The organism is Halomonas sp. Ps84H-12, assembly GCF_024124725.1.
Taxonomy (GTDB): domain Bacteria; phylum Pseudomonadota; class Gammaproteobacteria; order Pseudomonadales; family Halomonadaceae; genus Vreelandella; species Vreelandella aquamarina.
In genome coordinates, this window is the sequence record NZ_JAMXSJ010000019.1 from 1 (window position 1) to 56,877 (window position 56,877).

The 56,877-nt window shown below is 58.3% G+C and carries 50 protein-coding genes, 2 tRNA genes and 1 pseudogene (1 of these 53 only partly in view); 28 read left to right on the forward strand and 25 right to left on the reverse strand.

The window, feature by feature from the left end:
* The coding region (locus NH344_RS10490) for a transposase (RefSeq protein ID WP_253027886.1) at positions 1–386 on the forward strand (386 nt) is incomplete at its 5' end.
* Between the two features lie 320 nt (positions 387–706).
* Here the strand turns inward: NH344_RS10490 and NH344_RS10495 are convergent.
* Positions 707–1,171: pseudogene (locus NH344_RS10495) on the reverse strand (ABC transporter substrate-binding protein); the annotation flags it as partial.
* A 133-nt stretch (positions 1,172–1,304) separates the two neighbouring features.
* Between NH344_RS10495 and NH344_RS10500 the strand changes: the two are divergent.
* From NH344_RS10500 to NH344_RS10510, 3 genes are all read left to right on the forward strand, one after another.
* Positions 1,305–2,651, forward strand: coding sequence for an MFS transporter (locus NH344_RS10500; RefSeq protein ID WP_044630477.1), 1,347 nt, complete (start codon positions 1,305–1,307; stop codon positions 2,649–2,651).
* 16 nt (positions 2,652–2,667) lie between these two features.
* The gene (locus NH344_RS10505; RefSeq protein ID WP_054641533.1) at positions 2,668–3,183 is read left to right on the forward strand and encodes a TIGR02281 family clan AA aspartic protease; all 516 of its coding nucleotides are present in this window, start codon (positions 2,668–2,670) and stop codon (positions 3,181–3,183) included.
* 71 nt (positions 3,184–3,254) lie between these two features.
* Complete coding sequence (locus NH344_RS10510; protein ID WP_044630479.1) at positions 3,255–3,434, forward strand: PLDc N-terminal domain-containing protein; 180 nt, start codon at positions 3,255–3,257, stop codon at positions 3,432–3,434.
* Between the two features lie 45 nt (positions 3,435–3,479).
* Here the strand turns inward: NH344_RS10510 and NH344_RS10515 are convergent, their stop codons facing one another.
* Positions 3,480–4,736: an ISL3 family transposase gene (locus NH344_RS10515; protein WP_230835156.1), complete on the reverse strand. Its 1,257-nt coding sequence runs from the start codon at positions 4,734–4,736 to the stop codon at positions 3,480–3,482.
* Between the two features lie 127 nt (positions 4,737–4,863).
* Positions 4,864–5,004: a hypothetical protein gene (locus NH344_RS10520; RefSeq protein WP_162835828.1), complete on the reverse strand. Its 141-nt coding sequence runs from the start codon at positions 5,002–5,004 to the stop codon at positions 4,864–4,866.
* A gap of 229 nt (positions 5,005–5,233) precedes the next feature.
* On the opposite strand from NH344_RS10520, the gene NH344_RS10525 reads away from it, so the two are divergent.
* On the forward strand, positions 5,234–5,992 hold the full coding sequence (locus tag NH344_RS10525; protein WP_044630480.1) for a winged helix-turn-helix domain-containing protein: 759 nt from the start codon (positions 5,234–5,236) through the stop codon (positions 5,990–5,992).
* 17 nt (positions 5,993–6,009) lie between these two features.
* Entirely contained in the window at positions 6,010–7,632 is a 1,623-nt protein-coding gene (locus NH344_RS10530; protein WP_253027887.1) for an ATP-binding protein, read from the forward strand.
* On the opposite strand, the gene NH344_RS10535 is transcribed toward NH344_RS10530, so the two are convergent.
* Complete coding sequence (locus NH344_RS10535; RefSeq protein ID WP_058577124.1) at positions 7,595–8,533, reverse strand: LysR family transcriptional regulator; 939 nt, start codon at positions 8,531–8,533, stop codon at positions 7,595–7,597. The two genes, NH344_RS10530 and NH344_RS10535, sit on opposite strands and share 38 nt — an antisense overlap.
* A 99-nt stretch (positions 8,534–8,632) precedes the next feature.
* Between NH344_RS10535 and metE the strand changes: the two genes are divergently transcribed.
* The gene (gene metE / locus NH344_RS10540) at positions 8,633–10,930 is read left to right on the forward strand and encodes a 5-methyltetrahydropteroyltriglutamate--homocysteine S-methyltransferase (RefSeq protein ID WP_253027888.1); all 2,298 of its coding nucleotides are present in this window, start codon (positions 8,633–8,635) and stop codon (positions 10,928–10,930) included.
* Positions 10,931–10,989: 59 nt separating this feature from the next.
* Here metE and ppk1 read toward each other — a convergent pair whose 3' ends face one another.
* Positions 10,990–13,191 carry a polyphosphate kinase 1 gene (gene ppk1 / locus NH344_RS10545; protein ID WP_253027889.1) on the reverse strand — a complete coding sequence of 734 codons (2,202 nt, stop codon included), beginning with the start codon at positions 13,189–13,191 and terminating at the stop codon, positions 10,990–10,992.
* Between the two features lie 124 nt (positions 13,192–13,315).
* Entirely contained in the window at positions 13,316–14,323 is a 1,008-nt protein-coding gene (hemB, locus tag NH344_RS10550; protein ID WP_253027890.1) for a porphobilinogen synthase, read from the reverse strand.
* A 157-nt stretch (positions 14,324–14,480) separates the two neighbouring features.
* Between hemB and elbB the strand changes: the two genes are divergently transcribed.
* Positions 14,481–15,140, forward strand: coding sequence for an isoprenoid biosynthesis glyoxalase ElbB (gene elbB, locus NH344_RS10555; RefSeq protein WP_044630486.1), 660 nt, complete (start codon positions 14,481–14,483; stop codon positions 15,138–15,140).
* A 78-nt stretch (positions 15,141–15,218) separates the two neighbouring features.
* On the opposite strand, the gene tatC is transcribed toward elbB, so the two are convergent.
* The 13 genes from tatC to NH344_RS10620 form a co-directional block, all read right to left on the reverse strand.
* Positions 15,219–16,001, reverse strand: coding sequence for a twin-arginine translocase subunit TatC (gene tatC, locus NH344_RS10560; RefSeq protein WP_062361953.1), 783 nt, complete (start codon positions 15,999–16,001; stop codon positions 15,219–15,221).
* On the reverse strand, positions 15,998–16,417 hold the full coding sequence (tatB, locus tag NH344_RS10565) for a Sec-independent protein translocase protein TatB (protein WP_054641529.1): 420 nt from the start codon (positions 16,415–16,417) through the stop codon (positions 15,998–16,000). The genes tatC and tatB overlap by 4 nt, the downstream gene beginning before the upstream one ends.
* A 3-nt stretch (positions 16,418–16,420) precedes the next feature.
* A complete protein-coding gene (gene tatA, locus NH344_RS10570) occupies positions 16,421–16,693 on the reverse strand; it encodes a Sec-independent protein translocase subunit TatA (RefSeq protein WP_044630489.1) in 273 nt (90 codons plus the stop codon).
* Between the two features lie 30 nt (positions 16,694–16,723).
* Positions 16,724–17,071 carry a phosphoribosyl-ATP diphosphatase gene (locus NH344_RS10575; protein WP_044630500.1) on the reverse strand — a complete coding sequence of 116 codons (348 nt, stop codon included), beginning with the start codon at positions 17,069–17,071 and terminating at the stop codon, positions 16,724–16,726.
* 52 nt (positions 17,072–17,123) lie between these two features.
* Positions 17,124–18,746, reverse strand: coding sequence for a ubiquinone biosynthesis regulatory protein kinase UbiB (gene ubiB / locus NH344_RS10580; RefSeq protein ID WP_044630490.1), 1,623 nt, complete (start codon positions 18,744–18,746; stop codon positions 17,124–17,126).
* Positions 18,743–19,405: an SCP2 sterol-binding domain-containing protein gene (locus tag NH344_RS10585; RefSeq protein WP_253027891.1), complete on the reverse strand. Its 663-nt coding sequence runs from the start codon at positions 19,403–19,405 to the stop codon at positions 18,743–18,745. The genes ubiB and NH344_RS10585 overlap by 4 nt, the downstream gene beginning before the upstream one ends.
* A gap of 43 nt (positions 19,406–19,448) precedes the next feature.
* On the reverse strand, positions 19,449–20,204 hold the full coding sequence (gene ubiE, locus NH344_RS10590) for a bifunctional demethylmenaquinone methyltransferase/2-methoxy-6-polyprenyl-1,4-benzoquinol methylase UbiE (RefSeq protein ID WP_044630492.1): 756 nt from the start codon (positions 20,202–20,204) through the stop codon (positions 19,449–19,451).
* A 121-nt stretch (positions 20,205–20,325) separates the two neighbouring features.
* Positions 20,326–20,709: a DUF971 domain-containing protein gene (locus NH344_RS10595; protein WP_044630493.1), complete on the reverse strand. Its 384-nt coding sequence runs from the start codon at positions 20,707–20,709 to the stop codon at positions 20,326–20,328.
* Between the two features lie 87 nt (positions 20,710–20,796).
* Positions 20,797–22,119, reverse strand: coding sequence for an ATP-dependent protease ATPase subunit HslU (hslU, locus tag NH344_RS10600; RefSeq protein WP_062374819.1), 1,323 nt, complete (start codon positions 22,117–22,119; stop codon positions 20,797–20,799).
* A gap of 10 nt (positions 22,120–22,129) precedes the next feature.
* Complete coding sequence (gene hslV, locus NH344_RS10605; protein WP_044630495.1) at positions 22,130–22,663, reverse strand: ATP-dependent protease subunit HslV; 534 nt, start codon at positions 22,661–22,663, stop codon at positions 22,130–22,132.
* Positions 22,664–22,830: 167 nt separating this feature from the next.
* Positions 22,831–23,601 (reverse strand): SPOR domain-containing protein, encoded by a 771-nt coding sequence (locus NH344_RS10610; protein ID WP_172514868.1) that lies wholly within the window; start codon positions 23,599–23,601, stop codon positions 22,831–22,833.
* Positions 23,602–23,604: 3 nt separating this feature from the next.
* Positions 23,605–25,290 carry an arginine--tRNA ligase gene (gene argS / locus NH344_RS10615; RefSeq protein WP_253027892.1) on the reverse strand — a complete coding sequence of 562 codons (1,686 nt, stop codon included), beginning with the start codon at positions 25,288–25,290 and terminating at the stop codon, positions 23,605–23,607.
* A 145-nt stretch (positions 25,291–25,435) separates the two neighbouring features.
* A complete protein-coding gene (locus NH344_RS10620) occupies positions 25,436–27,817 on the reverse strand; it encodes a primosomal protein N' (protein WP_253027893.1) in 2,382 nt (793 codons plus the stop codon).
* Between the two features lie 19 nt (positions 27,818–27,836).
* Here NH344_RS10620 and rpmE point away from each other — a divergent pair, with 19 nt between their 5' ends.
* On the forward strand, positions 27,837–28,052 hold the full coding sequence (gene rpmE, locus NH344_RS10625; protein WP_044630499.1) for a 50S ribosomal protein L31: 216 nt from the start codon (positions 27,837–27,839) through the stop codon (positions 28,050–28,052).
* A 490-nt stretch (positions 28,053–28,542) separates the two neighbouring features.
* Entirely contained in the window at positions 28,543–29,814 is a 1,272-nt protein-coding gene (locus NH344_RS10630; protein ID WP_044628749.1) for a malic enzyme-like NAD(P)-binding protein, read from the forward strand.
* 228 nt (positions 29,815–30,042) lie between these two features.
* Here the strand turns inward: NH344_RS10630 and NH344_RS10635 are convergent, their stop codons facing one another.
* Positions 30,043–30,864 carry an acyl-CoA thioesterase II gene (locus NH344_RS10635; RefSeq protein ID WP_044628748.1) on the reverse strand — a complete coding sequence of 274 codons (822 nt, stop codon included), beginning with the start codon at positions 30,862–30,864 and terminating at the stop codon, positions 30,043–30,045.
* A 108-nt stretch (positions 30,865–30,972) separates the two neighbouring features.
* Between NH344_RS10635 and tadA the strand changes: the two genes are divergently transcribed.
* Entirely contained in the window at positions 30,973–31,428 is a 456-nt protein-coding gene (gene tadA / locus NH344_RS10640) for a tRNA adenosine(34) deaminase TadA (RefSeq protein WP_212715288.1), read from the forward strand.
* 7 nt (positions 31,429–31,435) lie between these two features.
* Here the strand turns inward: tadA and mltF are convergent, their stop codons facing one another.
* Entirely contained in the window at positions 31,436–32,902 is a 1,467-nt protein-coding gene (gene mltF / locus NH344_RS10645; RefSeq protein WP_058577134.1) for a membrane-bound lytic murein transglycosylase MltF, read from the reverse strand.
* A gap of 165 nt (positions 32,903–33,067) precedes the next feature.
* Here mltF and purL point away from each other — a divergent pair, with 165 nt between their 5' ends.
* The 8 genes from purL to nadA all read left to right on the forward strand — a co-directional run bounded on the left by purL (position 33,068) and on the right by nadA (position 43,228).
* Entirely contained in the window at positions 33,068–36,994 is a 3,927-nt protein-coding gene (purL, locus tag NH344_RS10650) for a phosphoribosylformylglycinamidine synthase (RefSeq protein ID WP_253027894.1), read from the forward strand.
* A 29-nt stretch (positions 36,995–37,023) separates the two neighbouring features.
* On the forward strand, positions 37,024–38,832 hold the full coding sequence (locus NH344_RS10655) for a DEAD/DEAH box helicase (RefSeq protein ID WP_253027895.1): 1,809 nt from the start codon (positions 37,024–37,026) through the stop codon (positions 38,830–38,832).
* A 66-nt stretch (positions 38,833–38,898) separates the two neighbouring features.
* Entirely contained in the window at positions 38,899–39,861 is a 963-nt protein-coding gene (locus NH344_RS10660; protein WP_137093271.1) for a segregation/condensation protein A, read from the forward strand.
* Positions 39,858–40,658: an SMC-Scp complex subunit ScpB gene (scpB, locus tag NH344_RS10665; protein WP_172416491.1), complete on the forward strand. Its 801-nt coding sequence runs from the start codon at positions 39,858–39,860 to the stop codon at positions 40,656–40,658. The genes NH344_RS10660 and scpB overlap by 4 nt, the downstream gene beginning before the upstream one ends.
* Complete coding sequence (gene rluB / locus NH344_RS10670) at positions 40,645–41,520, forward strand: 23S rRNA pseudouridine(2605) synthase RluB (RefSeq protein WP_137093275.1); 876 nt, start codon at positions 40,645–40,647, stop codon at positions 41,518–41,520. The genes scpB and rluB overlap by 14 nt, the downstream gene beginning before the upstream one ends.
* Positions 41,521–41,657: 137 nt before the next feature.
* Positions 41,658–41,733, forward strand: a tRNA-Lys gene (locus tag NH344_RS10675).
* A gap of 117 nt (positions 41,734–41,850) precedes the next feature.
* Positions 41,851–41,926 (forward strand) — tRNA-Lys (locus tag NH344_RS10680).
* 273 nt (positions 41,927–42,199) lie between these two features.
* On the forward strand, positions 42,200–43,228 hold the full coding sequence (nadA, locus tag NH344_RS10685; RefSeq protein WP_044628741.1) for a quinolinate synthase NadA: 1,029 nt from the start codon (positions 42,200–42,202) through the stop codon (positions 43,226–43,228).
* A gap of 115 nt (positions 43,229–43,343) precedes the next feature.
* On the opposite strand, the gene NH344_RS10690 is transcribed toward nadA, so the two are convergent.
* On the reverse strand, positions 43,344–44,804 hold the full coding sequence (locus tag NH344_RS10690; RefSeq protein ID WP_253027896.1) for a M48 family metalloprotease: 1,461 nt from the start codon (positions 44,802–44,804) through the stop codon (positions 43,344–43,346).
* A gap of 182 nt (positions 44,805–44,986) precedes the next feature.
* Here NH344_RS10690 and NH344_RS10695 point away from each other — a divergent pair, with 182 nt between their 5' ends.
* Positions 44,987–45,265, forward strand: coding sequence for a sulfurtransferase TusA family protein (locus NH344_RS10695; RefSeq protein ID WP_044628739.1), 279 nt, complete (start codon positions 44,987–44,989; stop codon positions 45,263–45,265).
* A complete protein-coding gene (locus NH344_RS10700; protein WP_044628738.1) occupies positions 45,262–46,359 on the forward strand; it encodes an AI-2E family transporter in 1,098 nt (365 codons plus the stop codon). The genes NH344_RS10695 and NH344_RS10700 overlap by 4 nt, the downstream gene beginning before the upstream one ends.
* A gap of 47 nt (positions 46,360–46,406) precedes the next feature.
* Here NH344_RS10700 and NH344_RS10705 read toward each other — a convergent pair whose 3' ends face one another.
* On the reverse strand, positions 46,407–46,880 hold the full coding sequence (locus NH344_RS10705) for a peroxiredoxin (protein WP_253027897.1): 474 nt from the start codon (positions 46,878–46,880) through the stop codon (positions 46,407–46,409).
* Positions 46,881–47,127: 247 nt separating this feature from the next.
* Here NH344_RS10705 and dapA point away from each other — a divergent pair, with 247 nt between their 5' ends.
* The 3 genes from dapA (at position 47,128) to purC (ending at position 49,823) form a co-directional block, all read left to right on the forward strand.
* On the forward strand, positions 47,128–48,012 hold the full coding sequence (gene dapA, locus NH344_RS10710; RefSeq protein ID WP_044628736.1) for a 4-hydroxy-tetrahydrodipicolinate synthase: 885 nt from the start codon (positions 47,128–47,130) through the stop codon (positions 48,010–48,012).
* 81 nt (positions 48,013–48,093) lie between these two features.
* A complete protein-coding gene (gene bamC / locus NH344_RS10715) occupies positions 48,094–49,074 on the forward strand; it encodes an outer membrane protein assembly factor BamC (RefSeq protein ID WP_062362210.1) in 981 nt (326 codons plus the stop codon).
* A 32-nt stretch (positions 49,075–49,106) separates the two neighbouring features.
* On the forward strand, positions 49,107–49,823 hold the full coding sequence (gene purC / locus NH344_RS10720; RefSeq protein ID WP_044628734.1) for a phosphoribosylaminoimidazolesuccinocarboxamide synthase: 717 nt from the start codon (positions 49,107–49,109) through the stop codon (positions 49,821–49,823).
* Here purC and tsaA read toward each other — a convergent pair.
* Positions 49,820–50,572, reverse strand: coding sequence for a tRNA (N6-threonylcarbamoyladenosine(37)-N6)-methyltransferase TrmO (gene tsaA, locus NH344_RS10725; RefSeq protein WP_062362213.1), 753 nt, complete (start codon positions 50,570–50,572; stop codon positions 49,820–49,822). The two genes, purC and tsaA, sit on opposite strands and share 4 nt — an antisense overlap.
* Positions 50,573–50,718: 146 nt before the next feature.
* Between tsaA and NH344_RS10730 the strand changes: the two genes are divergently transcribed.
* The gene (locus NH344_RS10730) at positions 50,719–51,249 is read left to right on the forward strand and encodes a GNAT family N-acetyltransferase (RefSeq protein WP_058577142.1); all 531 of its coding nucleotides are present in this window, start codon (positions 50,719–50,721) and stop codon (positions 51,247–51,249) included.
* 3 nt (positions 51,250–51,252) lie between these two features.
* Here the strand turns inward: NH344_RS10730 and nadC are convergent, their stop codons facing one another.
* Complete coding sequence (nadC, locus tag NH344_RS10735; RefSeq protein WP_062362216.1) at positions 51,253–52,107, reverse strand: carboxylating nicotinate-nucleotide diphosphorylase; 855 nt, start codon at positions 52,105–52,107, stop codon at positions 51,253–51,255.
* 82 nt (positions 52,108–52,189) lie between these two features.
* Here nadC and ampD point away from each other — a divergent pair, with 82 nt between their 5' ends.
* The 3 genes from ampD to aceF form a co-directional block, all read left to right on the forward strand.
* Positions 52,190–52,771 carry a 1,6-anhydro-N-acetylmuramyl-L-alanine amidase AmpD gene (ampD, locus tag NH344_RS10740; RefSeq protein WP_062362219.1) on the forward strand — a complete coding sequence of 194 codons (582 nt, stop codon included), beginning with the start codon at positions 52,190–52,192 and terminating at the stop codon, positions 52,769–52,771.
* A gap of 400 nt (positions 52,772–53,171) precedes the next feature.
* A complete protein-coding gene (gene aceE / locus NH344_RS10745) occupies positions 53,172–55,844 on the forward strand; it encodes a pyruvate dehydrogenase (acetyl-transferring), homodimeric type (protein WP_253027898.1) in 2,673 nt (890 codons plus the stop codon).
* 58 nt (positions 55,845–55,902) lie between these two features.
* Positions 55,903–56,877: the start of a pyruvate dehydrogenase complex dihydrolipoyllysine-residue acetyltransferase gene (gene aceF, locus NH344_RS10750; RefSeq protein WP_044628728.1), read on the forward strand. The gene runs 1,038 nt beyond the window's last position; the window shows 975 of its 2,013 coding nt (coding positions 1–975); the start codon lies at positions 55,903–55,905; the stop codon falls past the right edge of the window.

The window sequence follows — 56,877 nt, forward strand, 5'->3', positions numbered from 1 at the left end:
TCGACTGGCCGCCGGAGAAGATCCTGGCGCTCTATCGCAAGCGGGGCAGCGCCGAAGCCCATATGGGCGAGGTGAAGTCGGCACTCGACGTGCACCTCTCGTCGACGGATCGCGGCGCCTCCACCGTTCAGGACGTGATGGCCCGCAACGAGGTGAGCCTGCTGCTCAGCCTCTACGCCTACCAGGTCCTGCATGGCCTGCGCTGCCTGCTGGAGCGGCAAACCCGACAAGGCTGGAGTCTGAGTCGGATGCGCGAGCAGGTGCTGAAGGTGGCCGCCACGCTGAGGCTGCACGCTCGGCGAATCACGGTTCATCTCGGAGCCGCTGCCGACAAGTGGTGGCCGACCTTGCTTAAGGGGCTGCCAAAGCTGACCGCACTGAGCTGACGCTCCTGCGAGACCACCACCGCATCAGAAAGCGAGCGACCGGAGCGGCGTTCGGCGATCACGGCTGCTTTGAAGGTCGAGATTAATTCCTGGAGGTTATAAATCGGCGAAAGAAACGCAGTGTTCGGGCATTACGAAGCAGGCGCTCACGCCGGAAATACGGACCCTTACGAGCAATGCCGATGGCACGTAGCTTCAGACTGCCCGATCAGAGCCCTCGTGAATGAGGCGGGGTTAGGTGCGAATGAGTGCTGGAGTAGGCATGTGGAATAGCCAGTGACAGAATGGCTTGGCGCAGGCAGTTGGCAATATTCATCGCCTCATTGGCATCTTTGCCAGGCAGTACACAGATAAAGCGGTGCGTAATAAAAGGTGAATAAGTGCTCAATGGCGAGCTCCAGCTCCTTGGCAAGATACTCCCCTGTGGCCCTCCCCGTCACAATCACATCAAGTAAGCCTGCGGATAAACGTGCCATGTTTTCCCGCTCAGTGGGCGCTCGCAACACGTTAATGCCTTTGCTCGCAACGTAATCTCCCACGGCATCCTCGCGGAAACTACCGACTTTCCATTCGTGTAACTCGCTAAGCTGCGTCAGCTCAAGCTGCCGTTCGGCGAGGCCAAAAGCAGACCATTCGTTAATTACAAGTGGCCCTACCCAGTGAAACTGCCGTTCTCTTTCAGCCGTACGGGTAGTGGAGTAGACGCAGTGATAGTCACGTAGCCTTGCTTCGGTGTAGGAACGTGCCCAGGGAAGTATCCGGAAGTTAGGTTTTGTACGCAAAGCCTTATCTGCTAATTTTACCTAGCAAAGTTAGAGTAACTTTGTATTTCTGTCACCTCTATTCTGTTAACGCTGTCTATAGCCGTGCGATGCGGCTAACTGATAGTCTTAGAACTCTTTTTAAGCGAGTGCTGATATGCCATCTGCAACTGCTACGCCTGCCTCGTCCCCCTACGCTACGCGGCGCGAAATTTTCGGCTGGGCAATGTTTGATTTTGCCAATCAAGCCTACACGCTCCTCATTATTACCGTGGTATTTGGTGAGCTATTTACCACGGTGATTGTCGGTGAGCGGAACGATGGCTACCGCTTAGCGAACTTTTTATGGAGCTTAGCTTTAGCGATCAGCTATTTAATGGTCGTGGTCAGTGCGCCATTATGTGGTGCCATTATGGATTACCGTGCTGAAAAGAAGAGATTTCTTCTGTTCAGCTACATGGTGACCGTGGCGACCACGGCCATGCTCTATTTTGTTGAACCTGGTTATGTAGTGCTAGGCCTCGTGTTGATCGTATTTTCCAACTACGCCTACTCCATGGGGGAGTCGTTTATTGCCGCTTTTCTGCCAGAGTTAGGGCCGCCGGATGCGCTGGGTAAAATTTCCGGCTTTGGTTGGGCATTGGGCTATATTGGCGGCCTATTGGCCGCAGGGTTTACGCTGATTGTGCTAGGAGAGGCAACGGCGGACAATTTTGAGCGTATTCGCTGGGTAGGGCCTTTTGCAGCAGGGTTCTTTTTAGTGGCGGCGATTCCCACTTTTTTATGGCTGAAAGAGCGCGGTGTACCTAAACCCCATGGCGTTTCTTATCGGCAAATTGCCCAGCAGCGGATTTTGGGTACTTTTCATGAGCTGCGCTACTTCAAAGACTTAAGCGTTTTCTTAGTGTCACTTCTATTTTCGATGGCAGGGGTTTACATCATTATCGCTTTTGCTTTTATCTACGGGGCCCAGGTGATTGGCTGGGATGAGAGTGTGCGCAATATCATGTTTATTATTGTGCAGGTCACCGCTGCTGCGGGAGCCATCGGATTTGGGTTTTTACAAGATAAACTGGGCGCTAAACACACTTATCAAATGACACTTGCTCTCTGGGTTGCGGCTATTGTCGCGATCTGGGCAACGCCGGCGTTAACCGAGTGGCTCAATCAGCAGTTTGGGTGGCAGTGGCAGGCACAGCACTTGTTTTTAGTGGTCGGCTGCTTAGCCGGGTTGAGTTTAGGCTCTAGCCAGTCGGCTAGCCGCGCGCTGGTGGGTGTCTTTTCACCGCTGGAAAAATCAGCGGAGTTTTTTGGCTTCTGGGGCTTGGCAAACAAACTGGCGGGGGTGCTGGGCATCGTCATGTTAGGGGTGTTGCAAACGCTGATTGGCCTTCAAGCGTCTATTCTTTTATGTGTTGGGCTATTTATTGCAGCGATGCTAATTTGCGTAGGCGTCAATGAGCGCCGTGGCCGTGAGGCGGCAGTGGCCTGGAAAAGTTCTTGATGCCGTGAGGTGAATAATGGCAAGACACAGGCCACAGCAGGGCGGCATTGTGATGATGCTGCTATTTTGGGTGCTGTTAATGGCGGTAGGAACGTGGTGGATTCAGGGCGGTCTTGACGACATGCTGCACCCTAATGTGAACATCATGAATACCTCCCCAGACAATGGCCCGGTAACACTAAAGCGTAACCGAGCGGGCCATTTTGAAGCACCGGGTCAGATCAACGGTGAGCCTGTGACGTTTTTGTTGGATACAGGCGCCACTTATGTAGCGGTGCCTAGTGAGCTAGCTAAAAGGCTAAGCTTAGCGCCAGGGCGTCGTGCTTGGTTTAACACCGCCAATGGCCGTGTCGAGGGTAATCTGACTCAGCTAGATGAAGTAGTGCTGGGCGGTATTCAGATGAACAACGTGCAGGGCTCTATCAGCCCCGGCATGGAGCGCGATACGGTGCTGCTTGGGATGAGCTTTTTAAACCAGCTAGCGATTGAGATTCGCGGCGGGGAGATGGTGCTGCGCTTGCCAGAGCCTTAGGGCGACTTGTGCGCACTGCAGTCATGTGCTTAGCTGAAGACTCATGGATGCCAACACGCTAAGGAGTTGCTATGGGTATTGAAGTCGGTGGTTTGCTCGGTCTTATTTGGCTCATCATTGTGGTATGGGCCATCGTTAAAGTGGCAAAAAGCTCGGCTAGCGGGCTTGCCAAATTGCTATGGATTATCGCGCTACTGGTGTTTCCCCTGGTGGGGTTGATTGCTTGGTTCCTGTTCGGCCCCAAGGGATAGCCATCTTAACCATGAAGGCGTATTAAAAAGGGGTTCTTCGTCACTTCATGTGGATTTGGCCTGATCGAACAGGCGGCCCACTGGGCTGCCAATCAGGTAGATCATGGCGATGAAGTTGGCCTCGTTCCGGTAGCCGCGTGCGCGTGACCGAGCCGCCTGGAACAGGCCGTTCATGCCTTCCAGGCGTGCGTTCGTCAGTCCCGAGAGCCACCGCCGGACCACCGCGTCGGCATGCCGCTCCAGCGTCGCCAGAGCCTTGCCCATCGGCTTCAACAGTGGCTTCTCGGCAACTGCCGCTTTCATGACCTTGAGGTAGTTCGTGATACGCCACCGAGCCGCCCGCGGCGTCGAGGCCTTCTGGATCCAGCGCAGCTTCTCCTTGATCACCCAGGCATCGGACGTGGCGCTCTGGTCAGCCACCAGTTCCTGGAGCGCCACCAGCTGCTTGGGCGTCAGGTTCTCGTTTTCCAGGCTCTTCAGCAGGGCCCAGCGCAGCGACTTGGGGTGTTCCTGCTCCCGGCGCTCCTTCTTGCGCACTTCGTCCAGCCGCTTGGTGAAGGTCTGCACGATATGGAACCAGTCGACCGTGACCTCGGCCTTGGGAAGATTCTCGGCCACGCCGCTCAGGAAGGCCTGTGACATGTCGCAGACGACCTCGACCACGTTGTCCGGATCGCCGCCATGGGCCGACAGGAAGGCGCTAAAGGCCTTGATGGCGTCTTTGCCGTGGCCTGGGACGGCGAAGATCACCGGCTCCTGCTTGCGCTGCATGTCGAGGAATACCGTCACGTAACGCTGGCCGCGCCGAGAGGCGGTTTCGTCGACGCCGACGGTGGCCACGTTGCTCAAATCCAGCTCCCCCAGCATGCGGCCGACGTAGTGGTGCACGATGCGCCACAGCCGCTTGTCGGAGATCTCCAGCTGCCGGGAGACGGCCAGTACCGGCATCTCCTTGACCAGCGACATGGCGGCTTGCTCGAACAGCAGGGTGAAGTCGCTGCCTGGCCGCGCCCAAGGCACCTCAATGCGCTTGACGCCATGTACGGGGCACTTAGTGCGAGGCACGCGGGCATGCAGGTAGCAGTGGTGCTGGAAGAAATTGAGGTGCCGCCAGGTCTTGTCGGCGAAGTCGTGAGCCGGGCAGGCCTTGCCGCACTCAGGACAGGGGTAGAGGCTGCCTCGCTCGGCCTCGACGTAGAGGTCCAGGCGATGGGGTGACACGGAGGTATCCAGGTGCTGGTCCTTGAGGATCCAGGGCGCTTCCAGGCCCAGGCCGAGGGTCAGAATCTGGGTGCCGTCCATGCCATGCCTCCTGTCGTCGTGGAGGTCATATCCTGGCCCAGCTCAGGGGGCGAATTCCACACCCAACGACGAAGAGCCTAAAAAGGCAGGCCTCGACAGGCCTGCCTTTTTCTTTATCTGCGCATCGTTAATCGAGCGAATCGTTGCTTTCGCTGGGCGGCGCTTTGTAGTGCCCGGGAATTTTTAACTTCTCTCCGTTGGGCAGGTCGCGCACTTGCGTTGGTACATAGACACGCTTAATGACACTTTTGGCTTTGCCATCTCCCATGGCGATCTCCTCCTGTCAGATTGTCGACAGTTTGCCACCTCACATTAGCGCTTGGTGGTGGAAGAATCAAGTTGCTCAAGACGCCCTCTAGCTAGGATGCATACGCAACGTTAATCAAGAGGCAGGCGTTTGCAAGGTTTTAAGGTATCCTGGAAGCTATCCACAACCTGCTTTTGCACAGGGTGAGCGGGTGATAATACAAACTGCCTAAGCGGAGTGAAGGAAAAGGATGGTAGATCATTTGGAACAGCAATTTCAAGCACTTGGGGCGCAGGAATCGGTAACTCCCGACTACCCTGACCAGGATCATGTGCTGATTATTGAAGATGATCAGCGCTTGGCCGAGCTCACCCGCGATTATCTGGAAGCAAACGGCTTTCAGGTGACGCTAGAAGCGGATGGTGCCAAAGGCGTAGATCGTATTTTAACGCTGCAGCCGGATCTAGTGATTTTGGATCTGATGCTACCCGGTGAAGATGGTTTGGCCATTTGCCGCCGCGTGCGGCCCAACTTTGCTGGCCCCATCATGATGCTGACTGCCCGCACTGATGACCTTGATCAAGTGCTCGGGCTAGAAATGGGCGCGGATGACTATGTGCCCAAACCGGTGCAGCCCCGCGTGCTGCTAGCCCGTATGCGTGCGCTTCTGCGTCGCGCGGATGCGCCAGCCCCCGATGGTGAAATGCGCCTTAAGTTTGAGAACCTGGAGATTGATAACGCCACGCGGGAAGCCTGGCTCTCCGGTGAGCGTATCGACCTGACCAGCGCAGAATTCGACCTGCTGTGGCTGCTAGCGCGTAATGCTGGCCGTGTGCTGACCCGCGAAGAGATTTTCAGCGACTTGCGAGGCATTAAATACGACGGCCAAGACCGCTCTATTGATGTGCGCGTATCGCGTATTCGCCCAAAAATTGGCGACGACCCTAACCAGCCGCACCGTATTAAAACCGTACGCAGTAAAGGCTATCTGTTTGTTAAAGACAGTTAAACAAGAGAGGTCGCCTAATGCGGCGAGTGCTTAGCCACGGCTCGTTTTTACGCTTCTACCTACTGCTGGGCCTAGCGCTGTGCGTGGTGTTTTTTATTGCGCTAGGGGGGCGTTCTTTTATAGAGCAGGTGCGCCGGGAAGATTATCGCGAACAGCTCGCCGCGCTGCCTATGTCATTAATGACACAGCAGCTTGCCAGCGTGCCCATAGATGAGCGTGAAACGCTGTTAGGCGATTTTTCCGAGCAGCTAGGCATGCAGCTGGTGCTGCGCGACATGAACGACGCCCAGTTAGGCTATTTCGAGCGGTCGCGAATTGAGCGGGGCGCGGTGTTAGTGGCAGAAGAGCCTTGGCAACTGCGCCAGCGGCTGCCCACGGCTAACACCAGCGGGGAGCTATGGGTGCTGGAAGCCACGTTTGATGCTTGGAGCGAGCGCCAGTGGCAGGGCAGCATGGTGTTGTTGGGGGAATGGCTGGCCGCCATGCCAGAGGAAGAGCGGCTAGCGGCGCTGGCCGAGCTACGCCCCGGCAGTTGGCCGTTGAGCCTGCTCAACGCACTTCCCGATGACTTGACCACCGAACAGCAGTTTCAGCTAACGCTCGGGGGTGTGATAACCCGGCTAGTGACAGACAAGCTATCGATTACGTTACTTTATCAATTGCCTAACGCCTCGGGAGGGGCCGACCAGTGGCTTCAGGCTGGGCCTATTTCCCGAGGCGATACGTTGCCGCTCAATTTGCACTTGCCGCTGCTCGTGGCGCTGATGGTCGTGCTAAGCCTGATCATTTATCTGATTATGCGCAGCATCGAGTCGCGCATGGCGCGGCTCGAGCTGGCGGCAACCCGTATTGCCAGTGGCCGGTTGGAAACCCGCGTCAAAGTGGAAAGCGGCGACTTTCTGGGGCGCTTGGGGATGGCCTTTAATGGCATGGCGAACCAAGTGCAGAGCCTGCTGCGGGGTCAGCAAGAGATGATTCGCGCTGTCTCCCACGAGCTACGCACTCCGGTGGCGCGTATCCGCTTTGCGGTACAGATGGTCGAGGACATGACCGACCAGCCTGCCATTCAGCGTCAGCTCCAGGGTATTGATGCAGATATTGCTGAATTGGATGAGTTAGTGGACGAAATTTTGACCTATGCGCGCCTAGGTGGCGAAACGGTCAATGTCGCAGAGCTGGAAATGGCGTTGGTGGAGTGTCGGTCTATGGCGGAGCGGGTGATTGATACGCTAGCACCGCTGCACAGCGGGCAGACCTTAACCCTGGCGCCGGGGCCTGACATTGAGCTGTTAGCGGAACCACGCTACCTGCAGCGGGCACTACAAAACTTGGTGGGCAATGCTTGCCGCTATGGTAAATCTCAAGTAGTGATTCGCCTGTGGGATGAGCCGTGCTTAGTGCGTATAGATGTAGAAGATGACGGCCCAGGCATTCCCTTCGATGCCCGAGCCGATATCTTCAAACCCTTTGCGCGCCTGGACGATAGCCGCGCCCGCAGTTCTGGTGGCTACGGCCTTGGTCTCTCGATTGTGCAAAAAATCATGGCAGGCCACGGTGGTAGCGTCACCGTAGATAGCAGCCCTGCGCTGGGCGGCGCACGCTTTACGCTGCTGATTCCTCGTCGCGATTCGCCGGTTTAATTCCTGACAGCACCGCAAAGGAGGTCTCCTTGGCGGTACGCAAAAAGTCCTGCATCCACGGCGCTTCCGCCGACTCCTCACGAATAGCGGCATAGAGCGTGCTCCAGATGCCGTGCTCGCCTAGCTTCACCGCGCTGACGTAGTCGCGCTCTAAATACTCCGTGAGCGCCCAGTTGGGCAGCGCACATACGCCGCGGCCACTGGCCACCAGCTGCATCATCATAATCGTCAGCTCTGCGGTGCGAATCTCTTTAGGGCGCACGTTGGCTGGGGCCAAAAATTGGGTGAAGACATCCAGGCGCGACTGCTCCACTGGGTAGGTGATCAGTGTCTCCTCGGCCAGCGCGCTAGGCTCAATATAGGGTTGGCCCGCAAAGCTGTGTTGCCGGGCAACCGCTAGCAGCCCCTCATAGCGAAACAGCGGCACGTAGTGAACGCCTTCCAGCGGCTGAGGGTCGGCGGTAATGACTAAATCCAGCTGCTCACGGGCCAAGGCAGGCAGCGGGTCGAAATGGTGCCCGCTGGGAATATCGATCTCCACTTCCGGCCAGTGGTCGCGGAAGTAATCCACCGTGGGCATGAGCCACTGAAAGCAGCTATGGCACTCGATGGCCATGTGGAGCCGCCCCTGCTCGGTGCCCGCTAATCGGGCCAGGTCCCGCTCCGCTTTGCGAACTTCCGGCAAAATCTCATCGGCCAGCGCCAGTAGCCGAAGCCCTGCCCGCGTGAATTCTACCGGACGGGTCTTGCGCACAAACAGCGCGCTATCCACGCGACTTTCTAGATCTTTCAATTGGTGTGAGAGGGCCGACTGCGTTAAGTGCACCCGCTCAGCGGCTTCTACCAGCGAGCCAGTTTCGCGTAGGGCCAGCAGCGTGCGCAGATGGCGTAATTCAATCATTGTGAGTGTTTTTCATGTTTGATATTAAAATCTTTAGTTTGATTCACGTTTATGCGGCACTCAAACTGTGTGAAATCATTCACGTTGGAAGGAATCATCATGACAGTTTCTCATATTCTCGGCTATCCCCGCATTGGCGCTCAGCGCGAACTGAAAAAAGTCACTGAAGCTTACTGGAAGGGCGACGTTAGCCGTGACGAACTAGAAGCCGCTGGCCAAGCGCTACGGCTTGCCCACTGGCAAACCCAGCAAGCCGCGGGCTTGGATATGGTCAGCGTGGGTGATTTCGCATTTTATGACCAAGTGCTAAACGTTTCCGTAATGCTGGGCGCGGTGCCTAGCCGCTTTCAAGCCCAAGACGAGGTAAACGCAGGCCACGTCGACCTGGACACCGCCTTTCGCATGGCCCGTGGCCGCGCGCCAAGCGGTACCCCGGCGGCCGCCTGCGAGATGACTAAATATTTTGATACCAATTACCACTACCTAGTGCCTGAGCTTCATCCAGGGCAGACATTTACCTTAGCCTCTACGCGGCTGTTTGACGAGGTAGATGAAGCTCTAAAAGCGGGCTTTACGCCCAAAGTGACGCTGACTGGGCCGCTGACGTGGCTTTGGCTGGGTAAGACCAAGGGCAGTGATTTTAACCGTCTCGAATTGCTCGATAGCGTATTGGATGTATATAGCGAGACGCTTTCTCGTCTAGCGACTCAGGGCATTGAGTGGGTACAGCTCGACGAGCCCGCGCTGGTACAAGATTTGCCACTGGCCTGGCAGCAGGCCTACGAGCGTGCTTACCATCGTCTGCAGTCCGCTCCGCTGAAGCTACTGGTCGCTACCTACTTCGGCGCGCTGGGTGACAATCTTTCGCTCACCACGCGGCTACCGGTAGAGGGGCTGCACATCGATGCCGTGCGTGCCCCCGAGCAGGTGGAGAGCGTGATCGATCGGTTAAGCCTGCACCAGGTGCTCTCGGTAGGTTTAGTGGATGGCCGAAATATCTGGCGGGCCGATTTGGCGGCACTGCGTGAGCGCTTACTGCCGCTGAAAGTGCGACTGGGACAGCGGCTGTGGCTCGCGCCTAGCTGCTCGCTGCTTCACGTGCCGGTCGATCTGCGTCAAGAGGCCGAGCTGGACGCCGAGCTGGTGACTTGGCTGGCGTTTGCTCGCCAGAAGCTGGATGAAGTGGTCACGCTGGCGCGACTGATTGATAACCGCGCCACGCCGGAAGACGAGCAGCGTTTGAGCGAGGCAACCCGCGCCTTGGATGCGCGCCGGGAATCGACGCGTATCCACCAACCCGCTGTGAGCGAGCGTTTGGCCGCCGTCACGCCACAAGACAGCCAGCGTCAGTCGCCCTATTCACAGCGTGTGCAGGCCCAGCGCAGGCTGCTGGCACTGCCGCTGTTTCCCACCACCACGATTGGCTCGTTCCCGCAGACGGATGCCATTCGTGCCGCTCGTCGGGCGTTCAAAGCGGGGGAACTCAGTCAGACGAACTACGAAGCGCGGATGCGCGAAGAGATCGCCTACGCGGTGGAACGCCAGGAAGCGCTTGGCTTGGACGTACTGGTGCACGGCGAAGCCGAACGGAACGACATGGTGGAGTACTTTGGCGAGCAGCTCGGCGGTTTTGCGTTTACCCGCTTTGGCTGGGTGCAGAGCTACGGCTCCCGCTGTGTGAAGCCACCGATCATCTTTGGCGACGTGACGCGCCCTGCTCCGATGACCGTACGCTGGAGCGAGTATGCCCAATCGCTAACCCAAAAGCCGATGAAAGGCATGCTCACCGGGCCGGTGACGATCTTGCAGTGGTCGTTCGTGCGTGATGACCAGCCCCGCGCTACTACCTGCCGTCAGATCGCCCTGGCACTGCGCGACGAAGTGTGTGACCTGGAAAAAGCGGGTATCCATGTGATTCAAATTGACGAGCCAGCGCTGCGGGAGGGGCTGCCGTTGCGCCAGAGCGAGTGGCAGCGCTATTTGGATTGGGCTGTTGAGAGCTTCCAGCTAAGCGCGGCAGGCGTGGCCGACAGCACTCAGATTCATACCCATATGTGCTATTCAGAGTTCAACGACATCATTGGCGCCATTGCCGCGCTGGATGCCGATGTGATCACCATCGAGACGTCGCGCTCAGATATGCAGCTGCTGGATGCGTTTCAGGACTTTGCCTACCCCAATGAAATTGGGCCGGGCGTCTACGATATCCACACGCCAAATATTCCCGAGGTGGAGTGGATGGTGGCACTGATGGAGAAAGCGCTGGAGAAAATCCCGGCCGAACGTCTATGGGTCAACCCGGATTGCGGATTGAAAACCCGTGGATGGGCCGAGGTAGAGCCTGCCCTGGCCAATATGGTGGAGGCCGCTGAGCAGCTGCGTCAGCGCTACGCTTAAGCCAGGTGGGTTGCTCGGCTGCTATTAACCCCGCTACTAAGTGCAGCGGGGTTTTTGCATTAGCTCTTAGAGGCGTAGGCGTACAGCAGGGTTTCCTGAGCGCTGATCGCGTCGCCGCTGCCGGGGTCCTGTAGCTGGTAGCTGCCGTCGCTTTGCAGTAGCCAGCTCTGGCAGTTATCCACCAGGTAGGTCTCCAGGTCTTTGCGAACGCGGGTGGCGAGTTTCTTATCCAGCAGCGGGAAGCAGGTCTCTACCCTGTGGAACATATTGCGCGACATAAAATCCGCGCTGGAGCACCAGGTTTCTGGCTTGCCGTCGTTATGGAAGTGGAACACCCGGGTGTGCTCAAGGAAGCGGCCAATGATCGAGCGTACGCGAATATTGTCGGATACGCCGGGGATGCCCGGCTTCAGGCAGCACATGCCGCGAATGATCAGATCGCACTCCACGCCCGCTTGAGAGGCGCGATATAGCGCTTTGATCAGCTTGGGTTCGGTCAGCGAGTTGCACTTGATGATGATATGGCCGCGTTTTCCTTTACGTGCCACCTGGGCTTCCCGATCAATCATCTCGACTAAGCGCTCGTGCAGCGTAAAAGGCGCATGTAGCAGCGTATCAATCTTGCGTGCCCTGCCCATGCCCGAGAGCTGCTGAAAGACTTTATGCACATCCGCGCATAGGGCTGTGTTGGCGGTCAGCAGGCTGTAATCGGTGTAGAGCTTGGCAGTTTTGGAGTGATAGTTGCCGGTGCCCAGGTGCGCGTAGTGGCGCAGCTCACCTTTTTCTCGGCGCACGATATGCAGCATCTTGGCGTGGGTCTTGTAAGCCATAATGCCGTAAATCACGATCGCGCCTGCTTCTTGCAAACGTGACGCTAGCTGCAGGTTATCCGCCTCGTCGAAGCGCGCCCGCAGCTCAATCACCACCGTCACCTCTTTACCCTGACTAGCAGCGTCGACCAGCGCGCTGACGATGGGGGAGTCTGAGCCGGTGCGGTAAAGCGTTTGCTTGATGGCCAGCACATCCGGGTCCCGGGCGGCTTCCCGCAGCAAATCCTCAATGGGAGAGAAGGACTGGAAGGGGTGGTGCAGCAATATATCACTTTTAGCAATGGCACTAAACAGACTGCCGCCTTTCAGCGCTTTGGGCACGCTGGGGGCAAACGGGCGGTAGAGCAGCTCGGGGCGGTCCACATCGCCCAGCACTGCCATCATGCGGGTCAGGTTTACGGGCCCCTGAACGCGATAAAGATCACCGCTCTCCAAGTCAAACTGGCGCAGTAGGAAGTTGGTCAAATCGTCCGGGCAGTTGTCGGCGACTTCCAAACGCACGCCGCTGCCGTAGCGCCGGGCCAGCAGCTCCCCACGCAGGGCCGAGGCAAGATCGGATACCTCTTCAGGATCAACGGTCATGTCCGCGTTGCGGGTCAGGCGGAACTGGTAACAGCCCCGCACGCGCATGCCGGGGAAAAGCTCCTCGGCGTGGGCGTGGATCATCGACGATAAGAACACATACTCGGAAAAACCTTCCGCGCACAGCTCTTTAGGCAGTGCCATCAGGCGCGGCAGCGAGCGCGGCGCGGGCAGAATCGCCATGCCGCCCGCTCGGCCAAAGGCATCTTTGCCTTCAAGTTCGACAATAAAGTTGAGGCTCTTATTCACCAGCCGTGGGAACGGGTGTGATGGGTCCAGGCCAATGGGGCTAATCACCGGCATGATTTCGTTATCGAAGAAATCCCGCACCCAGGCTTTTTGCTCGTCTGTCCACTGGTCGCGGCGGCGAAAGCGTAGCCCCTGGGCTTCCAGCGCAGGCAGCAAAGTATCATTGAGAATCTCGTACTGACGGGCAATCTGTTGGTGAGCAATCTCGGAAATCTCAGCCAGCACGGCTTTGGGCAGGCGGCCATCAGCAGCGGGGGTGTCATCGCCCAAGGCCATTTGATGTTTTAATCCCGCCACACGAATCTCGAAAAACTCATCCATGTTGGAGGAGAAAATCAGCAGGAACATTAGCCGGTTGAGCAGTGGGTGCGCATCGTCTAACGCCTGCTCTAATACACGAATATTAAACTGTAGGTGAGAAAGCTCGCGGTTAAAGTAGAGCTGCGGATCGTCAAGGTCAGCTTCAGTATGTGACTCTTTTGCTTGAACCCCGGTGGGTGTGCGGTTAATACGCAGCGGTGCAATATCGGCTTCGCCGCTCATTTGCTCATTGGGCGGTACTGGTAATGCTGGCGTGGAATCTATAGCGTTGTCGTCCATGGTTGCCCCCCGCGGTAGTGGCTCGTACTCATCATAGCGTTTTAATGTTTATTAGGGTGAGTATGCAGGGGGAAGATGACAAATAGGTGTCACCGATTTGTCATCTTAATGGCATAAATGACGGTTAACGCTGCAGCAGGCGAGCGGCCTCTAGGGCAAAGTAGGTCAAGATGCCGTCGGCCCCAGCGCGCTTAAAGCACATCAGCGACTCCAGAATCACTGGCTCCGCTTCTAGCCAGCCGTTATCGAACGCTGCACGGTGCATGGCGTACTCACCGCTGACCTGGTAGGCAAAGGTAGGCACTTGGAACTCGCTTTTCACTCGGCGTACCATATCCAGGTAGGGCATGCCCGGTTTGACCATGACCATGTCGGCACCTTCGGCAATGTCCATGGCCACTTCGTGCAGCGCTTCATCGCTGTTGGCAGGGTCCATCTGATAGGTACGCTTGTCCGCTTTGCCCAGATTGGCGGCTGAGCCGACCGCATCGCGGAAGGGGCCGTAATAGTGGGAAGCATACTTGGCGCTGTAGGCCATAATGCGCACGTTATGCAGATGCTCCTGCTCCAGCACTTGGCGAATGGCACCAATGCGGCCATCCATCATATCGGAAGGGGCCACTACATCGGCGCCTGCTTCCGCGTGGGAGAGCGCTTGTTTGAGTAACGTGTCGACGGTGCGGTCGTTTTGAACGTAGCCGTGCTCATCCAGAATACCGTCCTGGCCGTGACTGGTGTAAGGGTCCAGCGCCACATCGGTAATGATTCCCAGCTCCGGCAGTGCTTCTTTGAGTGCACGAACGCTGCGCTGCACTAGTCCGCTGGCGTTATAGGCCTCTTCGGCCAGTTCGCTTTTCTGCTCAGGGCCAATCACCGGGAACAGCGCCAGTGCGGGAATACCCAGCGCATAGGCTTCGCGGGCCTGCTCAATCAGCAGATCAATCGAGAGGCGCTCGACGCCGGGCATGGAGGCCACCGCTTCACGCTGATTTTCACCTTCCAGAACAAATACCGGCAGGATAAGGTCGTTGGGCGTTAGCGTCGACTCTTGCATCAAGCGGCGAGAAAAATCGTCCCGGCGCATGCGGCGCATTCGGGTGGCGGGGAAGTGGCGTGGGGTTGAAGTAGTCAACGGCTCTCTCCAGGCAATCGCAATGTGGGTGCCCCGTTCAGGGCTTGGTGTGAGTATATCAGGCATGCCATGCAGCGAAAGCCGCCTTGTGGCGGCAATAGAGACTGACTAAAGTGAGCCATTCAGCCACAGAGATGACTTGGACAAGGAGATAGGTATGACGAAGCAGGTAGCAATCGTATTGGCGGGTTGTGGCGTGTTTGATGGCTCGGAAATTTACGAGACCACCCTGACGCTGTTACGCCTTGACCAGCTGGGGATCGGTTATCGCTGCTTTGCCCCGGATGTGGCTCAGCACCATGTGATTAATCACCTAGACCAAGCGCCGGTAGAGGGCGAAACCCGCAATGTGCTGCAGGAGTCTGCCCGTTTGGCCCGTGGTGATATTAGCCCGATTACCGAGCTTGATTCTGATGAGTTCGATGCAGTGATCGTGCCGGGTGGTTTTGGGGTGGCTAAAAACCTCTCTGATTTCGCCATGCAGAGCGACAGCATGCAGGTATTGGAGAGCGTCAAAGAGGCGTTAGCCGGATTTAAAGAGGATGCCAAGCCCATCGGTTTAATGTGCATTGCCCCGGTGATGGTTCCGCGCCTGTTGGGCGATGGCATTGCGGTCACCATTGGGCATGATCCGGGCGTCGCCGGGGCCATTAGCGCGATGGGTGGCCTGCATCGCAGCTGTGGCGTAGAAGAGATTGTGGTGGATCATGAGCATCGTGTAGTGACAACGCCAGCGTATATGCTCGCTACGCGTATCAGTGAAGCCGCTACCGGTATTTTTAAGCTGGTAGACCGCATTGATGAAATGATGGGCTAAGTGTCAGCGCTTAGTAGGGGAAAAGCCTCTGTCATCCTGGGATGACAGAGGCTTTTTAGTACCGGGCACGCAGAGAGCTTACGACTCCTGATCTTCGGCGTCTGCTTCTGCGCGGCGCTTGCGGACCAAGCGGCCAAAGAGCAAACCAACCTCATATAAAAGATACATAGGGATCGCTAGCAGGCTTTGGGATATGACATCCGGCGGTGTCAGTAGCATACCCACCACAAAGCAGCCTAAAACAATGTAAGGTCGCTTTTTGGAGAGACTCTCAACGGTTGTGGCACCAGATAAAATCAGCAGGAAGGTGGCAATGGGAATCTCAAAGGCCACCCCAAACGCAAAGAACAGCTTCAGTACAAAGTTGAGGTACTGGTTGATGTCGGTCATTACCGCAACGTTTTCCGGGCCGGTTTGGGTGAAAAACTCAAACAGCAACGGAAACACCACGTAGTAAGCAAAGGCCGCACCGGCATAAAACAACGCCACGCTGGATACTAAAATCGGTATGGCCAACATTTTTTCGTTGTCGTAAAGCCCTGGCGCGACGAAGGCCCAGGCCTGATGCAGCACAAAGGGGATAGCAATAAAGACCGCCACCACCAGGGTGAGCTTGAACGGCGCTAAGAAGGGAGAAGCCACCTCGGTGGCAATCATCTGTGAGCCTTCTGGGAGCAGCGACATCAGTGGGTCGGCCACAAAACTGTAGATGTCGTTCGCAAACGCGTAAAGCCCCAGAAACACCACCAGAATTACCACAATGGCCTTCATCAAGCGCGAACGCAGTTCGATGAGATGCTCAATGAGAGGCGCTTGGCTTTGGTCGTTATGCGGCTCCGGGGAATCGCCAGACATACTCATTGGTGGTTGCTATCCTTTTGATGATCGGCCTTGTCAGTGGGGGCTGGGGTATCTTCACGCACCGTTTGCAGCGCGTCGTCTAGCCGGGCACTGGCGCTTGCTACTCGCTGCTCGGTCGCTTGCTGATTAGCGGTCGCATTGCTGCTGGGCGAGGGAGACTCGGCAATGCTCTCCACGTCCTGCTTGGCTTTCTTCAAGCTATCGTCGAGCTTCTTCTGCTGCTCGTTCAGCTTTTGCCGCAGCTCTTCCGCTTCCAGTTGGGCGCTGATCTCACGCTGCATGCCGGATACCGTACGCTTGATCTTGCCGATCCATAGCCCTGCCGTGCGTGCCGCTTTGGGCAGCCGTTCAGGGCCGAGCACCAGTAGCGCCACGATGCCAATGAGCATGAGTTCAAGAAAGCCGATATCCAGCATGGCTTATTTGCGCTCTTCGTTACGGTCAGCAGCAGCGCGTTTCTCTTCCGCCTGTACGTCGTAGGTATTGCCGGCTTCTTCGTGGCTCACTTTCGCTTGAGGCTGGTCGGCGTCTTTCTTATCGCCCTCTTTTTCCTCTTCGTGCATGGCTTTCTTAAAGCCCTTCACTGCACCGCCAAGGTCGGTGCCCACGTTACGCAGTTTTTTAGTGCCGAAAATCAGGATGATAATGCCCAGAACAATCAGCAACTGCCAAATACTGATACCACCTAACATATGCATTTCCTCATTGGAGCAGGGTTAACGTTATGATCGGGACGCTTTTTCGTCGTGACCAGAAATACCGAACCGCCGGGCGAGTTCATCAAGTACTCGCTGATGGTCAAGATCCAGATGCGACAGCATGACAAGGCTATGAAACCACAGGTCGGCCGTTTCGGCGATCAACGCTTCACGGTCCTGTTCGCTGCCGTGCTCGGCGTCTTTGGCTGCCAGCAGCGTTTCGGTGGCTTCTTCGCCGACTTTTTCGAGTATCGTGTTCAAACCCTTATGATGCAAGGAGGCAACATAAGAATCTTCTGGATTAGCGTGGCGGCGCTGCTTTAAAACCTCAGCAAGGGCGTCAAGCACAGGAACATGGTTAGCGTCGGTCATGGTGTTCTCTTTATCAATCGGCGGCGTCGTTTCGTCAAGTGATTGCATCGTATCAGTGCCAGAGCAGCAGTATTAAGCCGGCACCGGCAGCCGCGAGTATCGGCCAATCCTGAGTGGCAGCCCAACTACTGAGTGGCTGCCAAGCCAGCGCAATAGCGACGAGGGCCAAGCCAATGCGCAGCCGATGCTGGCGCTTACCTTGCTGACTCATTTGACGGCGCATCTGGCTGATCGCCGTCACCTGCTGATGGCGCTGACGGTGCTCATGCTCCATGCGGCTAAGCGCCTGATGAGCAAGCACCGGTAGTTCGGGCAGTTGATGAGAAAGCTCCGGCGCTTGGCGCTTGAGGGACTCCCACAACCCACCAATGCCTGCCCGCTCTTTCATCCACTTTTCTAGGTAGGGCTTGGCGGTGCTCCATAAGTCCAGCTCTGGATAGAGCTGGCGGCCCAGGCCTTCAATATTGAGTAGCGTCTTTTGCAGCAGCACCAATTGGGGCTGCACTTCCATATTAAAACGCCGAGCGGTCTGGAAAAGCCCGAGCAGCACCTGTCCAAAAGAGATGTCCTTGAGCGGCTTCTCTAAAATGGGCTCGCAAACTGTGCGGATAGCGGCGGCAAATTCGTTGGCGCGGGTGTTTTCACCTACCCAGCCCGATTCAATGTGCAGCGCAGCGACCTCGTAGTAATCCTGATGGAAAAATGCCAGCAGGTTACGGGCAAGGTAGTCCTGATCTTCCCGGGTGAGGCTGCCGACAATGCCGCAGTCGATCGCAATATATTGCGGGTCTTCCGGGTCATCGCAGTTCACAAAGATGTTGCCGGGGTGCATATCCGCATGGAAGAAGTTATCGCGGAACACCTGGGTGAAGAAAATTTCCACCCCGCGCTCGGCGAGCTTCTTCAAATTTGTGCCCCGTGCGATCAGGGTGTCCAAATCGGCGACCGGCACGCCGCGAATGCGCTCCTGCACCATGACGTGGCGTCGAGTGTAGGGCCAGTAAATGGTCGGCACAAACAGCAGCGGTGAGTCTTTGAAATTACGCTTGAGCTGCGAGGTATTGGCGGCCTCCTTGTAGAGGTCCAGCTCGTCGAACAGTGTCGCCTCGTAATCGCGGATTACTTCGACAGGGCGTAAGCGCCTAGCTTCCGGCACTTTGGAAAGCAGTTTGGCGACCTGATACATCAAGCCCATGTCTTGACGCATGATGCGGTCAATGCTGGGGCGGATGATCTTGACCACCACGTCTTCGCCGCTGTGAAGTGTAGCGGCGTGGACTTGGGCAATTGATGCCGATGCCAATGGCACGCGATCAAAGGCGGCAAAGGCTTCTGCCAGCGTCATCTCCAGCTCGTTTTCTACCCGCGCGGCGGCTAGTTCGCCAGGGAAGGGCGGCACCTGATCCTGTAGGCGCTTCAGCTCGTCGGCGATATCTTCGGGCAGCAAGTCCCGGCGGGTAGAGAGCATTTGACCAAATTTAATAAAAATCGGCCCCAGCGCCTCTAGCGCCAAACGCAAACGCTCGCCGCGGCTACGCTGGCCCAGGGGCACTAGCTGCAGCGGCGACAGCTTCAGCAGCAAGCGCATCCATAGCGGTAGGCGTTCAGCGGGAATCAAAGTGTCTAAACGGTGCCGCGTGACGACCCAGACAATTTTAAACAGCCGCAGGCTCATCCGCGCTGCTCCTTAGGCGTTGATGGTTCCGCTGGCTGCGTGAGTCGCTTATGGAGACGGTTAAGTCGCGCTTCCAGACGGTCGGTGGCGATCTCAAGCTCGGTCAGGTGGTCGCGGAGCACGTCGCGCTGTTGGCGGCCGGGAAGCAGGCGAGCTTCCTCAAACACGTACTCCGATACGTCCTGCAGCAGCTCGTCTTTGGCACGCAGTCCCCAGCGGGCCGCACGTCGAATACCTTCCGCCAGTGAGTGAGCAGGCATATCGCCTAGCCAGTGCGCCAGCTCGCTCTCCCAATCAATATCCAGATCGAACAGCAGATCGCGGGTTGCTTCCAATAGGTGGATACGCCCGCGTACGGCCAGTTTCCCGTCGAACATCAGCCGCTCAATGGAAGCGCCGCTCAGCCATTCGGAGAGCGTTTCAGGCGTCAGTTCCACCACGGCATCAACGTCGGTCTCTTCCACCTCATCGCCATGTTGCAGATCAACGCCTGTCGCGTGGTAGCACAGAAGAAGCGCCAAATGAGGTTTCTCAAGCCGAACCAGCAGTCGACTGCCCGCTAGCGCCGCCAGCCGCGCAGGTGCGGCTGGATCGCGGGCAAGTAGAGCATTTAACGTGCGTTCACATCCGGCCAGCAGCAGGGTCGGGGTGATTAGCATGCTGACCTCTGGTGCCAGAGGATGATTGCTTGATGCTGCTGTGTCATAACTTGATGCCGCGGTGAAGGGCGACGATACCGCCGGTCAGGTTGGTGTACTCGACCCGCTCAAGGCCCGCGGCTTCCATCATGCCTTTCAGGGTTTCTTGATCCGGATGCATGCGAATTGATTCGGCTAAGTAGCGATAGCTTTCGCCGTCACCCGCCACCAGCTCGCCCATTTTGGGCAGCAGGCGGAAAGAGTACTCATCGTAGGCCTTGGAGAGCAGCGGGTTGTTGGGCTTGGAGAACTCCAGCACCAGCAGGCGGCCGCCTGGCTTGAGTACCCGTGCCATAGAACGCAGCGCGGCATCTTTATCGGTGACGTTACGCAAGCCGAAGGCAATGGTAATACAGTCGAAGCTGTTATCCGGGAAGGGTAGGCACTCGGCGTTGGCTTGAACGTACTCCACGTTGCCACCTACGCCGTTATCCATCAGCTTGTCGCGGCCAACGCGTAACATGGAGGCATTGATGTCGGCCAAAACGACTTTGCCACGCGGGCCAACTAAGCGGGAGAACTTTAGGGTGAGATCGCCCGTGCCGCCAGCGATGTCCAGCACATGGTGCCCTGGGCGAACGCCTGCACGCTCAATGGTGAGTCGTTTCCAGATCCGGTGAATGCCCATGGACATCAGGTCGTTCATCACGTCATAGCGGGCGGCCACTGAGTGGAATACATCGGCCACGCGAGAGGCTTTCTCGTCGACCGGCACTTCTTGGTAGCCGAAATGGGTAGTGCGTTTTTCGGTGGGGCTCATGGGGCTTTAGCTCCCGAGTTCGAGGCGGTAGTTGTCGACCGTTAGGTCATCGCAATAAGTAGTTGGCAACATTGTAGCCTTCCCGACCCCGGCTTGTCTGCGCTTCACCTGGGGCACCGCGTCACAGCTGCTTGAATTGAATGCCCGCAGGCTCGCGGGAGGCCCCTGCCTCTTCCAAGCGTTTGAGATAGTTCTGCCAATAGGCATCTTGATGTGTGGCAAGGTCAAACAGGTAGTTCCAGCTAAACAAGCCGCTGTCGTGACCGTCATCAAAGTGCAGTTTGAGCGCGTAGTTACCGGCCTGGGTAATATTTTGCAGGCCGACTTCCTTTTTACCGACTTGCAGAACGGCCGTGTCACCGCCGTGGCCGCGCACTTCAGCTGAAGGGGAGTAAACCCTTAAAAATTCAACGGGTAGTCGATAGGTGTCACCGTTGGCATAGCCAAGCTCCAGCTCGCGAGCCTGCTTATGGTAGTGAACCCGTGTGGGTGTCGGGGCGTTCATAAATACGGGAACCTCGTGACGATAAGTAGCAAAAGCAGCCTGCCCGCAAAGCGGACAAGCTGCCGGTGGCTATACCGATACTAGCGCTTACAGAATATAGCGCGACAGGTCTTCGTCGACCGCCAGTTCGCCTAGCTGAGCGTTGACGTAGTCAGCGTCGATCACCAAGGGGCTATCCATATCACCACCCTTGAACGATGCCTCTTCCAATAGGCGCTCTAGCACAGTGTGCAGGCGGCGAGCACCGATATTCTCGGTGCCTTCGTTCACTTGCCAGGAGATTTCGGCAATACGCTCAATACCGTCCGGGGTGAACTCAAGGTCTAGCCCTTCGGTCGCCAGCAGCGCTTGGTACTGCTTGGTCAGTGAGGCAGAAGGCTCGGTGAGAATCCGCTTGAAGTCGCCCGGCGTTAGCGCATCCAGCTCAACGCGAATCGGCAGGCGGCCCTGCAGTTCCGGAATGAGGTCTGAAGGGCGCGACAGGTGGAAAGCACCGGAAGCGATGAACAGAATGTGGTCGGTTTTGACCATGCCGTACTTGGTCGACACCGTCGAGCCTTCAATCAGCGGCAGCAGGTCACGCTGCACACCTTCCCGGGACACTTCGCCCCCGCTTGACTGGCCGCTGCCCTTGGCGACCTTGTCGATCTCGTCCAGGAACACGATGCCGTGCTGCTCGACGGCTTCCACGGCGCGGGCTTTGATCTCTTCTTCGTTGACCAGTTTGCCGGCCTCTTCATCACGTAGTAGCACCAGCGCTTCTTTCACGGTCACCCGGCGCTGCTCACGCTTCTGCTGGCCCATGTTGGAGAACAGGCTCTGCAGTTGGCTGGTCATCTCTTCCATACCCGGAGGGGTCATGATGTCGATGCCTTGGCCGTGGGAGGAGATCTCAATATCGATCTCTTTATCGTCAAGCTGGCCTTCACGCAGCTTTTTGCGGAAGGTCTGGCGGGTGCTGCTATCTTCGCGGGGCTTATCTTCCTGGCCTCGGGGCGGCGGCAGCAGGGCGTCGAGTACACGGTCTTCAGCGGCGTCTGCGGCGCGGTGGCTAACTTCTTCTTTGGCATACTCGCGGACCATCTTGATCGCCGCTTCCATCAGGTCGCGGATAATCGACTCGACGTCGCGGCCCACGTAGCCCACTTCGGTGAACTTGGTGGCTTCTACCTTGATAAACGGCGCACGGGCCAGCTTCGCCAACCGGCGGGCAATTTCGGTTTTACCCACGCCGGTGGGGCCAATCATCAGAATGTTTTTCGGCGTAACTTCCGGGCGCAGCTCGTCGTCGAGCTGCATACGACGCCAGCGGTTACGCAGGGCAATAGCCACTGCGCGCTTGGCATCTTGCTGGCCGATAATGTACTGATCCAGCGCATGGACGATTTCGCGGGGTGTCATCTGGGTCATTAAAGTGGCCTCAACGTTCGTTGATGTTCAGCTCTTCGAGCGTCACGTGGTGATTGGTGAATACGCAGATGTCACCAGCGATGGCGAGGGATTTTTCGGTAATCTCGCGAGCGGACAGCTCAGTATTTTCGAGCAGTGCGCGGGCGCTGGCCTGGGCAAAGTTGCCGCCTGAGCCAATCGCAATAATGCCGCGCTCTGGCTCAACCACATCGCCGTTACCGGTAATAATCAGCGAGGCGCTGTGGTCGGCCACGGCCAACAGGGCTTCTAAGCGGCGCAGCGCGCGGTCGGTGCGCCAATCTTTGGCAAGCTCAACTGCTGCCTTGGTTAAATGGCCCTGATACTTTTCAAGCTGCGCTTCAAAACGCTCAAATAGGGTAAACGCATCAGCGGTGCCACCGGCGAAACCGGCCAGCACTTTGCCACGGTAAAGGCGGCGTACTTTGCTGGCATTGCCTTTCATCACGGTGTTGCCAAGCGAGACTTGGCCGTCGCCTGCGAGGGCTACTTGGTTACCGCGGCGAACGGAAACAATTGTGGTCATGGAGATAACTCCTTGGGGGAGACGCGCTCCCGATGACTGATCGGCCGCCAGGGCGGCCGTATAAAAAGCGATTCCCAACAAAATGCGGGCGGCTGATAAAAAATCAACCGCCCGCAAGCGAAAGCCATCAGATAAAGCGTGCCTGGCGCAGCTCAGCACGCTGTTAGTTAGTTCTGTAGCTGTATCAGCAGCGGCTCAATGCCTTGTGTGCTCATTAAGTCCTGAGCGCGGTTGAGCTCGCGGGTGTCGTCGTAGGGGCCAACCTGAACCCGATGCCAGGTATCACCGTTGGCCTGCACTTCGCTGATCTGCGCTAGCAGGCTTAGGTTACGCAAACGACTGCGCAGCTGTTCGGCATCGCCAATCTCACGAAACGAAGCGGCTTGCAGCATATAGCGGCTGGGCGTGCTATTGCTGGCCGCGGGTGCCTGCTGAGCGGCAGCGGCCTGCTCGTTGGGGCGCGTGTTGGCGGCAATCACCTGAGCAATGGGGTCGTCAGCAGGCGTGCTGGTGGCGGTTTCTGTGCTATCGGTTGACGTGTCGGTTGCCGTATCGCTTGCGTCAGCATCACTGGCCGCTACGGTCGGGGGCGTGATGGTCGAGGGAATCGCCCCGCCGGGGGCGATGACTTCGGTTTCAGGCAGCAGCGTGTAGAACTCGAACGTAGGCATGGAGGGCTCGGTGGGCGTTTCGGTTTGCCGCGCTGCGCTGCGCTCATCGCTACCCGCGGGTTTTGGCAGTACCGTCGCCTGAGGAACCTCCTGCTGATCTTGCCAGGGAGCAGTGCCGTGCTGGTGCTGGGCGAGGAAAAAACCAGCGGCGACCCCGACAATCCCCCACAGCCAGCCGGGAATGCGTAGCCCGCCCCCAGAGCGGCGGGCGGACTTACGCTGCGACGTGGCTCCACGGCGGGTGGGCTTAGTGCGCGGGCTGGCCATGAACTACATCTCCTCGGGTGCGCTAACACCCATAAGGTCCAGACCATTGCGCAGCACTTGGCGGGTTGCTAGGCCCAGGGCTAGGCGAGTGTTGCGCAGCGTGTCGTCGTCGACCATCACTTTGACCGCGTTATAGCAGGTGTGGAAGTCACCGGCTAAATCCAGTAGGTACTGGGCAACCTGCTGAGGCTCGCGGCTTTTCGCAGCGTGCTCAACCACTTCTGGGTAGCGAGCCAAGCGGTTAAGAACGGCTTTTTCCTGGTCGCTATCCAGTAGCGCTAAATTGGCCATGGCGACGCTGTGGTCAAACGGTTGGCCTGCCTCTTCGGCTTTGCGCAACATGCTGCACACCCGCGCGTGGGCATACTGAATGTAATACACCGGGTTGTCGTTGGACTGCGACCGGGCGAGGTCGATGTCAAAGGTCAACTGAGAGTCCGCGCGCCGTGCCGCCAGGAAGAAGCGCGTGGCGTCGCGGCCTACTTCATCAATCAAATCGCGGATGGTGACATAGCTGCCTGCGCGTTTGGACAGTTTTACCTCAACGCCTGAGCGGGTCACCATGACCATTTGGTGCAGCACGTAATCGGGCCAGCCCTGTGGGATACCCACTTCCAGCGCCTGTAGGCCTGCGCGTACGCGCGTGACGGTGGAGTGGTGGTCAGCCCCCTGCTCGTTGATCACGGTTTTAAAACCGCGCTGCCATTTGTTCAGGTGGTAGGCGACGTCGGGTAGGAAGTAGGTGTAGCCCCCTTCGCGCTTGCGCATCACACGGTCTTTGTCATCACCGAAGTCGGTGGTACGCAGCCACATGGCGCCGTCTTTTTCATAGGTGTGGCCGTTGGCGACCAGTTTTTCGACGGTGGCCTCGACCTTGCCATCCTCGTAGAGCGAGGACTCCAGGAAGTAAACGTCAAACTCGACGCCAAAGGCTTTGAGGTCTAGATCCTGCTCGCGGCGCAGCCAGGCAACGGCAAAGGCTTGAATGGCATCTAAATCATCCGCATCCGCTTTAGCCGTTACTTCGCGGTCATCGGCGGTGACCGTTTTGCCCGCCATATAGTCGTTGGCGACATCCACGATGTACTCGCCGCGATAGCCATCTTCCGGCCAGCTGGCATCGTCGGGGCCGAGGCCTTTAGCACGAGCCTGAACGGAAAGTGCTAAGTTCTTAATCTGAGCACCCGCGTCGTTGTAGTAGAACTCGCGGGTCACGTCGTAGCCCGTGGCTTCCAGCAGTCGGCAAAGGCTGTCGCCAATCGCCGCACCTCGGCCGTGGCCTACGTGGAGCGGGCCAGTGGGGTTGGCAGAGACAAACTCCACCTGCACTTTCTCGCCTTTACCGATTAGGCTGCGGCCAAAAGCATCGCCGCTATCCAGCACCTGAGCAACGATTTGTGCAGCGGCGTCCGCGGCGGCAAAGAAGTTGATAAACCCAGGACCCGCAATCTCAGTTTTTTGAATGGCATCGCTGGCGGGTAGGGCGGCGACGAGGGTATCGGCCAGCTCGCGTGGCTTCATGCCGGAAGGCTTGGCCAACATCAGTGCGAGGTTGGTGGCGTAGTCGCCGTGGGCCTTGTCTTTGGTAGGGTCCACTTTGATCGTGGGCGTTAAGTCGTTGGGCAGCACGCCTTGGTGCTTAAGCGCGTCAACCGCGCCTTCGAGCAGAGAAATAATCGTATCTTTCATGTAAATATCCGGATGTCGTCGGTGGCGGCGTGTGCAGGCGCCCAGGTAATGCAGCGGCAAAGCGGTCATTATCGGCAATTGGCGCGCAGTTTCAAAGCCGTATTCCCTTTAGGATAGGACTTGCGTTGGATACGAGCTCTGGCGGCTAGGCCAGGGTTTGTGGGTCGATGTCAATCGACCAGCGCACTTTTCGCGCCTCGCGGTTAGCTTCTAGCCACTGCACCAGCCAGTTAGCGGCGGCGTGGCGGTGGCTACGTTTGTCAGCAGTGATCATGACATGAATGTGGTAGCGGTTTTGGCGACGCTCCATGGGGGCGGGCACGGGCCCCAGGCAGCGTACCGGCACATTGGCGTCCTTCAACCACTGGCGTAGCGCCTGGGCGGCCTGCTGGGCCAGCGCTAGGGCGGCGTGCTCTTGGGGGCTTTCGACACGTAGTAGGGCCATAAAGCTGAACGGTGGCAGTTTGGCAATGCGGCGCTCTTCCAGCAGGTTGCGGGCCAGCGCGCCGTAGCCATGTTCGGCCAGCTGGCCTAGGTGTGGGTCATCCGGGTGGAGAGTTTGCACCAGCACCCGGCCAGGGTGGGCGGCGCGGCCTGCGCGCCCCGCTACTTGCTCCAATAGCTGTGCGCTGTGCTCTAGGGCGCGAAAATCCGCCGCGTAGAGGCCGCCATCGGCGTTGACCACCACCACCAAGGTGACGTGGGGCAGGTGGTGGCCTTTGGCGAGCATTTGAGTACCCACCAGCAGGCAGGGCTCGCCGCGCTGAATCTCTTTGAGCACCTGCTCGAAGCTCTCTTTTTTGCGCGTGCTGTCGCGGTCAATGCGGTGAACAGTGGTGTCAGGGAACAGCCCTTGTAGCGTCTCCTCGGTGCGCTCCGTGCCGCTACCCAGCGCACGTAAATCGCCGCTGCCGCACTCTGGGCAGGCATCCGGCAGGGCACGGCGGCTGTCGCAGTGGTGGCAGGCCAGCAGCGGTGGCTGGCGGTGTAGCGTCATACGCGCATCGCACTGGCCACATTCGGCCATCCAGCCGCAGCTATGGCAGGCTAGGCTCGGCGCAAAGCCGCGCCGGTTGATGAAAATGAGCGCCTGCTTGCCCGCCGCGAGGGTGCTTTTGATGGCTTTGATGGCCCCCGGCAACAGCCCGCCTTGGCGACGTTGATGACGCAGGTCGATTAGCTCTAACTTAGCGGGCGGGTGACGGCTGGGCCGCTGAGTTAGCCGCAGGTGTCGATAAGCGCCCGTAAGCGCCTTCTGCAGGCTTTCAAACGAGGGCGTCGCGCTGCCCAGTAATAGGGGAATGCCGTGGTAGTGCGCCCTGGCAACAGCAAGGTCCCGTGCGTGGTAGCGCAGCCCGTCGTGCTGTTTATAGGAGCCGTCGTGCTCTTCATCGACGATGATCGCGCCGGGGTTTGCCAGCGGGGTGAAAATGGCCGAACGGGTGCCGATAATCACCAGTGCGCGGCCGTTGGCGGCGGCTTCCCATACATCTAAGCGCTCTGGGTCGGTAAGCCCGGAGTGCAGCGCCACCACCGGCACGCGAAAACGGCTTTTGAACCGCGCTAGCGTTTGTGGTGTGAGGCCAATTTCGGGCACGAGCACCAGGGACTGCTTTCCTTTGGCAGCGAGCGCTTCGATGAGCTGTAGGTAAATCTCGGTTTTGCCGCTACCGGTCACGCCTTCCAATAAACAGGGGTGGTAGCCGTCGAGTTTTTCATGCAGCACGGATAGCGCAGTGGCCTGCTCACGGTTGAGCGGCAGCGACGGGGAGGCGAGTAAGCTTCCGCCGGTGGGTTGAGCGGCGGTGAGAGTGATCTCTTGGGGCTGTATAAAGCCCTTCTTTTGCAGCGCCAATAGCTGCTCCCGGGTGAAGCCGTGGGCGCTCACGGCGCGGCCCGGCAGCCCGTGAGGGTGCTGGCGAAGAAGCGCATAAAGCTCCGCCTGTTTAGGCGCGCGTGCCAGCGCTGTTTCATCGTTGGGTAGCGGAAGCCACAAGGTTTGGGTGCGCCCTGCCATAGGGTGGCCCTGGCGTAGCCTGGCGGGCATAGCGTGCTGCATGGTATCGCCCAGGCTGTGCTGGTAGTAACGCGCTGCAAACTGGCACAGCCACTGCCAGTCGCTAGGTAATGGGGCCTCATCCAGCGCTTCACCGATGGCCCGCAGCTGCGAGCGCGGTAAATCGCTGCCGGAAGCCAAGGACACCACCACTCCGACGACATCGCGGCGGCCAAACGGCACCCTTACCCGCAGCCCAGGCTGCCAGCCACAGGCGGGAGCCCTCGGTGCGGGTAAGTAGTCAAACAGGCGTCTTAGCGGCGACGGTAACGCGACCTTGAGCACCTGAAAGGCGCCCTTAGGCAGCCCAGGTGACGATGGCTGGGCAGAAACAGAATCGGACAATTGGCCTCCGGCGATTAGTTTGCTAAAATGCGCGGCCGCTCTGAATCTATCGGATGGAGCGGTTAACCGGTTAGCAGTTTTTTCAAACCCGTATGCGGTGCCTGGCAACGGATCAGGTGGCGGCATATAGCTTATGAGGCTCAAGATGAAACAAGGTATCCACCCGAATTACAACACGGTCACCGCCAACTGTTCTTGCGGTGCAAGCTTCCAGGTCGGTTCTACCTCTGGTCAGGACTTTTCTCTGGACGTATGCTCCAACTGCCACCCGTTCTACACCGGTAAGCAGAAGCAAGCGACCACTGGTGGCCGCGTAGAGCGCTTCAACAAGCGTTTCGGCGCTGCTATCAAGCGCGGCTAATCCTAGCGGATTTAGCCTATCGCAGGCACGCATTGTGCTCTGTGCAAAAGCCCACGCCACGGCGTGGGCTTTTTGTCCCTAAGGGGCTACCCTTTTTATTAGCGCTCTTTTATTAGCGTTCCTACTGCCTGAATGTGTTGCCACTTGCTTTACGGCACGTTGATTAACGTGCTGCCCTCCTAGCGCGGTTCTTTTTCTACTTACTTGGCCATCTTTTCCACAGGGTGTTTTGACAACCAGGTGTGGATAACTATGCGTTGCTCTTATTGGAATTTATTTCCAAAAATACTGCACTGCATCAATAAGGAAACCTTTATAGTTGATTGCTGGATGTATAAGTTGCAGCAAATAACGTGGAAAAGTTCCGAAATGGAAGGGAATTTGGCTAAAACGATCGTTTCGTAGGTAAGTTTACTACGTGCTTGAGGCGCCTAGGTTTTTTCTATATTCTGATACAACTTTTCTACTTTAGGCTGATGAGACCTTTACTATGACGGATGCAAATAAGCAGGCAGCTTTGGATTATCACGCTAAGCCGATCCCCGGTAAGCTTTCCGTGGAGTTGACCAAGCCCACCGCGACAGCTCGGGATTTGGCGCTAGCGTATAGCCCAGGCGTTGCTGAGCCGGTTCGCGAAATCGCTCGCGAAGCGGAAAATGCGTACCGTTATACCGGCAAAGGTAATCTGGTCGCGGTTATTTCGGACGGCAGTGCGATTCTTGGCCTAGGCAACCTTGGCCCGCTGGCTAGTAAGCCGGTGATGGAAGGTAAAGGCGTGCTGTTCAAGTGCTTTGCGGGCATTAACTCCGTTGATATCGAAGTAGACGCTGAAAGCCCGCAGGCGTTTATCGACACCGTTGCCCGCATTGCCGACACCTGGGGTGGTATTAACCTGGAAGATATCAAAGCGCCTGAGTGCTTTGAGATCGAAAAGGCGTTAGTTGAACGCTGCAACATCCCTGTATTCCACGATGACCAGCACGGCACGGCAATTGTGACCGCTGCGGGCATGCTCAACGCGCTGGATATCGCGGGCAAGCGGATTGAAGACGTGAAAATCGTCTGCATGGGCGCAGGGGCGGCTGCTATTGCTTGTATGCGTCTGCTGATCTCCTGCGGTGCTAAGAAAGAGAACTTAGTGATGCTGGATCGTCGTGGCGTCATTCACACTGAGCGTGACGGCATCAACGAGTACAAAGCGGAGTTCGCCCGCGATACCGACATGCGCACGCTGGACGATGCCATCGACGGCGCGGACGTGTTCATCGGCCTTTCTGGCCCGGGCCTGCTCTCTGCGGATCAGGTGAAGAAAATGGCCGCTGACCCGGTGATTTTCGCCTGCACCAACCCCGACCCGGAAATTCACCCGGACGTAGCCCGCGAAGCGCGCCCGGATGTGATCATGGCCACCGGCCGTTCGGACTTCCCGAACCAGGTGAACAACGTGCTGGGCTTCCCGTTCATCTTCCGCGGCGCGCTGGATGTTCGCGCCACGCGTATCAACGAAGCCATGAAGCTGGCGGCGGTGCATGCACTGAAAGACCTGGCCCGCGAGCCGGTTCCCCAGGAAGTGCTGAACGCCTACGAGCGTACCGAGATGAGCTTCGGGCGTGATTACATCATCCCCACGCCGGTGGATATCCGTCTGCTGGCGCGCGTGTCATCTGCAGTGGCCCAGGCAGCGGTCGACTCTGGCGTGGCCCGCAAGCCGTACCCGGCTCACTACCCGCTGAAAACCATTAATGACGTGTATGGTGGGTAATTAACAAGGCCACTTAGGTCAGGGCAGCCCGTAACGGGGGGCTTTCGCCATGGCCGAAAAATGCTCCCTGCAATTTCGGCATTTCCACCATCCATGGCGGTCAGATGGCGAAAGTAGCGCCCAAGGACGGGTTTACAGCGCCCCCCGTCTAGGGTTGTGCTGACCGGTATTTTACAACGCCCGCACACTGCGGGCGTTGCTGTTTTTAGAGGTGTTTAGAGCAGAGGTTCAAGACTGCGGATAGCGCACCAACCCCTCCTGCGCCGTCGTGGCGACTAAACGCCCATCGCGGCGATAAATATGGCCCCTCGCCAAGCCCCGTGCGCCACCACTCCAGGGGGAGTCGATGGCGTACAGCAGCCACTCATCTAGCCGCGTATCTTCGTGCAACCAAATCGCATGGTCGAGACTGGCAATGCGCAGTTTCGGGTCGGTGTACTTGATGTCATGAGGAATCAGTCCGGTGGTCAGCAGGTTGAAATCTGACGCATAAGAGAGCAGATGACGATGCAGCGCCGGGTCGTCCGGCAGCGGTCCACCTGCAAAGCGGAACCACAGGCACTGGCCAGCCGGTGACGCGCTGTCCGGCTTATCCTTCAAGTGCAAAAACTCGATAGGGTGGCCAGGGAAGCGCGTGTGCTTGGCATCGCCGCTCTCGATGAGTGCTTCCGGCGTGGGCACTTCTGGCATGGCTCGCTGATGATTGATGCTCTCTTCAGCACTTTGGAAAGAGGCGCTGCAGAAGAAAATCGGTCGCCCTTTCTGAATAGCCGTCACCCGCCGGGTGGTAAAGCTGCCGCCGTCGCGAATGGTATCGACCTGATACACCACCGGGCGGTGCGGGTCGCCTGGGCGCAAAAAATAGCCGTGCTGGGAGTGCGGGCGGCGTTCATCCGGCACCGTGCGCGCCGCTGCGGCCAGTGCCTGGCCCAACACTTGGCCGCCATACAGTTGAGGAAAGCCCAAATCTTGGCTTTGGCCGCGAAAGAGCGTCTCTTCAAGGGTTTCAAGCTCTAACAAGTTGACCAGTGACTTCAGCGCGTCGTTCATTCTCTGTATCCTTGGTGCTGTCTGTTTTCCCGCCGATGATTGCAAGTATACCCAGTGCGGCCATCACGCTATTAAAACGATCGTTTTGCTACCTTAGCGGAGTTTGCCTTGTTACGCAGCGATGAATTTTACATGCACCGTGCTATGGACCAAGCGCACCTGGCGTTTACCGCCGGGGAAGTGCCGGTGGGCGCGGTGGTGGTGGATACCCAGGGGGAGATTATTGGTGCTGGCCACAATGCACCGCTGGCAAGCTGCGACCCCAGCGGCCACGCCGAGGTGCGTGCGCTACGCGAGGCGGGGCAGCGGCTGGGCAACTACCGTTTAGAGGGCTGTACGCTGTTTGTCACCCTAGAGCCCTGCATGATGTGCGCAGGCACTATGGTGCATGCGCGCATTGCCCGTTTGGTATACGGCGCGCCCGAGCCACGCACGGGCATGGTGGAGTCAAAGGCCAACCTGCTTGCTCAGCCCTGGTTTAATCATCAGATAGAGATTACGGGCGGCGTGCTAGCAGTGCCGGCCAAAAGGCTGCTCAAGCAGTTTTTCGCTGAAAAACGTTAGCGCGCGATTACTGCTCAACCGGCGGAATAATATCGAACAGCAATAATGGTTCTTCGCTGGCTGGCGTTTGCTCTAGCTGGAAAAACTGCTGTCGGCTGCGTTCCACATACTTAATCATCTCGTAGTAGCGGCGGATGTTGCGCACATAGATGACCGGCTCGCCGCCACGGGCATAGCCGTGGCGGGTTTGGCTATGCCACTCTCGTTCCTGTAAGAGCGGGAGCGCCGCACGAACGTCCTGCCAGCGATCCGGATCGCCGCCGCGCATCTCGGCAATCTTACGCGCATCGTAAAGGTGGCCAAGGCCTACATTGTAGGCTGCCATGGCCATGTAGAGCCGGTCATCCCCGGTAATGCTGTCTGGAAGCCGGTCTTTAATACTGCGCAGGTAGCGCGCGCCGCCATCAATACTCTGTGCAGCATCGGTGCGGTCGGCTACGCCCATTTCGCTGGCCGTGGGGTTGGTCAGCATCATCAGGCCGCGAACCCCGGTGGGGGATACAGCGGTCGGGTCCCAGTGCGACTCTTGATACCCGACGGCGGCCAGTAGCTTCCAATCAAAGCCGGTATCGCGGGCCGCTTGCTTGAATAGCTCGGTGTAGTTGGGCAGACGTTCGTCAAGGTGGGCGAGAAACGTTCGAGTGCCCACGTACTCAAGATAGTCATCGTGGCCAAAATAGCGACTTACCAACTGCTCCAGGGTGCCGTTCTCTTGCAGCTCCTGGAGAAATTGATTGGCGGCTTCTAATAATCCAAGTCCGCGGCCGCTGGGAACCGCCCAGGCCAGAGAGAGCGGCTCGCCTAAAAAGAAGCCGCGTTCGACGTTAGGGAAAAACAGCCGGTTCAAACGAAACTGATGATCAAAAATAATCGCCGCATCCAGGGTGCCGCTCTCTACCCGCGCCAGTAGTTCGGCCACTTCAAGCTCGTGAGACTCTTTCCAAGTAAGGCTGGGGTAGTCACGCTGCAGTGATAGCAGTGCCTGACTGGTGCCCGCTTCGCTTAGCGTGCCAAGTTCCAGGTCGACAAGATCTGCCGGTTCATCAATGCCGTTGAGCCCGCGGCGATACACCACCAGCGGCTGCATCTGAATGATGGAGCGGGTGTAGTGAATGCCTGGTGAATCCGCCAGCAGGGGGAGGGCCGCGGCACCTAAGTCGCCCTGCTCGCGCACGGCGGGGAGCACGCTCTCCGGGTGGTGGCTTGCGTTCAGGTTGAGGCTGACCCCCAGGTAGTCCGCAAAGCGGTGCATCAACTCATACTCAAAGCCAGTCGGCCCCTGGCGGCCTTCGTAATAGGTGGTAGGTGTGTTGCGAGTGTGAATAGTGATGAACTCTTTTGCATTAATTTGCGCTAAATGTTCACCGCTTGGTACCGACGAACTGTGCGGCACCAAAATAAGCAAAAGTGTCGCGATCATCGCGAAATACGCCCGGTAATAGGCGATAAAGTGTTGGTAAATCAATGTCGGCATGATGTCTTGTCAACATGGAACAGTCTGCCACGATACCCAGCCTGATAGACGCTGTCACCTTGTTGATTTCGTGTGGCCGTCGCTTTCCAGTATCATAGTGGGATTGCCGCTTTGCGGCCCGGTGATTTCCTGCTCGAACTCTCCCTGCTTTAGAGGCTCCCAGATATGCTCGAACTGCGAGGCGCACCCGCCCTTTCTGCCTTCCGCCATGAACGGCTGTTAACGGTGTTGCGTGACCGTGTTCCGGAGGTGGAGGCACTGTCTGCCCATTACGTCCACTTCATTGACCACCACGAAGAGCTCGATCATGCCGCCGAGGCGCGGTTGGCGAAACTGCTGGAGTACGGCAGCCGAGACAGCCAAGAGATTCCCGACAACGCCCAGCGCTTTTTGGTCGTCCCGCGTTTAGGCACCCAGTCACCGTGGTCCTCTAAAGCAACCGACATTGCCCACAACTGCGGGCTTAGCCAGATCAGCCGCATTGAACGCGGCATTGATTACCGCGTAGAGCTGCGCGGCGCACCCAGCACAGAACAGCTGGAAGCGATTAGCGCGCTGCTGCATGACCGCATGACCGAACACGTACTGGCCGACGTAGCAGAGGCGGGCAAACTGTTTGCCCACCACTCGCCTGCGCCCCTTGGCAGCGTGGATATTCTGGAAGGCGGTCGCGACGCTCTTGCCACGGCTAACCGCGAACTTGGCCTTGCGCTGGCAGACGATGAGATCGACTACCTGGTAGCCGCCTTTATCGAGCTAGGCCGCAACCCCAGCGATGTTGAGCTGATGATGTTCGCCCAGGCGAACTCTGAGCACTGCCGCCACAAAATCTTCAATGCAGATTGGGTCATCGATGGCGAAGCCCAGAGCCACTCGCTGTTTAAGATGATCAAGAACACCTTCGCCACGTCACCGGATAACGTGCTCTCTGCGTACAGCGATAACGCGGCGGTGATCAAAGGCAGCCACGGTGGACGTTTCTTCCCCACGCCGCTCACCGGTGCCGAAGGCGAGCGCGCCAGCTACAATGCCCACCAAGAGCCGATCCACATTCTGATGAAGGTGGAGACCCACAACCACCCCACGGCCATTGCGCCGTTCCCCGGTGCGGCCACCGGCTCTGGCGGTGAGATTCGCGACGAAGGCGCGACCGGCATCGGCGGCAAGCCGAAAGCAGGTTTGTCCGGCTTTACCGTCTCTAACCTGCGCATTCCTGAATTTGTTCAGCCCTGGGAAGCCTTCGACTACGGCAAGCCCGAGCGCATGCAGTCCGCGCTCAATATCATGCTGGACGGCCCGATTGGCGGTGCCGCGTTCAATAACGAGTTTGGCCGCCCCAACCTGACCGGCTACTTCCGCACCTACGAGCAGGATGCGCTAAGCGAAGACGGCATCGAGCGTCGCGGCTACCACAAGCCGATCATGATTGCCGGTGGGTACGGCAACATTCGTGCCCAGCACGTCCAGAAGGGCGAGATTCCGGTCGGCGGCAAGCTGATCGTCATGGGCGGCCCGGCGATGCTGATCGGTCTGGGCGGTGGTGCGGCCTCCAGCATGGCCTCCGGTGAGTCCAGCGCGGACCTGGACTTCGCCTCTGTGCAGCGGGAAAACCCGGAAATTGAGCGCCGTGCCCAAGAAGTCATCGATCGCTGCTGGGCGCTGGGTGAGAAAAACCCGATTCGCTTCATTCACGACGTAGGCGCGGGCGGGCTGTCTAACGCCCTGCCGGAGCTGGTAAAAGACGGCAACCGTGGCGGTCTGTTCGACCTGCGTGCGGTACCCAATGCCGAGCCAGGAATGAGCCCGCTGGAAATCTGGTGTAACGAAGCCCAGGAGCGCTATGTACTGGCAGTGGCACCTGAAGACTTGGATACCTTCGACGCGCTGTGCAAGCGCGAGCGTTGCCCCTACGCGGTAGTGGGCGAAGCCCAGGCGGAGCACCACCTGGAAGTGCGCGACGGCCACTTCGAAACCAAACCGGTCGATCTGCCCATGAGCGTGCTGTTTGGCAAGCCGCCGAAGATGACCCGTTCGTTTGAGCGCCAAACCCCTGAACTTTCCGGCGTGATGCTCGACAACCTGGACCTGCGCGAAGCCATGGACCGGGTGCTGCGCCTGCCCACGGTGGCCTCGAAAAGCTTTTTGATCACCATCGGCGACCGTTCCATCACTGGCCAAGTTGCCCGTGATCAGATGGTAGGCCCCTGGCAAGTGCCGGTGGCCGACGTCGCGGTGACCACCGCCAGCTTCGATACCCATGCCGGTGAAGCCATGGCCATGGGCGAGCGCCCGCCGGTGGCGCTGATTAATCCTGCCGCCAGCGCGCGCTTAGCGGTGGCAGAAGCCATTACCAACCTCGCTGCTGCGCCGATTGCCAAGCTGTCGGATATCAAGCTCTCCGCCAACTGGATGAGCGCCGCCGACCACCCCGGCGAAAACCAGGCGCTGTACGACGCCGTGCATGCCGTGGGCATGGAGCTGTGCCCGGCGCTGGGGATTGCCGTGCCGGTGGGCAAGGACTCGATGTCCATGCGCACCGCGTGGCAAGAGGGCGATGACGCCGAAGAGAAGAGCATTACCTCGCCGCTGTCGCTGGTGGTGACAGGCTTTGCACCGGTGACCGACGCGCTGGCGACGCTGACGCCGCAGATCAACCTGGAGCAGGATGAGTCTGATCTGATTTTGATCGACCTGGGTAATGGCCAGAATCGCCTTGGCGGCTCGGCGCTGGCGCAGGTCTATGGCCAAGTGGGCGATGAGTGCCCCGATGTGGACGACCCGGAAGATCTGAAAGCGTTTTTCGAAGTGATCCAAGGTCTGAATCGCGACGGTAAGCTGCTGGCTTACCACGACCGCAGCGACGGTGGCCTGTTGGTGACGCTGCTGGAGATGGCTTTTGCCGCGCACGCCGGTCTCGAAATCAAGCTCGACTGGCTGATCGATGAGCCGGTAGAAGCCTTCAACGCGCTGTTCTCTGAAGAGCTGGGGGCGGTGATCCAGGTAAGCCGTGAACACACCGAAGAGGTGCTGACGCAGTTCGCCATGGCCGGTATCGAAACCTGCGGCGTGATTGCTCGCCCGCGTTACGACGACCAAGTGCGTGTAACGCTGTTCGAAGAGCCGCTGCTGGAAACCACTCGTCAGCTAACCCAGCGTACCTGGTCCGAGACCAGCTACCGCATGCAGGCGCTACGGGATAACCCGGAATGTGCGAAGAACGAGTTCGACAACCTGCTCGACGTTCGCGACCCGGGCCTCAGCGCCGCACCGACTTTCGATATCAACGACGATATCAGCGCGCCGTATATCAACACCACCAAGCCGGCGGTGGCCGTGCTGCGCGAGCAGGGCGTCAACGGTCAGGTAGAGATGGCCTGGGCCTTCCACAAAGCGGGCTTCGATGCGGTGGACGTGCACATGAGCGACATCCTGGAAGGCCGTGTCTCCCTGGAGGAGTTCAAAGGCTTAGTGGCCTGTGGCGGCTTCTCCTACGGCGATGTGCTGGGTGCAGGCGGCGGCTGGGCGAAGTCAGTGCTATTCAACGAACGCGCCCGCGAGCAGTTTGAAGCCTTCTTCAACCGCGACGACAGCTTCTCGTTGGGTGTATGTAACGGCTGCCAGATGCTCTCGCAGCTCAAAACGCTGATTCCCGGTGCGGAAAACTGGCCGGCTTTCGTGCGCAATGAGTCCGAGCAGTTCGAGGCCCGCGTTTCCATGGTTCGGGTCGAGAAGAGCCCCTCGATTCTGCTGGCGGGTATGGAAGGCTCCAAGCTGCCCATCGCTGTGGCCCACGGGGAAGGCCGCGCCGAGTTCCGCGATACGGCGCACCTGCGCAGCATGCAGTCGAGCAGCCAAATTGCCCTGCGCTATATCGATAACTACGGCCAAGTCACTACGCGCTACCCGGCCAACCCCAACGGCTCGCCGTCGGGCATTACCGGCCTGACTACGCCGGATGGCCGCGTGACGATCATGATGCCGCACCCCGAGCGGGTGACCCGCGCGGTCACCAACTCCTGGCGTCCGGCGGAGTGGACCGAAGATGGTGCATGGCTGCGCCTGTTCCGCAATGCGCGGGTATGGCTGGGCTAACGTCATGTGATCAACCCGATAGGTGATGGATGACACATCCTGAAAAGGCGGCCTCCGGGCCGCCTTTCTTGGCTAACGGGGCAGCGCCTTCGCTGCGCCCCTACCAAACCGAGGCGGTCAAGCGGGTAGTCAGCCACTTTCGCGCCACCAGCGCCCCCGCCGTAGTGGTGCTGCCCACCGGCAGCGGCAAGTCGCTGGTGATCGCTGAACTGGCGAGGCTGGCCCGTGGGCGGGTGCTGGTGTTGGCCCACGTGCGCGAGCTGGTGGAGCAGAACCACGCCAAGTACCAAGCCTACGGTTTGGAGGCGGATATCTTTAGCGCCGGGTTAAAGCGCAAAGAGGCTAGCCGCCAAGTGGCGTTTGGCTCGGTGCAGTCGGTGGTGCGTAACCTGGAGCAGTTCAACGACGCCAGCTTTACTCTGCTGGTAATCGACGAGTGCCATCGGGTATCGCTGGAGGAGGACTCCAGCTATCGCCAAGTAATTGAGCACCTGCGGAGCCAGAACCCGCAGCTAAAAATCCTCGGCCTAACCGCCACCCCGTTTCGTTTGGGGCAGGGTTTTATCTACCACCGCCACCACCACGGGATGGTGCGCGGTTCAGAAGAGAGCTTTTTTGCCGACTGCGTGTTCGAGCAGCCGCTGCGCCTAATGGTCAAGCAAGGCTTTTTGGCCGCGCCCAAGCGGCTGGATATGGCCATTGAGGGGTACGACTTCTCGGCGCTTGCGCCCTCGTCCAGTGGTCTGTTTCGGGAGGAGGAACTCAACCGGGTGGTGGCGGGCAACCGGGCGACACCGGGCATCATTGCCCAAGTGGTGGAGTACGCTGCCGACCGCCAGGGGGTGATGATTTTCGCCGCGACGGTGGCCCACGCCGAAGAGATCATGGGCTATTTGCCCGCCGAACAGGCCGCGCTGATTACCGGTGCGACGGCCTCGGCCGAGCGCACCGCGTTGATCGATGCGTTTAAAGCGCGCCAGCTGAAGTATTTGGTCAACGTGGCGGTACTGACTACTGGCTTCGATGCCCCCCACGTCGATTTGATCGCGATTCTGCGGCCCACCGAGTCGGTCAGCCTGTATCAGCAGATCGTGGGGCGTGGGCTGCGCCTCTCGCCGGGCAAAGAAGAGTGCTTGATTCTCGACTATGCGGGCAACCCGTGGGACCTCTACGCCCCGGAAGTAGGCGAGCCCAAGCCGGATAGCGATAGCGAACCGGTGCAGGTGCCCTGCCCAGACTGCGGTCACGCGAACCTGTTTTGGGGCAAGCGCGACGGCGAGCTGGTGATTGAACACTTTGGCCGCCGCTGCCAGGGGCTGATTGAGGATGACGCAGGGCGCCGCCGCCAGTGCGAGTTTCGCTTTCGCTTCAAAGTATGCGACGAGTGCGGCGCTGAGAACGATATTGCCGCCCGCCGCTGTCATGGCTGCGAGAAGCTGCTGGTGGACGCCGACGACAAGCTCAAGGATGCGCTGAAGCTAAAAGATGCCAAGGTGCTGCGCGTCAGCGGCATGCAGTTAGAGGCGACCACCAATGGTCGTGGCCTGCCGCGCCTAAAAGCCACCTACCACGATGAAGATGGCGAAAGTCTGAGCGAATGGTTTGCCTTAGAAACCCCGGCCCAGCGCCGCGCGTTTTATGCCGTATTTTTGCGTGCTCACCTACGCGCGCCAGGCGGCCAATGGCAACCGACGACGCCTGATGAGGTCGTCAACGAGCAGCGCCGATTGCGCCACCCGGATTTTGTAGTGGGGCGAAAGGTAGGCCGGCACTTTCAAATCCGCGATAAGCTGTTTGATTATCAAGGGCGCTATCGTAAAGCCGCCGATGCTGGCTAGATGCCGCGCTGAAAGCACGCTGTTACACTGCTGTTTTCCCACTCATCAATGAAGGATTCGACCCGCGTGAGCGAGACGCCAAGCGCAGCGCCAGACCAAGACCAAGACGTGGCGGAATCTACTGCCGAGCCGGTGGTGGAGGCGCTTGGGCGTCTGTTTGATGAGCCCATCATGCAGCTGCCGGAAGACCTCTATATTCCCCCCGAGGCGCTGCGGGTTTTTCTGGAAGCCTTCGAAGGGCCGCTGGATCTGTTGCTTTATTTAATTCGGCGCCAGAACTTGGATATTCTGACCATCAACGTGGCCACCATCACCCACCAGTACATTGAGTACGTGGAGCTGATGAAAGCCATGGAGATCGAGCTGGCGGGTGAGTACCTGCTAATGGCTGCCATGCTGGCGGAGATTAAATCCCGGACGCTGCTGCCGCGCCCGCCGAAAGCGGAGGGCGAGGAGGAGGACCCCCGTGCCGAGCTGATTCGCCGCCTGCAGGAGTACGAGCGCCTAAAAGAGGCCGCCGAGGCGCTGGATACGCTGCCCCGCGTCGGCCGGGACTGGTTCAGCGTACAGGCGGGCTTACCGCCGTTGGAAACGCGGGTGATCCATCCCGATGTGGAGCTGGATGAGCTGCTGGGAGCGCTGTCCGATATTCTCAAACGCGCTGAGCTGGCCCAGGCCCACCAGATCAGCCGGGAAGTGCTCTCCACCCGCGAGCGAATGCTGAAAATCATGGAGCGGCTCAGCCAGGATGGCGAGGGCGGCCGTTATACGCCGTTTGAAGCGCTGTTTACCCTGGAAGAGGGGCGTGCCGGTGTGGTCGTGACCTTTATGGCCATTCTAGAGCTTGCCAAAGAGGCCATGATTGAGATTGTTCAAAATGCACCGCTGTCGCCCATTCATGTGCGTGCCCGCCAAGCGGCACTGGTCGATGGGGAAGAGGACGCATTCGAGCGTTTGGAAGAGGAGCAGGACGATGCCGCCTCAGCATTCGAAGAGTCCGCGTTTGAACCTGACGAGGAGTCGCGGTGAGAGACACCACGTTAGATGACATTATTGAAGCGGCGCTGCTAGCAGCGGGTGAACCGCTGCCGGTTGAGCGCCTGGAAACACTATTTTTGGCCGACGAGTGCCCTTCCCGCAAAGCGTTGAGGGAAGCGCTGTCACGGCTAGCGCTGCGCCACGATAACGGCGCGCTGGAACTGGTCGAGACTGCCTCGGGCTTTCAGCTACGTATTCGTCCACGCTTGGCTCACTGGGTCTCGCGGCTGTGGGACGAGCGGCCCCAGCGCTATTCGCGAGCGTTGCTGGAAACCCTTGCGCTGATCGCTTACCGCCAGCCGGTGACTCGGGGCGATATCGAAGATGTGCGGGGCGTGAGCGTCAGCAGTTCGATCATTCGCACGCTGATGGAGCGCGGCTGGATACGCGTGGTAGGTCACCGGGATGTGCCGGGTCGCCCGGCGGTCTATGCCACCACGCGCAGTTTTCTGGATGACTTCGGTTTGAAAACCCTGGATGCGCTGCCGCCCATGCATACGCTGGTCAACGGCGACGACCCCGAAGCGCTTTCTCTAGAGAAGGCATCAACCGAACAAAACCCGCCGCCAGCACTGGACGAAACGCCTGAAAGCGTGCAGGATGCGCCACCCCAGCAAGATGAGAACACGTCGGCAGCGAGTGCCGACCACCACGCCGAGACGGCGTTAACCCAGCCGCTGAGCTTTGCCGATTTAGAGGCACGGCTGGCGGCACGTGCAAAGCGTCAACACGAACACGCTAGCACGCAGACCAACGATGTGAGGTCAGACGACCATGAGTCAGAGTAACACCACCACGCCCCCCTCCAGCGAAAAGCTGCAGAAAGTCCTCGCCCGTGCGGGCCTTGGCTCCCGTCGTGAAATGGAAACCGCCATTGCCGACGGCCGAGTGAAGGTGAATAGCCAGGTCGCCAAACTGGGCGACCGAGTGGAAGCGCGGGATAAGGTCAGCTTTGATGACCGCCCGGTGACGCTGCGTCCGGAAGAGGAAGTGCCGCGTCGGGTCATTATGTACAACAAGCCAGAAGGCGAGCTGTGCACCCGTAAAGACCCGGAAGGCCGTCGCACGGTCTTTGAGCGCCTACCGCGCCTGAAAGGCGAGCGCTGGATTGCCATTGGCCGCTTGGACATCAACACCAGCGGCTTGCTGCTGTTCACCACCGACGGTGAACTTGCCAACCGCTTGATGCACCCCTCTACCCAAGTAGAGCGTGAGTACGCGGTGCGGGTCATGGGCGACGTCAAGCGTGAGCATATCGTCGCCATGGTCGACGGCGTCATGCTAGAAGATGGCCCAGCGCGCTTTACCGACGTGCAGGAGTTTGGTGGCGAAGGCATTAACACTTGGTTCCACGTGGTGATTCTGGAAGGCCGCAACCGTGAAGTGCGCCGCCTGTGGGAGTCCCAGGGGCTTACCGTTAGTCGCCTGAAGCGTGTGCGCTACGGCAACATCTTCCTCGACAAGCGGGCGAAAGCCGGTGAGTGGGTCGAGCTCTCTCAGGATGAGGTGGATGACTTAGCGACGCTGGCCAACCTGGAAACCCGCAAAGTGCCTGAGCTGACGCCAGATGAGAAGAACCGCTGGAGCCGCGACAAGCATAAGCGTCGTCCGGTGCAGGCGATGCGCAAGCCGAAACCCAAGCGCGGTTAAGCTAGGCGCGGTTCAAGCAGTGCGCTCTGCACGGGGTAAGGCTTTTTGGCACCGTGCAGAGCAGTAGATATAGACGAAAGATAAAAAAGGGCTTGCTATTCACAAGCTGTATCCGTACTATATGCATCCGTTCGGACGGGTCGTTAGCTCAGTTGGTAGAGCAGTTGACTTTTAATCAATTGGTCGTAGGTTCGAATCCTACACGACCCACCATCCGAAATAAGCAAGCGCATCAGGTAGTAGTTCGACCAATGCTTTGTTTTTAATATGTGTTTTGATGTGAGTTAGTGTAGAATTTGCTAGTCGTTTTTGATTAGCGCAGCAAAATTTGGGTCGTTAGCTCAGTTGGTAGAGCAGTTGACTTTTAATCAATTGGTCGTAGGTTCGAATCCTACACGACCCACCAAATTCCGACGCCCTTGGTAGCTTGCTGCCAGGGGCGTTTTGCTATGTGCATCGTGGTGCATGGCGAAGTGACGTTGTGCTTGCAGCAACGAAGGGTTGTCCACCACAATGTCATAACAACGACGTTATTGTCCTGACTCTCAGCAGTCAGGTTGGCAGCGTGCCACCGCGAGAGACGCAGCGGTCGTTGCCCCGAGTGCGGCGCATGCGGAGCGCATACGCCGTGACTGGTGTTTAACAGGGGGATTCCCTGTTCGTCACAGTGGTAGACACAATGACTATGATGACCTCTCAAGCTGAGCTAGACGCTCCGCTACCAAGCCCATACTGTCCTACCCGTATCCCTGCGGAAGACGAAGCGCGAGTGGCTGAGATCAAGCAGTTGCTCAAGGCGAATAACGCCGTTTTGGTAGCGCATTACTATACCGACGACGCCATTCAGCAGTTGGCCGAAGAGACTGGTGGCTGCGTAGCTGATTCCCTGGAAATGGCCCGCTTCGGTGCCCGTCACGATGCCACCACGCTGGTGGTTGCAGGCGTGCGCTTTATGGGCGAAACGGCCAAGATCCTTTCCCCAGAAAAGCGTGTGTTGATGCCTACGCTCGAAGCGACCTGCTCGCTCGATATTGGCTGCCCGATTGACGAGTTCAGCGCGTTCTGCGATGCCCATCCGGACCGTACCGTGGTGGTGTATGCCAATACCTCGGCGGCGGTAAAAGCGCGTGCCGATTGGGTCGTGACCTCTTCGATTGCCGTGGAGGTCATTGAGCACCTGCAGGCGAAGGGTGAAAAGATTTTGTGGGCACCGGATAAGCATCTGGGTGGCTATATTCAGAAAAAAACCGGTGCCGACATGCTGATGTGGGACGGTGCCTGCATCGTGCACGAGGAGTTCAAGGCGAGAGGTATCGAGGATCTAAAGCGCCTCTACCCAGATGCCGCCGTGCTCGTGCATCCGGAATCGCCGGAGGCCGTCGTCAAGCTGGCCGATGTGGCGGGTTCCACCTCGCAACTGATCAAGGCGGCGAAAACCCTGCCCAACGAGCAACTGATCGTAGCGACCGATCGCGGCATTTTCTTCAAGATGCAGCAGGCGGTGCCTGGCAAAACGCTCTTTGAAGCGCCCACTGCCGGTAACGGCGCGACCTGCCGCAGCTGTGCCCACTGCCCGTGGATGGCGATGAACGCGTTGGATAATTTGGCTGGCGCGCTGCGTGAAGGCAGCGGCGAGATCTTTGTTGATGATGCCTTGCGTCAGCAGGCGTTAAAGCCCCTTGAGCGTATGCTGAACTTTAACGCTTAAACATTAGCGCTTAAGTATCAGCGCTTTAATATCAGTACAACGTTTCTGCTGTAAGCCAAAAGCCCGAACGCGATGCGTCGGGCTTTTTTGTATGTTTTGCATGTGCTTTAGGGCGCTAAAACTTCTCTAGCGCCTCTCGGTACTCAAGAAACGCTTCTCTGCGCTGTTCAATGCGCGCTAGCGCCTGAGTGTCGTTTTCCTGCTGGGCGGCGTCTTTGGCAATACTTAACTGTCGAATGCCGCGGTCCACTCGACCGGTAAGCTGCAGGTGCTCGGCGCGGGCCAGGTGACCCCAGCCGTTAAACCCGCTGCGCCCGGCGGCCTCTGCCAGCAGGTTGAAGCCCTGGGGGCTTTCCGGGTGCTGCGTGGTGATATCTCGAAGCAGATCGTAAGCCGCTTCTGGATCGCGCTGTAGCTGCGCCTCCGCTAGGGTCAACTGAGCAGGCAGATAGTTAGGCATCAGCCGCAGCAGCCGCTGGCTGCGGGAAATGGCCTCATCGTAGCGTTGGGCTTCAAGGGCTACGTTCGCCGCGGAGGCGGGCAGCATGCCGTAATCAGGAAGCTCGTTGGCAAGCTGGTCGAGGGTTTGCAGTGCGCGGTCGGTTTGGCCATTGTGCGCATCAATGAGTGCATTGATATAACGCAGCGCAGGCTCCTCGGCATCCTCCTGCGCCAGCCGCGAAGCCGCTTGTTGGGGCGTGTTGCGGTAAATGCTCAGCAGGGCGCGAGCGCGCATCATGTCGTAGAGCGTATCGCTGGTGTAGCGGCTGGCCACGCTAAGCTGAGAAACCCGCGCTTGGGCGTCGCTCAGGCGGCTATCTGACACAGGGTGGGTCAATAGAAATTCAGGCGGCGTGCCGCCTTGAAGCCGCGACAGGCGCTGCATGGTATCGAACATACGCACCATGGCCTCTGGGTCGTAGCCTGCCTCTGCCATGGCCTGTAGGCCAATACGGTCAGCCTCCTGTTCAAAACGTCTGGAGTAGGTGAGCTGGTCCTGAATAAGCGCCGCCTGAGAGCCCATGGCGGTGGCAATGCCTGCATCGCCGCCGCCGCTGGCAGCAATCAGCATACCGGCTAGCATAGCCGCCATGGCGGGCAGCTGGGTCTGTTCTGCACGGGCGCTGCCACGGGCGTAGTGGCGTTGGGAAAGGTGGCCAAGCTCGTGGGCAATCACCGATACAAAAGCGCCTTCATCTTCAGCAAAGGCAAACAGCCCTGAATTAATGCCCACCACGCCGCCGGGCACCGCAAAGGCGTTGAGCGAACGGTTATCCACCATCACCGTGGTGGTTTGCAGGCTGCCGAGCTGGCTGTAAGGAGCCAGGCGTGCCACCAGGCTCTCCAGGTAGTCGCTGACAATAGGATCCTGCCACTGTGGGGCCTGGGCACGAAACTGGCGCAGCCATGCGCGGCCAAGGCGAAACTCTTCATTGCTTACCGATACCGGTGCGCCCCCTAAACTGGGCAGTTGATAGTCGTCATAGCTGTGGCTGGGCAAGCTAACGCACAAAGCGCTGAGCGAGAGCGCAAGCGTGCAGGCCCAGCGAGAGTAGGCGGGTCTAAAATGCAGCATGACATCCCCATTCGTTCGAATAATAGGCACGGCTAACAACGGTGTGACATTGATTCAGGCAGGGAAGTGCCGTTAAATCAATATCGCAGTGGGCATCGCAAAAAAACAGTTTATGCAACAATGCGATGGTTATGTAGCCATTGAACGATTTAGCACCATGGAAGCGGCCTTTGGGGGAGAGTATGTCTGAGCAAACAGCGTCAGGGTTAGCCGAAGGGCTTAAGCCCGATCAAGTGTTGGACGCCACCGGATTGCACTGCCCGCTACCGCTTTTAAAGGCGAAGCAGGCATTGGCGGGTCTGGCGCCGGGCCAACTGCTGGAAGTAAGTGCGACCGATGCGGGTTCGTGGCGGGATATGGCGGCATTTACTGAGCTAAGCGACCATGTGATGGAAGCGCGGGTGCAGCGCGGCGACGTGTATGTATTTTGGATTCGTAAAGCAGGGAACACCCACTCATGACCATGCGCAGTATTCTGAAAAGTTGGGTAGAGCGCTACTTTTCAGACGAAGAGGCGTTAATTCTTCTGGTGGTGCTGGTGGCAGGGTTTGCCGCCATTATTTGGTTTGGCCGCATGTTGGCACCGTTCTTTACCGCGTTGGTGCTGGCGTTTTTACTGCAAGGCGTGGTTAGCGCGCTCACGCGACGTCGAGTGCCGCATTTGCTGGCTGTCATTATGGTGTTTTTGGCATTTGTCAGCGTGCTGCTCACGCTAGCGTTTATCTTGATGCCGCTGATCTGGAATCAGCTGGTCGGGCTCGTTCAAGAGACGCCGCGCATGTTTGCCAGCGGCCAGGGCTGGCTAGATCAGTTGCAGGAGCGCTTCCCTAATATCGTGACGCCTGATCAGATGCAGAGCTGGATTGGCGTCGCCGGGCGGGAAATTAGTCAGCTAGGTCAGCGCGCCTTGACGCTCTCGTTGACCTCGCTTGGCAATGTCATGTCGTTGATCATCTATTTGGTGTTAGTGCCGATTTTGGTCTTTTTTATGCTGAAAGATCGTGAGGCGCTGGTGGGCTTTACGCTCTCGCTGCTGCCGCAGAAGCGTACGCTGCTGACGCGCATCTGGCATGAAATGGATCGCCAAATCGCCAACTATATCCGCGGTAAGTCCATTGAGATCGTCATCGTCGGCACGGTGGCGTATATCACCTTTGCCTTTTTTGGCTTGCCCTATACGGCGCTACTGGCCGTGCTGGTCGGTTTTTCCGTATTGGTGCCCTACATTGGCGCGGCGGTGGCAACCATCCCCGTGGCGGCGGTAGCGGGCTTCCATTTCGGTATTAGCGAGCAGTTTGTCTACGTTTTAGTGGCCTACGGCGTGCTGCAGGCACTGGATGGCAACGTACTTGCCCCCGTGCTGTTCTCAGAAACCAATAACATCCACCCAGTCTCGATTATCGTTGCGGTGCTGTTCTTTGGCGGTATTTGGGGATTCTGGGGGGTGTTTTTTGCCATCCCGCTTGCCACGCTGCTGAAAGCGCTGGTGTATGCATGGCCAAGAGGGCTTGAAGGCCGACAAACATCGCAGGTGCCACCGCTGAAGCAGGATTAGCCGTGAGCATGGCTGTGCCCGATATGGGCACAGCCAGCGGTGCATTATTACTGGCTATTCAGTGCCTGCGCCGCGCTTAGTACCTCATCTACGTGGCCAGGAACTTTAACGCCGCGCCACTCTTGGGCAAGCTTGCCATCCTGGTCGATCAAGAAGGTGCTACGCTCGATGCCCAGGTGCTCTTTGCCGTACATTTTCTTGAGTTTGATCACATCAAACAGCTGACAAACGGTTTCGTCTTTGTCGGAAATCAGTTCAAAGTTGAAATCCTGCTTGGCTTTGAAGTTTTCCTGGGCGCGCAGACCGTCCCGGGAGACACCGATGACCACGGTGTTGGCAGCATCGAAGGCAGTTTTGCGATCACGGAAGTCGCCGCCCTCGGTGGTGCAGCCTGGCGTGCTGGCTTTCGGATAGAAGTAGATGACTACCTGCTTGCCACGCAGTTCCGACAGCGTGATGGTGGTGTCGCCGGTGACTGGGGCGGAAAAATCAGGGACGGGCTGGCCGAGTTCAATCGCCATAAAGGCTCCTTATGGGGGTGACTTTCATAGAAAATTACACGCAAGCGCTGCGCTGCTGTCAAAGCGTTAAGTAAACTCGCAGCGCTTTACGCTGTACAGGCTCGAATCGCCTGAGTACCATTTGCTGTTTGTGGGCAGGGGTGATCGCGCTCCTTCAAAGTATCAACGCCGCGTCTTAACTCAATGTACGTCATTGCACCCTACGTGGCAGCTTGATTTCAACTTTTTGCAGGTGAGGAAAATACGGATGATCACAGGCAGCATTGTCGCCCTGGCGACGCCGATGAAAGTCAATGGCGACATCGACTGGGAGGCGCTTCGTCGTCTGGTGAACTTCCACCTCGATAATGGCACTGATGCCATCGTCGCTGCGGGCACCACGGGTGAACCCACGACCATGTCCTTTGCTGAGCACTTTGATGTGATCCGCAGCGTGGTTGAAGAAGTCAATGGTCGCATTCCTGTCATTGCCGGTACCGGGGCGAACGCTACCTCGGAAGCCGTTGAGCTGGCGCGCTACGCCAGTGAAGTGGGCGCGGACTACTGCCTATCCGTCTGCCCCTACTACAATAAGCCTACCCAGGAAGGCCTGTACCAGCACTTTAAAGCGGTCGCTGAAGGTAGCAAACTTCCGGTCATTATGTACAACGTTCCTGGCCGCACTTGCTCCGATCTCTACAACGAGACGGTGGTGCGCTTAGCGGAAGTGAACAACATTATCGGCCTGAAAGATGCCACCGGGAACCTTGAGCGCGCTGAGGATCTAATCTCACGCCTGAAAGGCAGCGATTTCATGCTCTACTCGGGTGATGACGCAACGGCCTGCGATTTCATGCTAATGGGTGGGCATGGTGATATCTCCGTGACCGCGAACGTTGCCCCCAAAGCCATGCATGACCTGTGCGCGGCTGCTGTGGCGGGCGATGCCGATAAGGCTCACCAAATTAATACGCGCTTGATGCCGCTGCACACTAACCTAGGCATTGAATCTAATCCCATTCCCGTAAAGTGGGCGCTGCACCGCATGGGTTACATGGAAGCAGGTATACGTCTGCCGCTGACGTGGCTGTCGGAGAAGTACCACGGCACGGTAAGCGAAGCACTGCAGCTGGCGGGCGTCGTAGAGGAGTAACCCGGCGCTCGAAACCCTTTTGCTACCCGGTGATGGCATGGCCTTCCGGGTAACTGATCTGTTGACTGTTAAGGTGGCTTGATGAGCTCTGTGCTTGAACAACGTGCGCTTAAATGGATACCGCTGGCACTCGCAGCTGCTGTCACACTGGCAGGTTGCGCGCGCGATGGTTATTACCACGACCGCAACTTGGACTACACCGAAGCGGCTCCTGCGCCGCCCCTCGTGCTGCCTGAAACCCGTAATACGCAGCGTTACCAAGATGCCATGCCCGTTCCCCAGGTAGCGTTGCAGGGTTCACAGCTTGACGAACCGGCAGAGATTGAACCGCCGCAGTCGTTGGCCATTGGTGGTGGATTAGAGCCTGAGTACGTTGAGCGCCGTCAGGTGGGCGATCAAAGTTGGTTAGTAGTTGCCGCCGATCCCGGTACCGTTTGGCCACAACTGGAAGCGTTTGTACGCAGCCGCCAGCTTCCTGTTCAAGAGAGCAGTGCCAACCAAGGCGTGATCGTGACCCCGCAAGCGACGTTGCGCCTGCAGAGTGCCCTACGCGCTGGTAGCAGCGAAGTGCGCTGTGACCAGAGTGGGCAAAGTGCTGAGAGCTGCTTAACGGCACTAGAGCAGTATCTGGGCGCGCGTAGCGCAACGGCTAGCTCCTCTTCCTGGACCGCTCAGCGCTTGGCTAGCGAGCAAACGCTGCAACTGCGTCAACAGGGCGATGAGTGGGAAGTGCTGATTCCGCAACCCACCGACCGCGTTTGGGCGGAGCTGAACCACTACCTCTCTCTTGATTTCACCCAAGAGGGGCAGCGTAATCTGCTCGCGACCTCCGCCGATGACTATGAGTTCTTGGTGGAGTACATGACGGAAACTGAGCGTGGGCGCAACCCGCTGCAGATCGTCTTTAGCCCTGATGTTCGTCGCATGTCTCAGCAGATTCGACTAGCGCTTGAGCCCAACGGTGACCAGACCGTGCTGCGGGCTATCAACGCCAGCGAGCGTAGTTTTAGCGCTGATGATCAGCGCGAGTTGCTTGAGCGCGTCTCCGGCTACTTACGTTAACCCTTTGACTCTCACTTTCTCACGGAGCCTCCATGGAAAAGCGCCAAGAACTCTATGCCGGCAAGGCAAAATCTGTCTACACCACTGACGATCCTGACCTGCTGGTACTGCAATTTCGTGATGACACCAGCGCTTTCGATGGTAAAAAGAAAGAGGCGCTGGCCCGTAAGGGGATGGTGAACAACATTTTTAACGCTTTCATCATGGAGCGTTTAGAAGAGGGCGGTATCCCGACGCATTTTGAGAAGCAGCTTTCCGACAACGAAAGTCTGGTCAAAAAAATGCAGATGATTCCGGTCGAGTGCGTGGTGCGCAACATTGCCGCAGGTGGTTTGGTGAAGCGACTGGGCGTGGAAGAGGGGATTGCCCTTAACCCGCCGACCTTTGAGCTGTTCTTAAAGAACGATGAGAAGGGCGACCCGATGATCAATGAGTCGCTGGCGGAAACCTTTGGCTGGGCAACCCCCGAGCAGCTCGCCAAAATGAAGACGTTAACTTTTAAGGTGAATCACATCCTCAAACAGCTGTTTGCCGAAGGCGATATGCTGCTGGTGGATTACAAGCTGGAGTTCGGTGTGTTCAAAGGCGAGGTGGTACTGGGTGATGAGTTCTCCCCGGATGGCTGCCGTTTATGGGATGCCAACACCCGCGAGAAGCTGGATAAGGACCGCTTCCGTCAGGGGTTGGGTGGCGTCATTGAAGCCTACGAAGAAGTCGGCCGTCGTCTAGGGATTACCTTTCCCGCCTAACGTGTTTCGTTAGTCAGCGTATCGATCGCCACCACCTTCAGGGTGGTGGCGTCGTTTTCAAGGGGTGTTTCTTTTACCGCTTGGAATTTCACGTCTACATCCCGCAGTCGCACCCCGAAAATGCGCTCGCTCTGCCCTTCACGCTGGTAGGCCGGTCGTGGGTCTTGGCCTAACACCTGTTCTATCAGCGTGTGCAGCGATGCGCCGTCGGCGCGGGCGGCAAGGCTGGCCTGGGCGGCCTGGCTAAAGCTCACGGGCAGCAGTGACGGGGCGCTGGGGGCAAATCCCGCCCGCGCCTCGGGCTTCGCTTCGGCCCAGGGCAGGTAGGGTTTAATATCGACCACTGGCGTGCCGCTGACCAAGTCACAGCCTGCCAAGTGCAAACTCACCCCTTGCTGAGTATCAATGTGCGATAGCTCAATCAGCGAAAGCCCCAACCGGTTAGGGCGATGGGTGCTGCGGCTGGCAAAGACGCCGACTTTACGGTTGCCACCCAGGCGCGGCGGGCGCACTAAGGGCGTCCACCGGGTTGGGCTTTGATGAAAGATGAATGATATCCATAGGTGGCTAAAGTCTTCCAAGCCCCGTACGGTGAGAGGATCATCAAACGGCGCTGTGAGTACTAGACGTGCATTGGCCGCTGGCGCTAACCCAGGCTGGCGGGGGACGCCGAATTTATCCGGATAGTCGCTGATGATATGACCAATGGGCGTCAGCGCAAATGACGCGCTATCTGAACGATCGTGCATAGCACTGCCTTTTGAAGGTTGGTCGGTGCCAACGTGGTCAACGAAGTCGTGGGTATTTAGTAATGTAGCGATGAGTATAAAATAGCCAACTGGCGGCAGACAGTGAGTTGTCCGTTGCCAGCCGCTAAATCGCATTGAGGCGAAGCATGTTGAAAACGAACGAACGCGCACCATCCCCTGCGCCCACCGCCCGCGTTACCTATCGCGCGGCATTAGCCAAGGATGCCGCTGATCAGGCGGAAGTATTTTACCATGCCGTCATGCAGGGGGCGGCCACCCATTACGGGTTGGATGAGCGCCGCGCCTGGGCCAATGCGCTACCCCGCGAGGCGAGCGCTTGGGCGGCGCGCCAAGCGCTATATACTACGCTGGTAGCCGCTTGTGATGGCCGGTGCGTCGGTTTTTTAGAGCTTAATATCAGCGCTGGACGTATTGAGACCCTCTACGTGTGGCCGTCATTAGCGGGACGCGGCATAGGCACCACGCTACTGATCCATGCCGAGCGTATTCTGCTGGAACATGGCGTGTCTCAGGTGGAGATTGAAGCAAGTTTGGTGCTTTATGAGCGCCTGCTGCGCCGAGGGTTCGATAACCTCGGCGAGCAGTGGGTGGAACGCAGTGGTGAAATGCTGCGCCGCTACCGGCTGGTGAAACAGCTCAGCGCCGTAGAAACCTAACGACTAAACGTTAAAGGTTTGAGTGATCCGCATCGACAGGTCAATGGATTTGACGTCTTTCGTCAGCGCGCCGCTGGAGATGCAATCGACCCCCGTGTCGGCAATCGCTCTCAGCGTAGAGTTATCTACGTTGCCAGAGGCTTCCAGCGTGGCACGGCCGCCGTTGATTTCTACCGCTACGTGGAGATCTTCAATGGCGAAGTTATCCAGCATAACGATGTCGGCACCTGCCGCCAGCGCTTGGTCCAACTCCTCGAAGGTTTCGACTTCCACTTCTACCGGCAGGTCGCTGGCTAGTTTTCGGGCCTGCGCCACGGCGGCCTGAATGCCACCACAGGCCGCGATGTGATTCTCCTTGATCAAGAAGGCATCCCACAGGCCCAGGCGGTGATTATGGCCACCGCCACAGGTGACTGCGTACTTTTGTGCCAAGCGTAGCCCCGGTAGCGTTTTGCGGGTGTCCAGCAGGCGTACGCCGGTGCCTTCGATCAGGTCTACATAGCGGCGAGTGGCGGTGGCCGTGGCAGACAGCGTCTGCAGAATGTTCAGCGCTGCGCGTTCACCGGTCAGCAGGCTACGGGCCGGGCCTTCAATCTCTAAAAAACACTGCTCCGCATCTAAAACATCGCCGTCAGCAGCCTGCCAGCGTAATGTCACGCGGCTATCCAAACGACGAAAAATTTCATCAACCCAGGCAACTCCGCAGAGCACGGCAGGTTCACGGGTGATCACCTTAGCGGTTGCCCACTGGTTCTCAGGAATCAGCTGAGCCGTGATATCTCCCGTGCCAACGTCTTCCGCTAACAGGCGGGCAGCACAGGCGCGAATCTCTTCAGCAAGAGCAGTTTGATAATCCATAGCGGTGAGGTCTCTGGGCGTCGTCTTCGATGACGGGCATTATAGTGAAACAGAACGCTAACGTAGAGGAGCGTGTGCGATCATGAACCAAGAAAACAGGGCAGGGCAGTGGTCCAGGGCACGGCAGGTAGCGTCGCCTAACCAGGATGCACGCCCTCACGGCGAGGTATCGCTGCTGCTCTTGCACGCCATTAGCCTGCCGCCAGGGCAGTTCTCGGGCGATGCCATCGAGGCGCTATTCACCAATCGACTGCCCCCGGACGGACACCCTTTCTTTGCCGAGATCGCCCACCTGCGGGTATCGGCCCATCTGTTGATCCGTCGCGACGGCGAGTGCGTTCAGTTCGTCGATACCGACCAGCGTGCCTGGCATGCCGGTCGCTCCTGCTGGTGGGACCCTGCGCTGGGCGTATGGCGATCCAGGCTCAACGATTTTTCTGTGGGCATCGAACTTGAGGGCGATGATTGCACTCCCTTTACCCAAGCGCAGTACACTTCCCTCGTCGACGCGGTGGGGTGGCTGATGGCTCGCTACCCGGCTTTGACGCCACAGCGAATCACCAGCCATGCCAAAGTAGCGCCGCTGCGTAAAACCGATCCAGGGCCCGCCTTCGATTGGGCGTATTTCCGCCAGCGATTGTCACAGGCGGCCTTTAAACGATAAAAGCGTGGGTTAAAAAGTAGCGTTAAGTGGTTCTTGAGGCAGACAATAAAACGGTAGTTTAACTACATTCAGAAGGCGTTAGTCGCAGCGACAAAGGTCTTATAAAGCGCTTATGTTGCAGTGCAATAGTTTGTTTTCGATGGCTTTTTGCGGCGTGCCGGAATTGGCAGCGTGGCGACTTTGCGGTATCTTCGCATATACAAAAGGCTAATTTTTACCAAATACCTGTAGCTTAACTACATTCATGAAAGCGTAGCTCATTGAATGTAGGGTGAAAATCCCCTGCTCGATGCATCGCGTCGGCTATTCACAGGCCTGTGGTGGCCAAACACTGCAGCCGCCCCAGGCCCGAAGGGTTGGCGGGGCTCATTGTCATTTATCGTCATTCGGAGAGACCTCTATGAGTCTGGAGACAAGAGAAGATCTCGATCCGGTCGAAACCACGGAGTGGCTGGAATCCCTGGAATCGGTACTGGATCGTGAGGGCGAAGATCGTGCCCGCTACCTGATGACCCGCCTGGCGGATCGCCTGCGCCGGGACGGGATGAAGGTGCCCTTCTCGGTGACAACCCCCCACCGTAATACGATCCCGGTTCATCGCGAAGCGCCCATGCCGGGCGACCTGTTCATGGAGCGTCGCATTCGTTCCCTGATTCGCTACAACGCGATTGCCCAGGTGATTCGTAACAACCGGGCCAACCCGGGCCTGGGGGGCCACATTGCAAGCTTCATGTCGTCCGCCACGCTGTACGACGTGGGCTTCAACCACTTCTTCCGCGCCCCCAAAGGCGACTTTGAAGGCGACCTGATTTATATCCAGGGCCACGTGGCACCGGGTATCTATGCGCGCTCCTTCCTGGAAGGCCGCCTGACCGAAGAGCAGATGGACAAGTTCCGTCGTGAAGTCGACGGCGATGGCCTCTCTTCCTACCCGCACCCGTGGCTGATGCCGGACTACTGGCAGTTCCCCACGGTCTCCATGGGTCTTGGCCCGATTCAGGCTATCTACCAAGCCCACGTGATGAAGTACCTGCATCACCGTGAGCTGAAAGACATGCACGACCGCAAGATCTGGTGCTTCATGGGCGACGGCGAGTGTGACGAGCCGGAATCCCTAGGCGCGATCTCCCTGGCGGGCCGTGAGAACCTCGATAACCTGATCTTCGTGATCAACTGTAACCTGCAGCGCCTGGACGGCCCGGTACGCGGCAACTCCCGCGTTATGGACGAGTTCGAAGGCGTCTTCCGCGGTGCCGGTTGGAACGTGATCAAGGTCGTTTGGGGTCGTCTCTGGGATCCGCTGTTCGAGAAGGATAAGAAAGGCATCCTTCAGAAGCGCATGGACGAGGCGGTCGACGGCGAGTACCAGAACTACAAGGCGAACGGCGGTGCTTACACCCGTGAGCACTTCTTTGGTAAGTACCCAGAAACCGAAGCGATGGTCAAAGACCTCTCCGACGAGGATATCTGGAAGCTCAACCGGGGTGGCCACGACCCGTTCAAGGTCTACGCGGCTTACCACGAAGCGGTCAACACCAGCAACGGCAAGCCCACGGTCATCCTGGCGCACACCGTTAAAGGGTACGGCATGGGCAGCGGCGATGGCGAAGCCGCCAACGAAGCCCACCAGGTCAAGAGCATGGAGTACGAAGCGCTGAAGAAATTCCGCGACCGCTTCGGCATTCCGCTCACCGACGAGCAGCTCAAAGACGTGCCGTACTACAAGCCGGAAGAGGACTCTCCCGAGCTCAAGTACATGCACCTGCAGCGCGAGCGTCTCAACGGCTACCTGCCGAGCCGCCGCAGCGATTTCGAAGCGCTGGAAATCCCCAGCCTGGAAGACAAGACGTTTGCTTCTCAGATGGGCGGTTCTAAAGGCCGCGAAATCTCAACCACCATGGCCTTCGTGCGTATCCTGAACGGCCTGGTGAAAGACAAGCAGCTGGGCAAGCAGGTTGTGCCGATTGTCCCCGATGAGGCCCGTACCTTCGGTATGGAAGGCATGTTCCGCCAGCTGGGTATCTACACTGCCGAAGGTCAGAAGTACGAGCCGGTCGATAAAGGCCAGATCATGTACTACCGCGAGGACCAGAAAGGTCAGGTACTCGAGGAAGGCATTACAGAGGCAGGCGCGATGTCGGCGTGGATCGCCGCTGCGACTTCCTACAGCAACAACAACATCACCTTGCTGCCGTTCTACATCTACTACTCGATGTTCGGCTTCCAGCGTATTGGTGATTTGGCATGGGCCGCAGGCGACCTGCAGGCGCGTGGCTTTATGGTCGGCGGCACCGCCGGGCGTACCACGCTCAACGGCGAAGGCCTGCAGCACCAGGATGGCCACAGCCTGATTCAGGCCTCCACCATCCCCAACTGCCGCAGCTACGACCCGACGTACGCCCATGAAGTTGCGGTCATCGTGCAAGACGGTCTGAAGCGCATGTTCACGGACAAAGAGAGCTGCTTCTACTACCTGACCGTGATGAACGAGAACTACGAGCACCCCGAGCTTGAGAACGTACCGGCCGACGACATCGTCAAGGGCATGTACCTGCTTAAAGAGACCCAGGGTGACAAAGGGCGCGTTCAGCTGCTGGGTTCCGGCACCATTCTGCGTGAAGTGGAAGCTGCCGCTGAGCTGCTGGCCAACGACTGGGGCATCGGGGCGGACATCTGGAGCGTGACCAGCTTCAACGAGCTGCGTCGTGAAGCGCTGCTGCTGGAGCGTGAAGCGTTCCTCAACCCGGATGCCGAGGCCAACAAGCCCCACGTTACCAAGTGCCTGGAAGGTCGTGATGGCCCGGTGATTGCGTCTACCGACTACATGAAGCTCTACGCGGATCAAGTACGTGCTTGGGTGCCCAGTGATTACACCGTGTTGGGTACCGACGGCTTTGGTCGTTCTGATACCCGCGAGAAGCTGCGCTACTTCTTCGAAGTAGACCGCTACTTCGTCACCGTTGCTGCGCTGCGTGCGCTGGCCGACCGTGGTGAGCTTGATCGCAAGCAGGTTGGCGAAGCGCTGAAGAAATATGGCATCGATGCCAACAAGCCGAACCCGCTGACCAGCTAAACCGCTGCCCGGCGGACAGATGTCCGCCGGCTCGATCCGATTTGGAAGGAGCGCGACCTTGAGTAGCGAAATCATCAAAGTTCCCGACATCGGTGGGGATACCGATGTCGAAATCATCGAGATTGCGGTGTCAGAAGGCGACGTCATCGAAGCGGAAGACACCCTGATCACTCTGGAATCCGACAAAGCCAGCATGGATGTACCGGCCCCGAAAGGCGGCAAGGTGGTCAAAGTGTTGGTGAAAGAGGGCGATAAAGTCTCCGAAGGCGACGATATCGTTGAGCTGGAAGTGGAAGGTGGCGGTGAGAGCGATGCCGAGCCAGAAGCCGCCGCAGAAGACAGCCAGCCCGAAGCCGACGCGCCCGCCAAGCAGCCAGAAGCGGCCCCTGCGCCGAAGAAAGCCAGCGGTGGCAAGCAGACCGTCGACATCAAGGTGCCTGACCTTGGCGGCTCCGATAACGTCGAGATCATCGAAGTCGCCGTGAGCGAAGGCGATGACGTCAACGCTGAAGACCCGTTGATCACCCTGGAGTCTGACAAGGCTTCCATGGACGTGCCTAGCCCGCACAGCGGTAAGATCGTGTCGCTAACGGTGAAAGAGGGCGACACCGTTTCCGAAGGCGACGTGATTGGCCAGATGGAGATCGCGGGCGAAGGTGACGATACCGACGACGCGGACGCGCCTGAGCAGGCTGACGAGTCTGCCACCGCTAACCAATCTGCCGACGCCGAAGACGATGCGGCCGAAGAAGAGGGCGGCAGCGGCGAGCCCGAACGCAAAGAGATTCGCGTGCCGGATCTGTCAGGCTCTTCTGACGTGCCGATTATCGAAATTGGTGTTGCCGCTGGCGATGAAGTTGACATCGAAGACCCGCTGATCACTCTGGAGTCTGACAAAGCCTCCATGGACGTGCCAAGCCCCTTCAAGGGCAAGATTCTGGAGCTCACCGTCAAAGAGGGTGATACGGTCTCCGAAGGTGACGTGATCGGCTATATGGAAGTCGCGGGTGCCAAGAAAGCCGCACCCAAAAAA

What these genes read in the sequence shown, in the direction of transcription:
- NH344_RS10500 (WP_044630477.1), top strand. Translation starts at nt 1,305, where the DNA reads ATGCCATCTGCAACTGCTACGCCTGCCTCGTCCCCCTACGCTACGCGG.
- NH344_RS10505 (WP_054641533.1), top strand. Translation starts at nt 2,668, where the DNA reads ATGGCAAGACACAGGCCACAGCAGGGCGGCATTGTGATGATGCTGCTA.
- NH344_RS10510 (WP_044630479.1), top strand. Translation starts at nt 3,255, where the DNA reads ATGGGTATTGAAGTCGGTGGTTTGCTCGGTCTTATTTGGCTCATCATT.
- NH344_RS10515 (WP_230835156.1), bottom strand. Translation starts at nt 4,736, where the DNA reads ATGGACGGCACCCAGATTCTGACCCTCGGCCTGGGCCTGGAAGCGCCC.
- NH344_RS10520 (WP_162835828.1), bottom strand. Translation starts at nt 5,004, where the DNA reads ATGGGAGATGGCAAAGCCAAAAGTGTCATTAAGCGTGTCTATGTACCA.
- NH344_RS10525 (WP_044630480.1), top strand. Translation starts at nt 5,234, where the DNA reads ATGGTAGATCATTTGGAACAGCAATTTCAAGCACTTGGGGCGCAGGAA.
- NH344_RS10530 (WP_253027887.1), top strand. Translation starts at nt 6,010, where the DNA reads ATGCGGCGAGTGCTTAGCCACGGCTCGTTTTTACGCTTCTACCTACTG.
- NH344_RS10535 (WP_058577124.1), bottom strand. Translation starts at nt 8,533, where the DNA reads ATGATTGAATTACGCCATCTGCGCACGCTGCTGGCCCTACGCGAAACT.
- metE (WP_253027888.1), top strand. Translation starts at nt 8,633, where the DNA reads ATGACAGTTTCTCATATTCTCGGCTATCCCCGCATTGGCGCTCAGCGC.
- ppk1 (WP_253027889.1), bottom strand. Translation starts at nt 13,191, where the DNA reads ATGGACGACAACGCTATAGATTCCACGCCAGCATTACCAGTACCGCCC.
- elbB (WP_044630486.1), top strand. Translation starts at nt 14,481, where the DNA reads ATGACGAAGCAGGTAGCAATCGTATTGGCGGGTTGTGGCGTGTTTGAT.
- tatC (WP_062361953.1), bottom strand. Translation starts at nt 16,001, where the DNA reads ATGAGTATGTCTGGCGATTCCCCGGAGCCGCATAACGACCAAAGCCAA.
- tatB (WP_054641529.1), bottom strand. Translation starts at nt 16,417, where the DNA reads ATGCTGGATATCGGCTTTCTTGAACTCATGCTCATTGGCATCGTGGCG.
- tatA (WP_044630489.1), bottom strand. Translation starts at nt 16,693, where the DNA reads ATGTTAGGTGGTATCAGTATTTGGCAGTTGCTGATTGTTCTGGGCATT.
- NH344_RS10575 (WP_044630500.1), bottom strand. Translation starts at nt 17,071, where the DNA reads ATGACCGACGCTAACCATGTTCCTGTGCTTGACGCCCTTGCTGAGGTT.
- ubiB (WP_044630490.1), bottom strand. Translation starts at nt 18,746, where the DNA reads ATGAGCCTGCGGCTGTTTAAAATTGTCTGGGTCGTCACGCGGCACCGT.
- NH344_RS10585 (WP_253027891.1), bottom strand. Translation starts at nt 19,405, where the DNA reads ATGCTAATCACCCCGACCCTGCTGCTGGCCGGATGTGAACGCACGTTA.
- ubiE (WP_044630492.1), bottom strand. Translation starts at nt 20,204, where the DNA reads ATGAGCCCCACCGAAAAACGCACTACCCATTTCGGCTACCAAGAAGTG.
- NH344_RS10595 (WP_044630493.1), bottom strand. Translation starts at nt 20,709, where the DNA reads ATGAACGCCCCGACACCCACACGGGTTCACTACCATAAGCAGGCTCGC.
- hslU (WP_062374819.1), bottom strand. Translation starts at nt 22,119, where the DNA reads ATGACCCAGATGACACCCCGCGAAATCGTCCATGCGCTGGATCAGTAC.
- hslV (WP_044630495.1), bottom strand. Translation starts at nt 22,663, where the DNA reads ATGACCACAATTGTTTCCGTTCGCCGCGGTAACCAAGTAGCCCTCGCA.
- NH344_RS10610 (WP_172514868.1), bottom strand. Translation starts at nt 23,601, where the DNA reads ATGGCCAGCCCGCGCACTAAGCCCACCCGCCGTGGAGCCACGTCGCAG.
- argS (WP_253027892.1), bottom strand. Translation starts at nt 25,290, where the DNA reads ATGAAAGATACGATTATTTCTCTGCTCGAAGGCGCGGTTGACGCGCTT.
- NH344_RS10620 (WP_253027893.1), bottom strand. Translation starts at nt 27,817, where the DNA reads ATGCCGCCACCTGATCCGTTGCCAGGCACCGCATACGGGTTTGAAAAA.
- rpmE (WP_044630499.1), top strand. Translation starts at nt 27,837, where the DNA reads ATGAAACAAGGTATCCACCCGAATTACAACACGGTCACCGCCAACTGT.
- NH344_RS10630 (WP_044628749.1), top strand. Translation starts at nt 28,543, where the DNA reads ATGACGGATGCAAATAAGCAGGCAGCTTTGGATTATCACGCTAAGCCG.
- NH344_RS10635 (WP_044628748.1), bottom strand. Translation starts at nt 30,864, where the DNA reads ATGAACGACGCGCTGAAGTCACTGGTCAACTTGTTAGAGCTTGAAACC.
- mltF (WP_058577134.1), bottom strand. Translation starts at nt 32,902, where the DNA reads ATGCCGACATTGATTTACCAACACTTTATCGCCTATTACCGGGCGTAT.
- purL (WP_253027894.1), top strand. Translation starts at nt 33,068, where the DNA reads ATGCTCGAACTGCGAGGCGCACCCGCCCTTTCTGCCTTCCGCCATGAA.
- NH344_RS10655 (WP_253027895.1), top strand. Translation starts at nt 37,024, where the DNA reads ATGACACATCCTGAAAAGGCGGCCTCCGGGCCGCCTTTCTTGGCTAAC.
- rluB (WP_137093275.1), top strand. Translation starts at nt 40,645, where the DNA reads ATGAGTCAGAGTAACACCACCACGCCCCCCTCCAGCGAAAAGCTGCAG.
- nadA (WP_044628741.1), top strand. Translation starts at nt 42,200, where the DNA reads ATGACTATGATGACCTCTCAAGCTGAGCTAGACGCTCCGCTACCAAGC.
- NH344_RS10690 (WP_253027896.1), bottom strand. Translation starts at nt 44,804, where the DNA reads ATGCTGCATTTTAGACCCGCCTACTCTCGCTGGGCCTGCACGCTTGCG.
- NH344_RS10695 (WP_044628739.1), top strand. Translation starts at nt 44,987, where the DNA reads ATGTCTGAGCAAACAGCGTCAGGGTTAGCCGAAGGGCTTAAGCCCGAT.
- NH344_RS10700 (WP_044628738.1), top strand. Translation starts at nt 45,262, where the DNA reads ATGACCATGCGCAGTATTCTGAAAAGTTGGGTAGAGCGCTACTTTTCA.
- NH344_RS10705 (WP_253027897.1), bottom strand. Translation starts at nt 46,880, where the DNA reads ATGGCGATTGAACTCGGCCAGCCCGTCCCTGATTTTTCCGCCCCAGTC.
- dapA (WP_044628736.1), top strand. Translation starts at nt 47,128, where the DNA reads ATGATCACAGGCAGCATTGTCGCCCTGGCGACGCCGATGAAAGTCAAT.
- bamC (WP_062362210.1), top strand. Translation starts at nt 48,094, where the DNA reads ATGAGCTCTGTGCTTGAACAACGTGCGCTTAAATGGATACCGCTGGCA.
- purC (WP_044628734.1), top strand. Translation starts at nt 49,107, where the DNA reads ATGGAAAAGCGCCAAGAACTCTATGCCGGCAAGGCAAAATCTGTCTAC.
- tsaA (WP_062362213.1), bottom strand. Translation starts at nt 50,572, where the DNA reads ATGCACGATCGTTCAGATAGCGCGTCATTTGCGCTGACGCCCATTGGT.
- NH344_RS10730 (WP_058577142.1), top strand. Translation starts at nt 50,719, where the DNA reads ATGTTGAAAACGAACGAACGCGCACCATCCCCTGCGCCCACCGCCCGC.
- nadC (WP_062362216.1), bottom strand. Translation starts at nt 52,107, where the DNA reads ATGGATTATCAAACTGCTCTTGCTGAAGAGATTCGCGCCTGTGCTGCC.
- ampD (WP_062362219.1), top strand. Translation starts at nt 52,190, where the DNA reads ATGAACCAAGAAAACAGGGCAGGGCAGTGGTCCAGGGCACGGCAGGTA.
- aceE (WP_253027898.1), top strand. Translation starts at nt 53,172, where the DNA reads ATGAGTCTGGAGACAAGAGAAGATCTCGATCCGGTCGAAACCACGGAG.